The sequence below is a fragment of the Legionella qingyii genome (assembly GCF_003990155.1).
GTDB classification, from domain to species: domain Bacteria; phylum Pseudomonadota; class Gammaproteobacteria; order Legionellales; family Legionellaceae; genus Legionella; species Legionella qingyii.
The window spans coordinates 115,343-172,889 of sequence record NZ_RZGX01000006.1 but is presented as its reverse complement, the minus strand read 5'-3'; the positions used below and the strand labels follow the sequence as shown (position 1 = coordinate 172,889).

Here is a 57,547-nt window from a genome sequence, read left to right as displayed (position 1 = left end):
TATCCCGGTAAATTTAGGATACAATCTTTCTTGGGCATTTTAATCTTCCTTTTGACCGTCAAATCAATGGGTTAGTCTAGACTAACTTGATTAAAATGCCCCCTTTTTTGGGGTAGAGCCAACACTTTTTTATAAAAACCCCTCTACATTATGAACTTCTCTGGTTACACCTAACGAGTTAATTCGGTTAGCCGCATTTCTCAATAGATCGCCAGAAAGATGTGCATAACGCAAAACCATCTCAAAACTTGACCAACCACCAAGTTGTTGCAACTCCTGCAAACTCGTCCCATTTTGCACATGCCAACTTGCCCATGTATGCCTTAGGTCATGCCACCGGAAATTTTCAATACCAGCTCGTTTAAGAGCTTTTAACCAGGCATGATTGGTGCACTTCCCTATTTTTTTGCCTTGGTAGGAAAAAACAAACTTGGGATGAGTACCATACCTGGACTGTAGAACTTCAATAGCATTGTCATTGAGCGGAACAGAAATAGCTTTTTTTGTCTTTGCCTGATCAGGGTGCACCCAAGCATGTCGTCTAATCATGTCAACATCTTTCCATTCCAGCCCAGTAACATTTGATGCTCTCAAACCAGTTGCTAAAGTAAAAGCTGCCATATCCTTAAGATGTGGTGGCAATTCTTTTAGCAATCGATTTGCTTCATCAATTGTAAGCCATCGAATTCTACTATTTTCTATTTGACGCATGCGAATAACGGGAATTTTTTCAATCCATCCCCATTCTTTATACGCCTTTGTTAATAATGCCCTTACAATTTCCATTACACGATTAACGGTAGTGAGAGTAACACCCTCTAATTCCTTTTTAAGTGCAATTTCCTCTAACAGTTCATGACTAATCTCATGAAGCTGATAATTACTTAAATAAGGGTCAAGCCATCGTAAATGAAATTTATCTGTTTCAAGGCTGCGCTTATTTCCATTTTCGCGTAGCCAACGACAAACGGCATCACGCCAACCATAAATTGGCTTATTTTCCAATTTAGTGACAGACCATAACTCCGCTTTGATCCTATCGTGATACTCTTGTGCACTTACTTTATCGGCAGTCCCAGTGCTTCTTTGTATTCTTTTTCCTTGATGGGTGAAACTAACCCACCAAGTTGAGTTTCTTTTGTAAAGCGCCATTTATTATTACTCCTATGGACAGCGCCTTGCGATGTAACACTGGTAGCATACTTAGATCGTATGTACACCACAAGATCTTCCTCTAAAAACACCCAACCCCTACCAATCTTTACACCAGGAATATCACCTGATACGGCCATACGACGAACTGTTTCCTTATGCGCACCTAAAAATAGAGCCGCTTCAATAATATTTAGGGTGTTGTTACTATTTATATTTTTATATAGAAGGTTATTTTGATTCATATTAATATCCATATCACACAAATGCTCGTTTCGTGCAGTTATTACATCATATCGAGCACCTCCAATCAATATAAATAAATGTAATGATTTTTAGTAAATTGGATTAATTTTTTAATTAGCTATACCTTTGACCCTTTTGTTTATACAATAACCGAAAGTTGATTCATGGAGAAAAAAATGGATTTATTGAACCAAATTGAAAATGCTGTTGGCAGCGAATTTATAAATACAAATGAACATATGGAATTGTTGTATACAGTTCAGGAAATGACTAGTTCAGAGCAACAACCCCATTCAAATAAAATAGTGGAAATTTTATAGTTAATGTCAAAGCTAATAGTTTGCGGATCTGGAATAAAATCAGTCTCTCACTTTACTGAAGAAACTAAATATATAATTAAAAATTCTGATAAAGTTTTATATTTAGTCAATGAGCAGAATCTCAAGTCTTGGATTCAGCGCGAATCTAAAGAATCTGAGAATTTAGAGGAGCTCTATTTTAGTAGTGATAAACGAATCGATGCTTATAGTAAAATTACAAACTACATTATTAGCGAATATAATAAAGGCAAAATACTTTGTGTTCTATTTTATGGTCACCCAACCATATTCGCTGAATCAGCTTTAAATGCAGTAAAAAAAATAAAAGCAGCTAATGGAAATGCTACCATACTCCCAGGAATTTCAACTTTAGATTGTCTATTTAGTGATTTAGAAATAGATCCTGGTAATAAAGGATGTTTTACTATTGATGCTACCGAACTATTACTATATGAAAGAGATGTCGACATAAATGCTCATGTCATTTTATGGCAGATAGCAAACCTTGGAATGCATAATATTAATCAAACTAGTAAGATGCAGGTTTTATCTGAATACATAACTAAGTTCTACCCCCATGATCATATCGCTTATCTATATGAAGCAGCACAAGTTCCTATGCAACAACCTAGAATTGAGAAAATTAAATTAAAGGATTTAGTTGATTCAAAAATTAATTCGACTACAACTTTGTATATAACGCCAGCAAATCAAAAACAATTAAGTGAAAAGTATCTTAAACTTCTAAAAATCAATCTCCAAGATTATAAATTATCTTGAAAGTCGGACACACCCACGAAATAGTTTCGCATCACTTGAGAAGATCGTCGCATTATCACAATAAGAAAATAAAAAACGTGAATCCTCATCTAATAATTCATTTGGATTTTTAATCAAATTTTGACTATCAGATTTATAATGATAAAAAGTAAATTGAGTTTCTTTACTTACTTTATACAAAGTGCTACCAAATGCATCACCCTTCTCTTCTGTAAACTCCTCTTGATATGCTAGTAATACATTCTTTAAAGTTTCAAGCTCTGTTAACGTGCTATTACTTTGATTAGTTTTAAAGGTATTAATTTTTGCAAATGGGCATTGCAATGGATAATAAACACTGTCATTTTTCTCATCCAAAGAAGCAGGAACCATAACCGTAGGTGTATATTCAAGACCATAACACGTATTGTAAATTCTTTGAACATCACTAACAGGAAAATACTGCTCATCAATAGCAGGTTTTACTCCAATACCTGATCCCATGCAGATATTAAAAATGTATTTTGCTGTATCCATGATAAAAGGAGTGGGCCTAAAACGATTTACTTTCCTTGCACTTAAAAATAGATCATTACACGAGGAGTCATAAGTATTTTTAGTTAGCTTTTTCCGTAATGCTTCAGAAAAATGAAGCTTTAACTTTAACCACTTATCATTCCTCTTTACTTCCTCAATAAACTGTTCAGAAAAATAAAGAATCTGGCTATGCCAGTTTGTAGATGTATATCCATCCTGTAGGACTTCTTTAAAGATACGATAGTGTTCATAAGGTGTTTTTGGTGGAGGATGAGAAACATTAAAATATTTTTGTACTCGAGCATGTTTTCTTTGGCATCCTATATTAGGTAACAGAAAAGAAGACAGAGCCCCCGATGAAACCGATAAAACATTGTTATCAACTGTCTGATCTTCATCAAATACAATTTGCATATTAAAAATAGCACCTGGGCCTTGTACACAATCAGGAAAAATCCTATCTTCCTCCCCAAAATAGTGCCATTCACAATATTTATCCAGAATAATACCTAAAGGTAAGCTGTTCTTTCCATAACCTAAATGTTGAAACAACTCATTATCTGTGTTGGGACTATCTATTCTTTCCAGTTTTCCCGACTTACCAGGAAGATATGCAAGATTTTTAATACCAAAATGCTCACCAAAACGATAATGAGCCAGAAAAAAAGGGATTTGAGTATTTGATAAAAGCTCGTCTAAAACTTGGTATATAGAAGGATTTACTGCATTAATTCTATTTTTGATTTCATTCCATGAAACTTTTTCAATTCGGTTCATACCTTAAACACCTGTAAAATACAGTATTACAAAATATCCTTATTTTAAAATTTAGATAATTGTAAAAAAGACTTAATACTAGCCAATTTTAATGGTAGAGTCACCTTTTTCAATGGATGTGAAAGTAAAAAATGCATAATTCAATACAAAGAATGCCAAATGGAGTTACATCGCTTTACTTTATTCAGGCTTGTTCAACATTTTCGTTTGCAATACTTTATTCTTCCCTCTCACTTTACATAAGCAAACAACTTGGGTTATCTCCAACAGTCTCTAACAGCGTTGTGGGCTTATTTTTAGCCTTTAACTATGTTTTACATTTGTTTGGTGGATTGATGGGAGGTCGCTATATCAGCAATCGCAATTTATTTTTTATTACAACCCTAATTCAAACGGCAGGGCTTGTAGTGTTGGCAATATCTCAAGTCTCATTACTCTATGTAGGATTAGGCTTGTTTCTGATAGGTTGCGGTCTCAATACAACATGCTATAACACCATTTTATCTCAACGCTTTCAGCCAGATGATAGTCGTAGGGATAAAGCGTTCTTTTTAAGTTATGCTGCAATGAATGTAGGATTTTTTGCCGGATATATCAGTAGTGGATTTTATGATTACTCAAATGATTACCAACAGCTTTTCTATATTGGTGTATTTGCTAATATTTTAACGTTACTATTCATGATTTTTAGCTGGCACAATCTTGCTGACAATGAATTATCTTCGACTTCTAAAAACAGTAGAAATAAGTTCGCGAGTAATATGATTAGCTTTATAGGGATTATTACATTAATCCCAGTGTTAGTTTTGTGTTTTCATTCTTCTTTCCTGAGTAATAGCCTTGTTATTACTACCAGTATTGTTATGTTATTGGTCATTCTAGTTTTAGGTTATCAACAAAAAAATCAAGCAGACAAACAAAAAATTCTGGTCTATTTAATCTTAACTGTGACATCAATTATATTTTGGATGATCTATTATACTGGCCCGATGGGCATCACTCTTTTTATTAAGAATAATGTCGATAAACATATTTTTAATTTTGAAGTTGCTACCCAATGGATTTTAAATCTTAACGCTATTGTGATTATTTTAGGCGCACCAGTTGTAGCGATTGTTATCAATAAACTCAAAGATAAGGGTTACAATTTTTCTACCTCAATGCAATTTGCAAGCGCTTTTGTAATTCTAAGTTTTTCATTTTTTTCTTTGGCTTGTGCGGTAGTATTTTCTAACAACCAAGGTTTCAGCAGCATATCCTGGATCATACTTCATCTAGTCGCTCAAGCCATTGCAGAATTATTAATAGGACCTGTAGGATATGCAATGATTGGCCGAATAGCACCTCTTAAGTTACAAGGTATTTTAATGGGTACCTGGATGATGGTTTCAGGAGTTTCTGCATCATTATCACAATACTTTTCTAATGCAATGGTACAAACACAAGCAACAGATCCTCTAATCACCAACCCAGATTACCTTCATGTATTTTGTCAATTGGGACTATGGGCATTAGTAGGTGGTATTTTCTTATACCTTATTGCAGGAAAGATAAAAAATCTTATTGATGAAAAATCTACAGAAGCTATAAATGATTCAACTGTTCAAGTTTAAGTTTTGCTATTATTTAGTATTTGCTTATCATTGACTATTTTTGGCTCATTTATGCATTTTTCCTTTGACAATCTCGGGGTAAATATTCTAATTTTTTTAATATTCATAACCGCTTACTCTTATCCATAGAAGCAATAATCAATTTTGTTTATATATGGAGCGGACATGGAGTGTTTATCAATTAACTTGCCACAAAAAGAAGCAAGATATATCTTAAAAAATGAATCGCAAAAAAATTTAATTAAAATGCTCTTGCATCATGCCTCTATGGATTTAAAATATTTTGCAGAACTTCTGGGGGTTGAATCCTCAGTTCTTGTCCAAGTTGTTAAAGGGAACGATTTTCTAGATGGAGAGAATTTCAAACGGTTGGTTGATTGGTTTTTCTTTTTTATAAATGGATAGTTAGGAAAAAATATCCCCATTAATTGGTACTTTTAAGAGATAGCATTTTAATTTATGTTGAGGCATAGTAAGAGCTTATCTACCCGAAAATAAGTACTCAATGCATTACATCTTAGTTATAAAAACCCGGTTAAATTTATTACTAATAGCATTAAATTTCGATTTTTATTGGAAGATTTTTGCTCATTAATATACAATCGAAAAATTTTTAATCAACACTGATAAATAAAAACATCTTATCTAAAGAAACGATTAATTAAGAGATCGGAATTGGACAGTGCCCTTCTAATCGTTGCTTGAACGTTATCAGATTCTTATTGATAAAAGGAATAATTGTGTAGAAATGGATTTTCCATAACCATTGGAAAATGAAGCTGTGTCAATTTTAGATTTTATTAAAAAACAAATTTTACGTTATAGAGACCTCTTAGCCAACTTATCACGCAGAAATAAAGAAATTTATTACCGTGAAAGTCGTGGGCATTGTATTAACTTATCAAAAGCTCCTAAGGTAGAAGATGCTTATAACGCTATTATTTCAGAAAAATTTATACCCCTGCGCTCAACATCAACAATATTCCAAGAGTTGATGAATAATTCTTATTTTAATCTCACTCAACATCTTCTATTAGAAGAAACTAAAAATACAGATTTAATTAAGAGACTTGATAAAATAAGGCTTGCTGATGATAAGTTTCAACGTGAATATGGTATTTCTGGAGCTTGGCTTTTAGGGCCATTTCTTTGTTGGAGGGATAATGTAAATTTCAAACAAGATGAATTACTAATCTCACCAATTTTTAAAATAGCAGTAGATGTGGTTAAGGATAAAGGAAAAAAATGGAGCTTGAAACTAGAAGATACTACTGTTCATTTGAATCCATCATTACGTCTTGCACTTCGGCAAAAATTAGGCATAAAACTTCCAGAACATTTCGAATCTGACCAAGTATCCGACGCTTTACAAGAGTTTAAGAACTATTTAGAAAAATCTGGTAAATCAGTTATTCATGATGAATCCTTTACTGATTCCCTCCCCAAAATTCCTCCTCGTTTTAAAATTGTAAAAAATGAGGAAGGAGAAATTGTTGATAGAATTCCAGTTAACCTAGCGGAGGCTCTCACGAAAAAAGAGTATGAGCTATATAGTAAAGTCAATGAAAATCAGTTTTATCTAATTGATATTGTCCTAATAGACCATCTTAATGCAAGTCGCACAGTACTTCTTCGAGATTATGATTCTATTTTTGAAAACTCTGAAATGCACCCCATTTTATCAGAGTTATTTCTCGGAAAACCTATTCCTACTAATAAAGGTGAAATATACGAGCGAATAAAAGGTCTTGATGATTATAAAGAACGAGATAATTTTTTTGTTGTAAATATTGACTCATCTCAACATAGAGCTATTGATCAAACGACAAAGAGCAAGGTAGTCGTGATACAGGGACCACCGGGTACTGGGAAAAGTCAAACAATTACAAATCTTATTGCAGAAACTTTATCAAAAGGTAAAAAAGTACTATTTGTATCAGAAAAAAGAGCAGCACTTGATGTTGTATATGCTCGATTAAAACAAGCTAACCTTGTATCACAATCAGTTCTTATTCACAGTAGTGATTTGAATAAACAAAGCTTATATAACTCATTTTTAGAATTAGCAGAAGCAAGCCATGATCCCCAAGCTGAAAAACAGTGGGAATTGTTAACAAATGAACTAGATAACCTAAAGTTAGAAATCAATACTTATTACCGAATACTAGAAACAGTCCACAATCCAAGTGGCTTATATATTTCTGATTTACTTACCCTACATTCCGAGCAAAAGAATATTAAGATGAATATTCAATTCGCTAATTTATTTGCAAAATATTCATTTGATGACTTAAAGCACATATGTGGAAAATTAAGGGAACTGCAAGTGCATGTAGCAAAAGTGAAAGATCTTCCTACTCATCCTTGGCTTCATAGGAAGGATAATACTATTTTAACTAATAGCTTTATGCAAGTAATGTTAGATATGGTCGAAAAAATTAAACTTACTGAACAATCAATATCCTCAATTAAAATACAAATCAAAGATATCGGAGTGAATAATATTGAAGCTATCCCCGCTTCCAATATATTAAAGGAGCTAACTCAATTATCTCTACCTTCTGAATGGTTAGAGTTTGCTGCTTTGTTTTACTCTGATTTATCTGGCTTAATGATATATCAAAAGGAAATCCAGGAAATAATACAAGTAATTGAAAGTGAGAAGTCTCATTTTGACTTAATAAACAAAAATGCTAATGACGAAATAATTAGGCAACTTGAAATGTACTACTCTATTTCGCGTAGTATATTTCATTGGTTAACCCCAAATTTTTGGAAAATGAGGAATTATAGGCGTCAATTTCTAGCAAATTGGGATGGAACAAATAAGTCTTTTAAATCATATCGGCTGGTAAAAGAAGCCATAAAATCATTCAAATCCATCACTCAAAATAAGTTACTTCCATTAGAGATTAATGAGTCAGATCCAGAAAAAATTGTTCAAGCCTTCAATACAATTAATCCAATACTTAAGGCCATATCTAGTATTGGAGATATTATGAGGAAATTAGGACTATTCTCTAATCCTGAATTAACTAGTTATAACAGTCAGTCGGCGACAAAAATTAAACAAATATTTCCTGATTTATATAAAGCAAAAATCAATTTAGAAGAACAAATTGAGAAACTAGATAAGCTAAAAAATGAACTAAATCAGTATTTCGAAAAACCTATAGTCTCAGATACTGATAATGAAAAATATAACTATGATTTTCTTGTTGAAAAAATGAGCGATTTGGAAATCTTAGATAAGATTGATTTATGTTTAAACAACATTAAATCATCTTTTAATTGTGATTTATCAAAAGAACTAATGATTAAGAATCTCATTCCTATTGATGACTCCTGGGACCAATACCTTATTTCTTTAGTGATTAAATGGTGGATAGACGAAGTTATTACACAATATCCTGAACTACGAAATTTCGATCGAAATAATTTTCTTACTAAAATTGAATCTTTTAAAAAAATCGAATCAGAGCACCGAATTTCTGCACGTGAATTTGTAAATAATGCTTTTTCAAAAAGATGGGGTAATGGTGTTGGAGAGTTCGAAGGATTAAGTTTACTTAAGAAAGAAGCTAACAAACAACGTAAGGTACTTTCGCCTCGTGAAATTATGGAGCGAGGGGCACTTTCTACTATGTTAAAACTTAAACCTTGTTGGTTGATGAGTCCATTAAGCATTAGTCAAATACTTCCAATGGAAATGGGACTATTTGATATTATTATATTTGACGAAGCATCTCAGGTAAGGGTTGAAGATGCTATTCCATCGATCTATAGAGCAAATTCTATGGTTGTTGTAGGTGATCCAAAACAAATGCCCCCTACAAATTTCTTTTCAGCAGTTGAATTTATTGACGATGATGACGATGAAAATGAATCAGATTTATCACAAAGTATATTAGATCTAGCCTCTCAAATTTATCCTTCTGAAGTATTAGAATGGCACTATAGAAGCCGCTCTGAATCTCTAATTGCATTTTCAAATAGAGCATTTTATGGAGGCAGATTAATTGCTGCCCCTAATCCATATTATTTAACTGAAGGAGAAGTTATTAAATTTCATCAAATAAATAATGCTTATTTTAACCAAAAAGAAGGAAATAATGTTGAGGCTGAAGCTTTAGTCGACAGATTAGCTCAGTTATTCCAAATTAATCCTGAAAAATCTCTGGGTGTTATTGCGATGGGACAATCGCAAATGATAGCTATTGAAGATGCCATCGAACGTAGAATACATTCTGATGTAAGTTTTAAAAATAATATAAAAAAAGCAAGAATACTCAGTAATGGCGAATCTGATATACCTCTTTTTGTGAAAAACTTGGAAAATGTTCAAGGAGATGAAAGAGACCTTGTATTAATTTCTGTCGGATATGCTCCCTCCTCACAGGGTAGGAAACTACATATGAACTTTGGTCCACTTTCGAAGCAAGGTGGTGGACGACGTCTTAATGTTGCAATCACTCGTGCGAAACAGAGCCTAGAAGTATTCTGCTCATTTGATCCAAATTTAATTCCAACAGAAGAAAAAGATTTTACTAAAAATCCTGATTTAGTTTTATTTGGAAGATATCTTAAATATGCAAAAGCAATCAATGATAAAAGTTATCCTGAAGCAAAGGCTATATTAGATTCCTTTGGTATTGGTGGTGCTATTACTACTCGAAAATCAAGCTCATTCAGCAAAAATGTTAAACGTCGATTAGAAGAGCTAGGCTATAAGGTATCTGCTGAGATTGGATCAAGTGGCTTTTATATCGATTTAGGAATTCATCATCCTGTCATTCAAACTAATTTTATTTTAGGTATAGAGTGTGATGGGGCATTATTTCATTCTACACCCTATGCTCGCGACCGTGATAAGATTAGACAAGAGTTGTTGGAATCGCGTGGATGGAAAATAGAGCGTATTTGGTCACAAGATTGGTCTAGGGACTGGAAGGCTGAAATTGTAAGAATAGACAATATATTGAAAGGAATTCTAAATACACATAATGATCAAATGCTTTCTTATGAAACAACTGAAGAAATATAATTTAAGTAACAAATATCTAAGACAGGAATATGCTATTGAACTTACAAAGGTTTAATTTTTGGAATTTTGAATAATTCAAAGTGCCAAAGTACATATTAATACATAATTGCAAAGCCATCTTATTAGTGGGAAGATAAATTTAACATAAACAAATTTAATGATGAATTATTTCTATCTGTATCAAGGTGATATTTTAAACCTGCTTTTCAAAAAGTCTATTAATATAAGTTAATTCTCTTTGAATGTATCACTTAGTAATCTTATTCCGGGCTTTTTAAAGGCCACTTGGAGTACTAATTCAAGTATGTGAATATTTGGATCATTTATATAAGATAATCCAATATAAGTTTTTTTATCCTCCTTCATACCAATATAGAATTTTCCATCATAGCTCCAAGTATGGACTTGGTGCCACAAACAGCTGATGGATTCATTCTTACCCCAAAGTTTATACCTGATAAATGAGATACCTTCATCCCTGATTACAGCAGCGCCTAGCTTTATCTCTTTACCTAATTCTAATGTTGCAAGAATATCCGAACATAAACGAATTCCGACTGCATTCCATAGTTTGTCAATAAAAGTAGAATAGATTTCTTTACGTCTTAGATCTACAACTGTTTCTGAATCATTATCACCAAAAGCTATTGTGTACCTGGTGCCCGTAGGTATGCCATTTATAGAGTGCCTGACTCCTCCCCAACGAACTCGCGTGATTGCCTCCAGTGGATAACTATTATCTTTCCACTTAACTCCATTAGGAGAAATACTTAATAACTCCTTAAATATCACACCGATTTCAGCTTGATAGGTTATTTCATTAGCAAATTCGGTTTGACGAATATCAGAATTTTTTTGTTCTTCTATAATCTCTTGGAGTTTATCAACATCCTGTTCTACACGTGCCAGGATTTCTGGGTCATAAAATAGCTCATTAATAAGACTTGTAATTCTTTTTGTTTGATTACTCATCTCGTGCTCATTAAACAAATCGATTGCAAGATTTCTGATTGAGTAAGCTAACGTATTACTTAATTCATGCTCAAGCCCACGAGATATTGCACTTAGTTGAATAGGTTTCGCAACTTGAGCCCAATTTCTTACCACAGTCTCTAGTTTATCGATAATTGGCTCAACAACTTTTTCGCCAGCAGATGCAGATTCGTCTGCTATTTTAATAAGTTCTTGGATATTGTCTGCTTCTTTTTGGAGAAACTCTAGACATTCTATTTCATAACTATCTACCAACTCATCAATCAAGACTGGAGCATGTTTCTCACCATTTTGTGTTATGTTAGTTACTACTAATGCAACTACTTTGATTAGAGTTGAAGATGGGAGTCGGTTTAAGGCATCTTTAATGACACTTCTAAAATATTGATTTCGTTCTGCTAGATCTGCTTCAATATGCTGCTGTGCATGAACCTCGGGAAAGCCAGCTACCAAACGATCCTCATTTATGTCACGAATGATGTCATCAATTTTTATACTATCAATAAGATATACTATTTCCTGTATGAACTCTGAAATATCTTCTGCTTTATCTTTAGCGTCAATGGCATTAAAAGCAGCAGCCATAAGATTGGCATGAGCCAAAACTGGTAAACCTGTCTCCTTTCGAATTGACATTGGGTCAAAAATTAATTGATTGGTTAGTTGTTCTGCCTTTCTTGGAGAAACACCAGGCAACCAGGCCAATTCAATGCTTAATCGAGTTCTTGGGTTTGTTAAGTCGGAACGTGCCTTTTGACATACTTCATGATTAAGTTCTAACGATTTTTCTTCAGCTAATTCCACAATTCGTTTTCTACTATCGCGAGTGTTCACACCAAGCAAGAAAAAAGGATTTTCTTGGATTTCTGAATTCTCTAAATTTCTTAGTCTATTAGAGCTCATAATTTTAGGTTGGATGTTACTCGAGCAATTCATTTAATATTACTCCTACAATTTATTTCAAATAGGTTCACAGTATTCGCCAATCTTTCTAAATCCCCTGCTACAACTCCAGCTATGACCGAGATAATCTAGTTCAGCATTTTGGGGTATAACGACCTTAATACACCCATTTCCGTTTTGCTTATATCCCTTGCTGCAACTCCAACTATGACCGAGATAATCTAGTTCAGCATTTTGGGGTATAACGACCTTGATACACCCATTTCCGCTTTGCTTATATCCCTTGCTGCAATCCCAACTATGGCCGAGATAATCTAGTTCAGCGTTTCGGGGTATAACGACCTTGATACACCCATTTCCGTTTTGCTTATATCCCCTACTACAATTCCAACTATGGCCGAGATAATCTAGTTCAGCATTTCTGGGTATATCAACCTTGATACACCCATTTCCGTTTTGCTTATATCCCTTGCTGCAATTCCAACTATGGCCGAGATAATCTAGTTCAGCATTTTGGGGTATAACGACCTTGATACACTCATTTCCGTTTTGCTTATATCCTCTACTGCAAACCCAACCATGACCAAGATAATCTAGCTCCGCATGTTGAGGTATTTCAGATTTAAGTGAATGATGAGCATCCACATTCTTTCTTTTTTCAGTACTAGTTATAAAATTTTTTTGTATTTTAAGTTGTTTTTCTTTTTTCAGTTTTGCTAAGCTCAAGTGCTTAAGTAAGGTTTTATTAGTTAACTTATCAGTATTAATTCTCATATCGCCCTGAAATTTTAAAATTGCTCGTTTAGTTTTAACTCCCAGAAAACCATCTGGATAGCCTGAATCATAACCAAGTTGATTTAGTTTTTTCTGAATTTCTTGTAAAGTTTTATCTGGAAGAGCATGATTATCAGAGGAATTAACACTAATAGTGCTTCTTGAAAAAAGAGCAGCCCCTTCGGACTCAAGTACAGCACGATAATTTTTAATATAAGATTTTGCACTTTCAAAGTTACTTGGCCTATATCGAAAATTTCCACAGCGACGATTATAGTTCCCAACCATCTTATTAAAGCGATTTACATCAGATGCAATATAACCATTAACTATTTTTCTAGCTGTTTCAATGCGAATCTTTTCAGCCAAGCACCAACGAATCTGAGCAATTTCAAGTATATTTTTTATTCCTATTTTTGGTTTTTCTTCAGAGGGTCGATTAGAAATTGGTGGCCTCTCAGAAATCTGTTGTGACGAAGTTTGTGGTGATATTAAAGGTCTAGTTAAAGCAGGGTTAGTATTTTGTGATTTGGCATTTGTTATCGCCTCTCCTGCCGATGACAGCCAACACCAATAAAAAAACGTTACAGCAAGACATCCAATTATTATTCTCTTAACCCCAAGCATCCAAGAAGTGGTCGAGGCTTTCTGAATTGGCTCCGAACTTGGTTCAGTATCCTTTATTAAATTAGTTTCTGGATGGTTTTCTGCTGAAATAGTATCATGTGATAATTTCTTGGCTTGTGCTTCTTTGACGATCGTGCCAATATCAGATACCATCGAGGATAATCCAGCAAAACCGAAATCTAGTTGCTCTTTTTTAGATTCTTCTGTAGTCAATATATTTCCTCTACTCGTGCAGGCGATGAATGCAGTGCGGATAGCAAATTTTCTTGACTAAGTCTGTCTTTTCCTGACCGTGCTGTTAAACGGGCCCCTTCTCGAACTACAAAAACAACATCCGACAAAGGCCTGTCCGCAAGCTCTTTTGAAATAGGTATTAGATCTATATCTTCTTCTTTTGGAAGTGGTGCTAAAAGTTTTTCTAATAGGGCTAAAACCTCTATCTCATTAGCGTAGTCTACCTTGATGATATGATCGAACCGACCTCGTCGGAGTATTGCTGGATCAATCATATCCACACGGTTAGTCATTGCGACAATCAAAACATCATTCGTTGTAGCCTCTGGTATACGTCTCAGAAATTCTGCAACCTCTTCTACATGATGGTGACCCGATCCTAGTTCTCGGTTTGATAAGAAAGCTTCCATCTCATCAATAACCAATACTGAAGGTGCATATTTGAGAGCCATATCAAAAATCTCTGCTACCTTTTTGCTAGTCTCATGAATATATGGGCTGGCTATACTGGATGCGTTAATATGAAAACTTGGCCATCCAAGATAATCAATTAACTGCTCTACCGCAAACGTCTTCCCACATCCAGGTGGTCCATGCAATATGACTGCCGATGGAAATCCAATTCCAAGCTGCTTATAACGTTCTCGGTTTTGAATGATATGAATGATATGTTCGTTAATAAATCTCTCTAAATCTGGACGACCTGGCAATTCGAATTGTTGTGCTTTCTCATTTTGTATGGATGCTTCAATCCCTTTTAAAAGAACAAGATCATTATTGTCCAAGTGGAGTCCAGCAGTTTCAACAATATCTTTAAGATCAGCGGCACTGAAGGCACTTAGGGTACATAATTGCCTAAAAGATCTCACGGAAATGTTAACGCCACCAGTTAGCCAATAACCAAGAATAAAATCATCGTCAGTATTTGGGCCAGTACTATAGGTAGGTAATAGTCGGTTTAAAGTTTCAATATATAGAGCATCTTGAAGTGATAACCCACTAGTGATTTCTCTAGTCGCTTTAAATGCTTGTGCAAATATAAGTGCCACATTCTTCGTATTTGGAGGCCTAATCTTTGATACAGGACACAAATTCTGACTTGCACTACAGGAAATCGACCAGAAGCGTTGATTCCCAAAATAAAAAGCAGTTAATGAATCATGATCAATAAGTCCAGAACTAATCCACTGTTGTGTAAGTTTGTCATGAGCAATCAATGCTCTACCACCACTCAGGACTTCAATAATCTGCCAATCTATACCTTCAAAAATAGCAATTCTGGCTATTGCTCCATCAGGAAGCTTGTAGCCAATGGGTAGCCAAGCATTTATTGCCATAGTTACCCCCGGACAATATTTGAGCCAGCTATCATCTCGTCTTCATTAACAGAACCTATACGAGCAGAATCAAGATTGGCAACAATTTTTCGCAGTTTTTCCATATCATTACCCGTAAGAGCCTCAATCCCTGCTTCAATTAATTGAGTATGCTCATGAACATCAGGGAATAGATAAGAGTCTTCTTTTAACCAGTTAAAACGGTCAATGATAAACCAATCTTGTCGCCATAGAATCATAAAGTTTCTATTACGAAGTTCAGAAAGATGTGCTTCAAAATCACTGCTATTATTATCAATTGCGCGTTGAGCTGTTTTACTAAGATTTTCAAAAGAAGAATCCTCTGATGATCGAGCATGCTGTCTAACTAACTGCTCAAAAAAATGAACAACTTTGTCTAACTCTATCTGACGAATTTCTTTTAAATGCTCTTTGCGAATTATGGCTAGACGTCGCCTAATTTCTTGAATATTATCCATAGCCTGTTTAACTGTTTCAGGGTCACTCTCATTAGGATTTAATCCGCATGTTTGATCCAGTGTGTCTCGTGCTTGATTTAGTCGATCATCATTGATCTTTGATGTCATTTCATTAAGACGCTGTATCATTTTCTCTGATTGGTCTTGGACTAACTTTGATGCTTTGGTATAGTCAATTTGCCCATCTTGACGAGAGTAAAAATTACGCCCGCTATGGAATGAACTTCCAATGGATGGCACCGTGACCTCAATAATAATATTCCCTGAATCTAGTACTTCATATTCGCAAACTAACTCAGCACCTACTGAAATAATTCCATCATCGAAATCAACACCTTTAATCTCAAACATACCGATAAAGCGGTTATCGCCAATTGGGTCAGATATCTCACCTTCCCAAAGTTTGAATTTTAAAGTGGAAGGGCTACCAGCCTTTAATGATTCTGCAGCTTTGAAAATTTTCTTTCCTTTTTTGGGTAATTGCTCCCCTTCACGAACTAAATAATCCAGTATTAGACGACCTCCAATTTTCTCACATACCTCTACACCAATAGAATGCGAGGCAGGAATAGCATCAATGCTTGCAGCTGTACGTAAAATGACAATTTTGTCTTCAACCAGACTAATAGGTCCACCGTTTGAGTCAAACACAAATATTTTAAATGTATTTTCAGCTGGTTTCGATAGATGAAGTTCAACACTCGCTCCATCTTTCAACCCTACTCGGCCAGATGACCATCCCGTATCGAGACTGTCAATTTGAAACTCGGCTCCAGAGATAACAGGACCGGTTACCTTCGCGATGATCTTGGCTTTGGTATCTGGTGTTCTTGCTATAAAGTTAAATGAAAGATCCAGATTCCCTGTGCCTATTGTACCTCGAGCACTTTTCCGACCACGCTTTTCAGAAGCCCAATCAATCGATTCGGCGAATATTGCTGCACCTTCTGCTACCGCCGTCATGGGATTAACATCTATAGATGGTGCAATACCTAATTCAAACGATACTTTATCGCGGAGGGGCTTATATTGAGTTGGTCCACCTACAAATACAATACGTTCAACATCATGTGAATTTAGTCCACTCTTAGCAAGTGTTTCTCTAGCAGCCTGGATAGCTTCTTCTACTTTACCTAAGATTAATTCATCAAGGAGTCTTCTTGTGAAAGGTATATCAATGTATATTTCCTCACCAGATTCATCACTAATACTAATATCTGATTCAGCAAGACTGATGACAGATTCCTCTTTAGTTGATAGTTCTATTTTTGCTCTTTCTGCAGCCCACAGGCACATTCTTAGTAATGATTTGTACTTGATATTTGAACTTAAATCTTCTGGTAGATTAAATTGGGAAAAAAGCCAGGGCTTAACAACATTGTCCAAAATTGAGCGATCAAAGTCTGTTCCACCACACATCGCAATACCGCCATGGGCTAATAGGCTTACTCGTCCACTGATGCTTTCTGCAATAGCAATATCGAGAGTCCCTCCTCCTAAGTCAAAAACAAGAAAAACTCCATCACTTCTTCTTTGCTTCATAACACTCATCACTGCTGCCACAGGCTCCTGCATTAAAGTAATTTTGCCTAAACCGGCCATTTCAGCTGCAGCCAATGTCGCATCTTTTTGCATTTGATTAAACGCTGCTGGTACAGTAATTACAGTACCAGTTCTTTCATTATTTCGTATTTCTTCAGGAAGATATCCAAAACATAGTTTAAGGATTTCGGCGGAACACTCTTCTGGAGTCATGACTAGACCCACAGCATCCAGTTTGACAGGAGTGCTTGTACCAATCATTCGCTTGAATTTTGTAGCAGCATTATCTGGATTTTTAGCAGCACTATCGTATGCTCTTTTCCCTAAGTATTTGTTGCCTCTCTTATCGATAAAGATAGCTGACGGGGTAACATCATTTTGATCTGGACTCTTATAGAGGTGAACTGACGCCCCATCATAAGAACAAATTGCACTGTTTGTTGTGCCAAGATCGATTCCAACGTATTTCATATATTCACCTTTCGCAGTATGACTGTCCCCTGTTTTTTAAGTCCTTGAGCACTCATAATAATCGGCTCTACCATTTGATCTATTAGCAACGTATCTTCTGGCTCAAAATCACCCAAATTTAGAGCAGAAGCGGCGATACCAGGATCGAAAGGTTGTCCCTCAACATTGACTAGCCTAAGGCCAACAACTTCTAGACTTTCTTCGATTTTTTTTTGAAAGTAACGCAATTGGTTAACGTAACGATTAACCTCTCCGGCATCCATCTTATTCACAATCCTCGTAAACACTCGAGAAAAACGCCAGCTTTCAACTGCAATGTTGATCATAGAGTGTTCTAATTGTTCATATCGGTTATTGTTATCAATTTCCATCTTTTTTCTCTGAGGTTGTTGAGTAGTTTTGCATTTAGCGGATTTAAAGCAATGGGATTATCCTATTGCTCCAATTGGTATAATTTTTCAGTTTAATCTTATATATGATTTACAATTAGTCGAAATTGATATTATTCAAATTCATTATAAAACCATGTTGATCATAATATGCCCATTTTTCGGCGATGCTACGTAATCATAAGACCCTTGTCAAGGCAAGAAGTGGTTGACTATTGCCCTAAAGACAATGATTTGATCTGATTGATTTATAATTAACCTAATCCAGGGAATACGATAGAGTTTTATATAAAGTAAAGACAAATGAAGGTCCAATATCGATTACTTTTTCATAAAATCATCTCTATCATAAAATCAATTAATTGCATTTTAAGAGCACTATGGATAATATCCGCCCATTTCATTTGGGGTTGTACTATGAGAAAACTATTTGATTCACTGGCGGTTGCTAGTTGTGGTTTGATTACTTCAGTACTGACAGCAATATTGGTTATTGTATGTTCCAATCATATGGAATTTGATTTTTTTACTCTAAGTGTTTGGGTGGTGATACCTATTGGCGCTATTTTGACTGGTATGGCTGCAGCATCAGGATACTATTTTGGTTGCTTATATTTTCATAAACGACCAACCAAGGTACTATTTTTGCAAATGCTAATAATTGCAGTCTTTACTCAATTGTTGATCTATTATTTTCAGTACATGACTCTTATTCTTGATGATGGAACACAAGTAAGCCAATTTATTTCATTTATTGATTATGTAAAATTCACACTTTCAAAGTCACATTACACTTTTTCTTTTAGTAGGGCTCCAACTCATATTGAAACAGGTGAAGTGGGTTATTTTGGCTATTTTTTGGCTATTATTCAATTCGTTGGCTTTATGGCAGGTGGCGTATTTATTGCCATGATACTTTTACAATACCCTGAATGCGAAAAATGCGGAAAATATTTTAGATTGTTGGGTACTAAATCCAAAAGCTTTTCAGATTCTGATGCTTTTGCTGCATATTATGATGAGCTATATACTCACCCAATCGAATCAAAGGAATTTGTTGATATGTTAAATCAAAAGCATGATCACAAGGCCCAAAATGGAGTAGTACTTCTAAAAGAAAAGCTTAATGGCTGCCCATATTGCAAAATTCAAATGATTACTAATAATGTGTCTGTTTATAATGGTAAAGAGTGGAAAGAGATCAATGACTTAAAACGCCATATTCTCTTACCTGACTCTATAAGTTTGCTTACTCAATTTGCCAAATGAGAACTTACCATCACATACGCGCAATGGAATGCGCTGTATTAAACAATACAAAAAAATTTTAAAAGGCTTATTTTGAGTATCAAACCTATAAAGATTCTATATAGTTCAACACACACCTATCGCATTATTAAAGTATGCTTACTAACTTCTTTATTTATAAGGATTTTCAATAGACATTAAGGAAAAATAAGTTTAAAAAGCTGATGAATGTGTGGTGAAGAGTAAGTATGAAGAATAAAGTCAAAAAATCCATATTTTATAAGGGTTGCTGGAATAATTTTTTAACTATTCACCACAACATTCATCACAGGTTCATCATTCTTCACCACTTTGCACCGCTTTTTTTTACCCTATAAAACTAAACAACATATTAAACATTTTCCTCATACATATTTTGTAACTCATTATATTTCACCAATGCCGCTTGCTGTAACTTATCAAAGTCCTCCCTATTAAGCTGTAATAGCTCAACCGAAATATTTTTAATCAACGCATTCATCTGAATGATTAGTTGATGGCAATGTTTTTCGACGGCTGTCTTTTCACTTAAATGGTCATTTCTCTCAAACCAATGATTTAATCCGACCTGAATTAATAGACTAATCATATGAGACATGGAATCATTATTTTTTATCGCAAGGGATGCGATACGATTATGTAAGTTATTTGGTAGTGAAATGGTAGTACGTGGCATAATTTCTCCTGATTTTATAGCTCTAATTCTTTAATTAACTGACGATTTATTTCTGTTTTTTTACTGTAAAACAATAGGTCATCCATATTGATTTTTTGATTCAGTGAGTTTGTTAAATTTTGTGATTCAAACCCCTGCTTCTTAGCAATGACTGTCTGTATTGAGTGGCTATTATGGTGACTGAATCGTTCCTCATGGCGTACTAGTTGCTCACTTGATATCCTATCGAGTGCGGATGGTTTTTCATCGGTATTTCTTCTAATAGCACGAACCAGTTCTTCCTTATTATCCGTCACCAAAATCATACCTTGTACGGCTCTAGAAATTTGCACGTAAAAATTATTTAGGGTAGAGCCAAACCGATGATAGGATTCCATTAACCCAACACCAAAAGGCGCATCTTTTCCTTGAACCTTATAGTTGGTCAGGACATAGCTGTAGTCAAGGTGCTTTAAGGCTGGATGGGTATGTTCTATGGTTAATTGATGGCCTTCTTTGGTAATAAAAATGAGTGCATTTTCTTTAATTTCATGAAGGGTTGCACATTGGCCGTTTCTCAGGTTATTGGATTTGAAATTGCGTGTCCACATGACCTTATCTCCCGGCAATAGCTCCAAAGATTTTGCATGATAAAGTTCGATAATGCGTTCAAAAGGCGCAGTATGGGATTTGTATTTTGGCAGGTTATTTAATTTAAACTGAATTAACTTTCCATATTCATTAATTAGTGGCAACACATTATCTTGGCTATTCTTTTTGCTTATTTCTCCAACTGTATAATATTCACCTGATTTAATGTCATTTTTTCTAAACTCCTGATTAAAACGTACAATGTCACCCTTCTCATAATAAGCAACAAATCGACTCTGTATAGGCTCCATCTTTTTTGCTTTAAGAACCATTTGGTGCACACCTTCTTTTGCTAAAATCCCTTCTTGTTTCAAACCATCACGAATCAGCTTAGTAATTTCTTCTCGATGAACATGTGTGGGTGCAAATAATAAAGTTTCATCACGACCTTTTTGTGGCATGGAAAGCCAATGGTTAGCAATCCAAGTAATGCGCTCTTCATGAGTGGTGCGTTCTTTAACATCCACTTTGTCTAAAGCTTCTCTTACCTTTCCTTGAGTAGCAGCAATTACTGCCTCTTTTAGGACGGTATTTTTTTGCCTCACAATTTCATCCATTACAGTGTTCTCAATACCATATTCCTGGGTTAAGCCAAATATACGCCCTGCATTCACACTTGGTAACTGTGCCTTATCACCAACAAGTATTAGCCTTGCATTGGTGCGTTCAATATGTTTCATCAGTTCGTGACCCTGATGAGAAGAAAGCATGGATGCTTCATCGACTATAAATATGGTCTTGCTTAAAGAAGCAATTGGTGCGTCTTTTAGTTCTTGATGTACCAGTGGGAACACGTCTGTTTTAATCCCTGCTTTTTCCTGTAATTCATAGGCAGCAGAGCTTGCTACGGTAACACCACGAAGTTTATAGCCTTGTGCCTCAACCAGTAATTTTGCTTCAGAAAGCATCGATGTTTTAGCAACACCTGCATAACCTTGAATGGCTAAATAGCGGTCTTTACTGGTTAATAACACAAGCATGGCCTCTTTTTGCGAATTGGTCATGGGATAAGGCAATAATGGGCTTCGCTGCTTTTGAAATACTTTGACTGTTTCTTTGGTGGCAATAGCAGGAACAACCCCTTTATTGTGTTCAATTCGCGCAAGAGTTTCTGCCTCTATGGTCAAAAGCCATGGAGTGGTTAAAAATCGCTGTCCCGTTTCCTGGCATCGAGCTTGATATAAAGATTGATTCTTAATTTCGTGTTGAATTGCATCATTAATGGATTCTTTGGACACTGCTTTAGGGTAAACAAGGCTATGTTTCATCGCCTCAAACGCTAAACCCCTTTCTGAAAATATTGAGGTGCGCTGACTTAATGTTTCTGTAGCAACCTGTATGCAGGCTATAGCCGCTTCCTTTTCTGAGGGACTTTTCCCTTGGGTTTGTTTGCCAACTAAAGCCATTAATTTATCTTTAATGGCTGAGAACCAAGAAATAGGTTGTACTTGATTTCGATTTTGCATAAAAGCTTGTGCATCAAACCCTAAATCTTTTGCGCGCTCTTTCCAGTCTTTTTCTAAAACAGTGATGTCACACTCTTCCTTGTTCTTGCGGGTGAGCAATGTAGCCGCTGAGGCGCTTTTTGCACCACTCCAGCCTTTTTCCTCCATGTGACGTTCAATGTCTTCACGCCTTCTGGAAAATTCCTGTAAGACTTTCTCAGGGATGCCATCAATTTCAAATAACCCATCTCCGCTTAACCTCAATGGGAATTTTGCCTCTTTCAGTCGATTGGCTAAATATTGACGATAAATCAATCCACAATAATGAGCATTATTTTGAATTTGCTCGATAACCCCATATTTTCTTGATGTGTCGCTCGCAAGAGACCGTGCTTTTCCTTCATGAAAAGTCATGTTCATGGTGACACAGTGCGTATGCAACGCCGGATCATTGGCACGGGAACTTGGTTGCCTAAACGCTGCAACTGCTAAGTTGCCCGTCTTTTCAAAAAAAATCTCCCCATGCCGAGAAACTCGAGTTTCTGCAAATTCCTTTTCAATCTGCCCTATGGCATAGGCTACTGCTTCATCATGATATTGAACTAATTCAGGTGCGACGCCTAATCCCACTAATAGGGAGACACTTTTAGGTGCAGAAAAAGTCATATCAAAACCAGGGCGATGTTCGCCTTGAAGATTTTGTAGCGACTGACCATCAGGCATTTTACCCTCTAATAAAGCGAGCATTTGTTTCTTTTCCACTATTCCAGATAGTTGCATCTTCTGGCTAGCTTGTCCTAACCACCTCATAGATTGTGCATCACCTGAATAGTAATTGAATGTTGCTGCATAATAGTCTGCTGCACCTTGTGCTGATTTTAGTGGTTGTATACTGAGCATAGTTATCCCTAATCCATATATTCTATGAGTTGGCTTTCTTTCACTTTTCGTGAAGCCTGTTCCAGATCTTGTCCTGATGATTCATTTGCTTCATCTACCCTTGAGACATCTTCTGTTATGAGTTCAGGTAAATTTCTACCGATAAAACCTAAGTTTGGTGTATCACGTTGTATTAATTGAATTGCCAACTTCGTCACTGGATAAGGACCTGGAAGACGCAAAAAACAGGTTAAATCTTTGAGTTCCAAAATTTCTGGATAAGCAACGATAGGACGAGTCACTCGTTGACTTCCTAAGGAGATACCATCTCGGATGCTGTTGGCACCATAAGAATAATTTTCCCTAGACTCTTCAATTTCTTCCTCCCCTAGTTCACTGGCTACTAGGCGTGCCATATCGCTGCTTGGGCTGCGAAAGAAAAAACGAGTATTGAGTAAATCAAAAATTTCTCTAGCTCCACTTTGACCATAGACCTTAGTGAGCTGTGAAAAGCTTTGCATTCCCAAAAGAAAACAGCCGCCAAATTTACGTACTTCGGCAATCGTCTCACCAAGTAAAGGGAGTTTATGTAAGCTAGGTAACTCATCACAGACAAACCAAATACGTCGTTCTCGATTAGGCGACAAGCTCAAAAGCGTTAAGGAAGCCATAGCTAACCACATCGAAATGAGTGGTTTTAAGGTTTTATGTTGCTCTCCATTGGATGAAATAAACAACCACCCTTTTCTATCTTCATCAAGGATGTAGTCACGAATGGAAAATGCAAGCTTATTATCCTTCTCAAGACCTGATAAAGACTGCAGTGATTTAAGATAAGTCGTGATTACCGAACGGATGGAAATTGCTGTTTTTTCAATTTTACCACTGACTAAAGTAGCAGCTGCCGTTCCTTGCAAATACTCTTCTAAGGTAGAAAATTCACCAGTAAGCAAAAGCCGTAATAATTTCTCTAATGAGCGATCAGAATCATGGCGCATAGTGGAGGCAACCGATACAAAAACAGTTCGGGCGGCATTGACCCAAAAAGGATCAGATTCCCCATGCATAGGGATGAGACTTTCTGCCATGTTTTCGAAATCAGAATCTCGAGGCGCCTCACTCCACATATCCCAATTTGGGCAACGTGCATCAAAAGGATTTAAAACAACATCATAGTCTTCACGAAAATAATGAGTTATAAAAGAGCATCCTTTATCATAAATAATGACTCTATCTCCACGTGCTCGCAAAGCATCTAAGATCTTCATGATGAGCTGGCTTTTTCCAGTCCCTACTGTTCCATGTACTAATATATGCTGCACCTCACTACCTTGAATTAAAGGAAAATCATCAATATGAATGTCGGAATGAGCCGCATCATTTATGATCATTTCTTTTACCTGAGCTGGGGTATCGATTCGACTTCCTCGAATAAACTGATGTTTACTCTGTTCTTTACCTCGGCGAATAAAGTAAATGGCAAACCCTATTCCAATAAGAAATGCCATGCAAAATGCAACTAAAGCTGATTGTCCCATGGTTCTGATGATTTCATTGGCATTATCACGGTAATAGGAATAATGAAGAATTTGCTGTACATTTTGTGTGTAGGTCTTACCATGGAATGAAAAATGAAAATCATGCTTTTGACCAATAGCATTTAAAAATTGAGCCCCATAATAAGCAAATGCATGTTGTAGCTTTTCAACTGAAGTGACACTCCAAATAATAAGTCCGGTAAACACTACCCAAAGCATCAGGCAAATTAAGGTCAACGATTTGGTAATTTGATCCCACATGCGAAGATTATGGAAACTAATTTGTCCACCACGAGTATAGTGTTTGAAATTAGGCTCATCACGCATCTGTTCTTCTCCTTGTGTATTTTGGGCAAAGCAGTAGCTAGCACTGCTCTTAAAGTGCTTAAAATTAATTAAAAATGTTTATTTATTTTCTTATCTAAGCGGTAAGTCAATCCTCTTTTCTTTATGGAAAAACTCATTGATTACTGTAAAAATAGTGCTTATTCCAATACGGCTTAATTCCATACTTACCAGAAAGTAGGTCGCGGCAAGGCTTCCAAAAAATGCAAATCCAAGCATTAACAAGATTTGCGTATCTTCACCATAACTGCCAAATACAGTGCAAAAAAAGACAAAAAAGCCCAAAAATACTTTGGCTATGAGTTTAAATTTTTTGACCAGTAAAACACCCGTTTTTAGTTTCGTCTCCAGATGTAAACGAAAAAGAACAAAGAAATTAACCGAGTTCCATAATACGATCAGGGCACCTAAACTTAAGAAAAAAGCCACAATAACCGATGAACTAATAATTTCTGAATAAGTTGCAGGCGTTTTAAATTGTGTATTGAAGGTAAATGAGTAAGCTAATGTTGATGAGATAACAACAAAAATGCTCCAAAAAATAGCCAACATTATCTTAAAAAAATCACCATAGTACACTCGCGCAGGAATAATATCTGGATCAAGATGTTTTATAGTTCTAATGTCATCTGCAACAGCTAATTTTAATTGTGTATTATCCATTTTACTCTCCTTTATGGTGGAGTTCTAAAGCCTCCTTGGGTAGATGAACATTTTCAGGTAAAAGCACATTTTTTTGTGCCCTAACCATACCCTCATGCAATACAGCTTTCTGTTTATCCATTAGATCATGCTGATCTTTCTGAATCAACTCCTTCCCTTGATTAAGATTTTGAAAAGATTCATCCAATTGCTGGTGAACATTGTGTTTTAATGTTTTAGTCTTATTTTGATCAATGCCTACTTTGAGTAATTGAGCATCGTGCTCCAATTCTTGAGTATTTTTTTGATAATGAGTCCCTAACTGTTTTTCCATTGAGCTCACTTGATGCTTTTCTTGGTTATAAAAAGAATCTATTCTTTTATGGTTATCTGGAGTTCCAAAGTCTCTAATTAATTCATCGCGTTTGTGAGCAATAAAATCTTGTCCTAAAGCCTGGAGTTTATTTAATGAGTGCATATCGCCTGGATGGCTAAATAGTTCGTCGCGAGCTGACTCTCCTATTTTGCTTGCTACAAATGCAGGAAACGCTTGATTCAGATCGGTATTGATTTGCGATGAATGAGATTCAACAAAGCTTTTTGCTTTGGAAATTCGTTCTGCTCGATTTAGGTTTGTATCGTAACTACGACTTGCAGTCTCTGCAGCGCGTAAATCTGCTCCCAATTGATTTGAAAGAGAAGAAGATTGAGAATGATTGTCATCAAAATGATGCGTTTGTGAAAAATGTTTCACATAGTTAAGTGCATCATTAAAGTCACTTGCTTCACGTGCAGAAATACTGCCATCCATTCCCGTGTGGTAGCGATCGCTACTTGAAGAGGTTCGATCAAATTTAAGATGTGTATTACCTCCTGCATTAAAACCTGTCCCCCATTGAGCTACCTTACCTATTAGACTTCTATTTGATTTCACACCAGCATGAGCACCCCAACCACCACTGGTTAAATGAGAAAGAGCATCCTCTTTACTTACTCCATTTCGTTTCGCCACATCCTCTGCAATATGGCTAATCGTCGATAACGCTTTAGAATATTGACTTGACTCACTATTAGATACTCCATCACCTAGTCGCATTTCATGACCTTGTAATTGGGAGAGTTGTAATGCCCGATGGGCAAAATGGGATAAAGCAGATTGATAATGATTGGATTCATTAAGAGCAGCTTGACGTGACTGCTCATAAGCTTGGTTAAGTGATGTGCTTAAACCTTCTGATGTATTAATAGATACGGCACTTCGTGTCATTCCAGGACTGACGTCGAAAACTTTTTCGCCGTTGCCTGTAACGGTTTTTAATACCCCAGTTCCCATTTGCTCAGTATTCATACCATGCATGTGTGTCCAATTAGAGTCATGTTTATTGGCTGAAAAATTATTGGCAGTCGTATTATAGAAACTGGTTTGTCCTAGACCAAAAGAGCTACTGGCCGCCTCTCCTGCTACGGACATGCTAGAACCTTGCATATGGCTCATCATGCTGGTGGCTAAATTGCTGAATGCTCCACCAAGATTAGAAACCAAGCCATGGGATAAAAAAGGAATTAACATCATTAAATAGCCACAAGCTCCTGAAATATCCGCATGCAGTTCATCAATTTTATCAAGATTCACCATCGTAAAATGGCCGTATTCAGCAGATGTTGAAGCGCCATAAAGAGTCATACCAGCATTTAAAATGGCAAATAGTACAGGCCAAAATTGCAGTGACATGAAAAATTGCAGATATCCATAAAGAATTCGAATTCCGCCGGGTAAAGTAGCTAATGCAATAATTAAGGGAAAAACACCAAATAATAAAAGGGTCAAACAGGTATGGGTAATAGGTAAAATCCACAAGGCTTTCTTGCCTAAAACCTCCCAACTCCAACGATGCTGTACCTGAGATTTGGTAAATTGCTGATTAACCACTCCGGCCGTAGCATCAGTAAACGCTTGATAATGAGCAACACCTTCTCCCATAGCATTAATCATCATGCTTTGTAAAAAGATATTGCTTGCCGTATCTGTTAAGCCCTGATAATAATCAAAAGCTGATTTTAGATGGGTATTAAAAAGTGCTTCATAAGTTGTATTTTTAGGTTTGCCAAACAAATTGACCCCAAAAAACGTATATGCTTTTTTAATTTCAGCATCTAGTTTTTTACGTAAACTGTACTGTCCATCAGGTTTGGAGGCATCCGAGCAAGTAACAAGTTTGCCATTCACACTGATCATACGAAGGGGTGATGCTTTGGAGGTCAATAAATTCCAAATATCTGTGGAATGCGCTAAATCACCAACACTGTACTTGCGGTTCATACGAATGTCTCCAACCACGCAGACCCGAAAATACTCATTCATTTCTTCTTTTAACACAGGATCTTTAATTCGAAAGGAAGTTGATGCCTGAATTAGGCGAGAACCAAACAACGCGCCTGTTTTGGTGTACTGCAAATCATCAGGCATAGTGAGCAGTGCATCATACGTTTGAGCAAGGCCATAACCAATCGTAGTTACAAGACTAGCACTTAACGCAAACACCACAGGCACATTATCAACGATTTTAGGGTTTTGCGCTGAAATGTCGTCAATAAGCACTGATGTTTTAGGTAATAACACCAAATTCACAAACAACACGTATCCTAAAAACCAACGCGCAAAGGCCATAGGATCTCGAGTCTTTAGAAAACCTACCGTCGCCATAACAATACCAATCAGCGCTGTGATACGCAGTAATCCCAAAAAGCTGTCTTGTTTCATAAAAGAGGCCAAAGCATTGAGCACATGCTGAAATAATTCTCCAGCTGCCAAGACATGAATGGTTATCATTACCTATTCTCCTTACCCTGCCGTACTGTTCATACTAGAAGCCACTTGCTTTTCAATACGAGCCATGCGCTCAATCAGAGCCAGCTTTTCTTGTAGTTTGCGACCTACTTTAGGATCAATAGCAGCTACTTTAGTCATAGCCTCATTGATTCGTTTTTGAATTTCTTTAACTAAATCGGAATTCAATTCTGCGCCTGCCGTCGCTTGACTCACCTCTGTGAGCAATTCCGTAAGATAATTAGTCAATAAATCCTGAGCGATTAACATCGAATACTCTTCTATATCCACCGTGGTACTGCCATAGTGCATGCTGTTTAAAACGGATAAAAACTTCATGACAGGCAATGAGGTCATACTTAAAAAATTAAGCTCGCGATTACCGGGTTTTTCATCGTTAACTAATTTGGTATTGATATTTCGAATAATCTCGCGAACTTTAAACGTGAGCGTTGAGGTTTCAGGGATAGTGATCTCCTGTAAACTCACCTGAATACATTGGCTGTTAGCACCTTTATCATTACAGCGCCATATTTTTGCAGTACGAGTTCCATTTCCTGTACCAATCAGCACATTAATTAGATCGGCATTTCCAGCCAATGAAGGGACATTCGTCACTTTGCCTTCTTTATCGATAATCAACGTTCCTGTCAGACTCATCACCATTTCGGAAAGTTCCTGGTCGCTATTTAAGAAGGACTTAGCTTGCAAAAGTGACCACACCAGATTTTTGTTTAAAACAACTTGCTTTTTACGCTCTGGATCTTGGGATGCCTTATTCATTACGTTATCAAAACCACTGCCAGAACAAGCCATCCGTGCTTTAACATAATCACTAAATAATCCCTCTTTGCCTAAAGCCGCCTGGTCTTTGCAGATTTTCTGCTGGCTTTCTGCGGTCTTTGGCCAAATACCGCCAACCATATTTTGCGAAAGCTGGCAGGAATTGATACTAGCATGATTAGCCATTTGTTCGAGTTGCTGCAAATAATCTCGTACCTGCTTAAGCTCAGGTACTGTGGAAGCAAGCATCACATCCACTGCATAGGCACCGGCATTGGTCATCACCGATTTACCCAAATCAACGAGCTTTTGCTCACTTAAGAAACTCATACTTCCAGTAAACAAATCAATCCCACCACATCCGGCTCGATAGTTTGGTAAATCCAATTGTACGAGTTGGTATTGACGCACCTGATTGCGAGCATACAATGAACCACCACCAAAAAATCCCGCTGCTTGCGATTCAAAGACAGCAGGCGAGGTCACGTTCGATGCATAACCAATCCCATTAAAAAAATTATCCAAATCTTGGCTTACATTAGCACTCACCTTTAAACTCATGCTTAACAGCAATAGACTGGTTATACATTTATTCATAAGGGCATCTCCTTATGTTCGTAAGATGCTATTTTGGGAATCAGTACCTCAATACGGGAACTCAACTCTTCTGCTGTCATTGAACCATAGCCCACTGGATACAAGGCTTTTGTTTTGGGATTGACTACAAATAAGGCAGGATATTGAATGGACGCTCCTTGAAACGCGTCATTTATCCATTCTGTTGTAGCTGGCAAAAATTGAGGAAACTCAGGCAATGGCTGGTTGTCAAAAGAAAGCGCCAGCACTTCTGCCTTATTCTTACCTGCCCAACTTTTAAGTACTGGGGCAAATTGATGGCAATGCGGACAAGAGCTCGCATAAAACAGTATCAATCCATGTTGACTAAAGAAGTCATTATTTTGGTTTTGAGGCTCTTCTACTCTATTTTTTTGTTGAATCGTTCTTTCATGTTCAACAATCATTTGAGTTAGCCATTGTTGGCTTCCTGCATAGGCCATGAAAGCATGTGTGGCTAATAGAGTCGTCATAAACCAACGTGCATGCATCATATTTCTCCTTTAAATTGAGTGGCTACTTGTACCAAACGCTCCATCAAAACATCCTGGGTGGTTAGACCATAGGCAATAGGAATCACTTTTTGGCTTTGAGGATGAACTAATAAAGTCGCGGGGAAATAACGCACCCCAAGTCGATTAGCTTGACCACGATCCTTTCGTGTATGAAAAAATTCAGATGAAGCAACGCCATCCACGCTAATCGGCATCAATGCCAAATGAAAACGCTTACAAAAATCTTCAATAATAGGGAGTTGTTTTAAGTCATAAGGGCTCTTGCCACGATAAAACAACAAAAGTCCATGTGACTTTGAAAGGGATGAAATAACCTCAGTTTGATGTGTTTCACGAAGTTCATCAGTTATTTTTGCGCCTAAATTTGAAGTAGGATGGGTCACCGTATAATCATATTCTGGATAAGCCAACATAGTTTTTTGAAATAGGGCTTTAAAGCGAGTAGATTCTTTAAGCCAATAATCCTGAAGACTTAAAAATACGCGCATGTCTTCGACCTTCTTGGTAGAACGTGCTTTGTGTAACGCTTCCATGGTATAAAACCGAAGAACGGCATCCTGCTGCGTAAAGCTTAACTGGTTAAAAGAAACCCCTCTTTGTCTTTCTTTATGTGCTTTCTTGTTTTGTTCAATGTTATACCAGAGAAAACCTGTCGGTTTTTCTGCAAACAAACTAAGCGAATACAGAAACATTGATAGGATTAGGAACGCTTTAATCATGTGCACGCTCCTCCTGTTTTAAGCGCTCCACATGAGATTGATTAGAGCGGTTAATTTGTCCGTTATTGGGTAAGGCCATACGCGCAATCAGCTCTTGCTGAATTGGTGATAAATCCAATACTGAAAAATTGATGCGTTCAAGTTCCTCAGGCGTTATTCCTCGGCAATTGGCATTGTTGTCCTCATCTTTTGCCCAACCAAAACCAACTCCTAATTGACTGTAACGCCCTTGAATTTGAATGATTGAAGAAAGCTTGGTTGGGAAAACACACCAGGACTCTTTCTTTTCCAAGCACATGCCTAGTTTTTTTACGGCACAATAAGTACCCACCTTAAATGCACGCCCTTCTTCTTTTGCTTTTGACAGGAGTTTTTCATCACCACTGCAATGCGTCATGCGATGACTGCCACGGCAACAATTTCGAGCATTGGCTACTACCTTGCGGCAAGTAGAGTTTTTACCGGTAAATATCGCAGGTACGCCACTGTGAATCTGATTAGCAGCAACATCGGAAGCTGCTCCTGCAAGAGCTCCAAGCCGTGACAAACCTTCAGCCATATCGTCACTTGTTTCAGAGTTTAAGCTGTCACATTGACCATCACTGCATGCAATTTTCTCAGGACACACGGTTTTTTCAGGCATGCACCAGTGCTCTATGCACTGAAACGTTTGTGAAAAACGTTCACATCGATTGGCAGAAGTCTGAGTACAAAGGGATGAAGTTTGCGAACAGCCTTGATTGATTAAAGGGGTACACGAGCTTGAGTTAACACGAGCACATTGATAATTGAACACCCTTCCCCAGCAGGCACGTTTGATTGTAATGCCGCCAACTACCTTACCTAGATTAGGCTCAACACAGCTATTTGCTGCCTCCAAAAAACATTGGCTGTTTGGGGTTCCTGTTTTAATCCGTTCACATTCACCATTCTTCCATTGGTCTTCACCCACATACTCAGTCAGGGTAATGTGCAAGGAAGTTGAAGCCCCTCCTCGTCTTGGAAGCTGTACGCTAACTGTTGAGTCAGTACAATCAGGCTGTTTCGTCACTAATACAGCACGATTATTACGTGTCACTGAAACAACTACTTTTTCACACGAAGGTAATAAATGAACTGTATTTGCTGGGCTACATCGCCAATCTCCTTTGACACAACTTTGCACATCAAAACTTGCAACCGATTGGCCACGAGAAGGGATTACAACACGAGTAAAACTAAAACTAACTGGTTTAACATGAACATCTAACGTTTCCTTACATGATGTTCCAATATACTGCACGGACTCTTCACAGGTCTTAATTATTGATTGATTTTTGCAATTGGCAGGCTCCTTATAACAAGCCCCTTCTAGAACTGCATCCGGGTTTTCAAGAAGCGTTTCAGCATAGCGCATCTCAGGACTGTTAGGATTAGAGCGTACTTTAGTTCTGTTTTCCGCTTGATTGTATACATCATTTGCAGTTGGATTATTTTTAATAGTATTTAGTCCCTGAGCGATCAATGCATTGTTGCCTTCTTGCGGTTGAAGAGATGATTCTTGAGGGTTAGGTGTGTATCCATTTAATACACTTGCCGGATTAAATCCCTCTAAGGCTTTTAAGGCTTCTGCACGCGCCTTTAGCGCATCACTCTGATTTTGTTGCGCCTGAGTTGCGATCGACATCAAGCAGAATAAAATGAAACCGTATTTATTCACCGATCACTCTCCTTGCATCAAGCGTTGAAAACCCGCTCTCCCCTCGATCAACCATGCGCATTAACCCTTCTTTAAGAGGCAAATGACCATAAATCACATCAAATGACGATCCATTATCGACAACCAAAGCAGGCACCTGATAAATCCCAAAACGTTCGAATAAAGTTGGATCAATTTGTAAATTTAGGTTAGGAACATGCTCACTTAACTCTATGACCTTCGATGCTGTTAACTGCATCGAATCGTGATAAAGACCATTTAAATAAACTGGAATGTTTAAGCGCGCACTCTCTTTTAACGTTTCCTCTAACAAATTGTTAGGCATCGAAAAACTTACAAATACTGATACTGTGGCGGCAATCAGCATCCTTGGTACACAACATCCGATGATTAAAGTAATCCCTTTCTTAAACATTTAATTCTCTCCATTTAAAGGAACGTACAGTTGCGCTTTCGCCACACTAAAAATCCATATTGGTCTGGTGTATGCAGTTTAATTTTTCCTGCTTCCCAGGTAAGCGTACTGTGGCCTGATGGGAAGCAATGTTTTCCGTCAGCAACCTGATTTACCATCTCATAGCGATAGCGTGATTTAGGCGTTACGGTGTAATAATGCTCTTTGCAAATAGCTCCAGATGCGGAGCTTGAATCAGAAACCAGAAATTCTCGATGCATTTTGTAATTCATACGTTCTGTAAGTAAAAGTGCTGTTTGCACTGGAGAAATCGGTGAATTGACATGCCCCGTCATTGGGTAATGAGTGCCTTGTGCTCCCGCACACCAGAAGAGTTTATCCATTGGTTTGTTAGTCAGCGTGGATGAAAGACTATCTGCGCTACAGGCTGCCGCTGCAATTGGATTACCAAACAAAACCGATTCAGGACTTAATACAAAGCTCATTTCTGAATCCTGCCAGGTTGGATCAAGCTCTGTGAGGTAGGCAATATCAAAGTCGCCTGCCTGCAAACAACCTACAGAAGTAATGAGATTTAACCAATTAATAAGTGGGTATTTGTACCAATGCACATGAAAAAATGCTCTTTGCTGACCATTTCCTACGACATGACGGCCACCTCTAGCCTGTTTTAAACCTAAATTGAGCTTGGTGCCTCCCAGATTAACCAAACAGTAAGGCGTATCGGTGACATCTGTTAGTGCCATCGGTTCCCAAAATCCTATATTCAAACCAACCCTAACACCCGTGCTTGCAGGACATACTCCAATCGGACTGGAGGCATTGTCAGTGTCTGGAAGAGACGAAGGTACAATTTTGGTGTTACCAATCGATAAAGGGAATAAGCATCTCCAACATACATCGGTAATCGGATTAACAAAATGTCCTGTACACTGCTTGCTAAAACTAGTACAAGAAAAAATAAAAAAGGCAATTATAAAGAGTGTTCTATAACGCATTGCCATTCTCCTTAATTGCCACTTCAACAATAAGAAGCTGATTTTCTTTGCGTGTTACTCGAGCTGGTACATGTTCAATATTTAGCTTTCTTGTAATCCGCCCTTCCTGATCAAAATAAATCACGGCATTTAGGCTCTTTTCAGTGCGCTTGATTGCTCCACCAGTCAAAATAAATTTAGGATTAGGACATTTACTTTTTTGTAGCTGCGCCCAACGAATCTGTGCCTCGTCATCCGCATTAAAAAACAACCAACAGGGTCTATACGCTGGCATATGCTCAAGAGCATTGACATAAGTTCCTTTTGGGAACAGAACCTTGCCTTTATGGTCAGTAATATCCTTATTTAAAGTGATTTCTGACGTGTAGTAATGTCTGATTGTTTTGTTGATTCGTTCCAAACCTAATGCAGTAGGTCTGTTAGTATGGTTGACCACTGTATCAATCCATTTCCGGTTTAATGCTTCCAATTCACCACTGGTTGTTAATGTGCGTAATCGCTTTTCAATTAGTACTAAAAAACTTTTTTCTGCAACAGGAAAAACCTCTCCTACCACACCGAACGATTTGGCATGAGCATTCCAATAAATCGTTATCATAAGAGATACAAGCATTACTTTTTTCATGAACCTTTCCTCATTGCTTGGCCTAACTTGTTAGCAATCTCATCAGTAATGTCTTCGCCACCTGCAAGAACCTCACGTTGGTTTAAAATCATGACGTGATGCTGCTGTGCATACTGTGTTAACAGTTTTTGGAGTTTATTTTTAAATTGACGTGTTGTATGGCTCACTTGCTCATCACTAGCTTGATGCTCTGCGAGTTGACGAATCAATTGAGCCTGAATCGCCTCAGCATCAAAAAGTACCACTTGAATTTTTGGCGAAACCAAATAAAGTTCGAAACCAATAAAGAGTAATATGGCAGCACTTACTATAGCTGTATGAATCAAGCGCATAACTCATCTCCATAGTATTGTTGTGCAACAGCATGAACTGCATCTGTAAGTAGTATTCCCTGGTTCATTAACGATTCTATTTCACCAAATTCATCACCTGAGGTAGAAAACAAAACTCTTGAAAATGGATCGCAAAAATAACGGTGAAATGTAGTGACATTGCCAAATTGAATCATCAAATTGGAAAAGCCTTGCGTTTTAGCCTCACCAAAGGATTCGATCATGGATATTTCTAGAGGGTTAAAATGGTCGGGATGTTTCTCTACATAGTCCCGAAATGCTCCTTGACGCATGATGATTTTAGTATCTGCTGCTGCAGCAATTGCTTGACCCTGGAGTGTATTCATGGTGTCAGCAAGATTTTGAGTAATCACCGCAAAACCACCTGTGTGTTTTCTCGCGGTGCGAAATCCCTGCTCAATAAATCCTGCAGAAATTGGGTTAGATCCCACAACCAGGAAACGCCAAGCTTCATCAATGATGCAACGCTTTTGGGTTCGACGGTCAGAATGGTAAAATTGACCTTGAATAATCACAATCATGACGAACATGACAATGGTGAGCAATTCTGGATTACTTTCCAATTTGCCCATTTCAAGAACCACAAAATTAGAATTATTCAAAAGAGGAGTATCACTGTTAAACATCTTGCCATAGATTCCATGGCTTCCATACTTATCCAACAATATCAGCAAATCTTTTAATCTTCGGTCATTTCTGGACTCTGGTTTTTGCAAAAGTTCACGCAGTGCCGCCAATACATCATCCATTTTGGCGAGCCGTCCCCGCTCTTTCCAACAGGTAAGCACCGCATCCAAAAGCCATGCTTTTTGTACCTCACCCAATGCTTCATTAGGGCTTGCCATAATGGCTAACAAGTCTCTGATTTGAATGTAATCATTCACCTTCTCGCCATCAATTTCCGTAACCCCATCAAAATCAAATAAAGTAAAGGGATTAAGCGTCAATGTAGATGCATCAATGTAGCTTCCACCGACTAACTCACATAAATGTTTGTAAGAACCACCTAAATCAATGACAAAAATTTGCTGCCCACGTGACAAACCATCAAGAATTTGTGCTTGTTCAAAGAATGATTTACCTGAGCCAGGGCTTGCTATGGTTAAACGATTAAAATTGGTAATAGGTAAAACTCGATCATCAAACGTATCTAAATAAAACAACTGATGACGGTATGTTGGTAGAATGAGCCCCTGCCTTGCTCCTTTAAAATCAGCAACTACAGGCAGAAGGTTAGCCACATTCGTATGGCTTAATTTTTTGGTCAAACCTAAAAGTTCAAGGCTTGAAAAAAGCCCTTCAGTCAATATAAAAGGAAAACTTCCCAAAAAACGAAGCCACTGTTTGCAACGACTTTGTATCAGTGTGAATCCCATTTGCCTAAAACTCGCGATTGCTTTTGCCACATGCTCCCGTTCTTTTTCAACGGTGGTGTACAACACTAAATTGTAAAATGTAGGCAGCAAATGCAACTCACCTTTGGATGCATGTTCATGCACAAACTGCCATTCAGCTGCTTCCTCTTTAATACTAGGATTAATAAAAGATTGGATGGCGTTGTTATTAGCACTCAAAGATTTAGCTCTTTTTTTCGCTTGTGCTTTCATCTTTTCCTGATTGACACCACGAACAGTAAATGAAATTAGAAATGGACATTGAATGCCTTGTTCAGGTTTTAAAAGATTGGCAAATAAGTCTGGCGTTTGCCATAGGGCAAATGGAGCCTTAGGAAAACTCGTGAGTTCACAATTCACAACCCGTGAGTGTTGAATAGCACCTTCATCATCTGCAATGGAGATATCAATGCTCTCATCACCAATTTCATATACTGTAGTGGGATTGGGAATGGATTCACTAATAAAAGGTTGTGAATCCTCGATTTTTGGCCAGGAACATTCATTGAAATTTGGTGAAACAAGAGCACGCATCAGCACTTTAAAATCTTGCGCTTCGCACCGCACAAAACCAAAACCTGCAACTTTGAGTTCGGATTCAAAATCATCTCGCAGTAGCTGAAGCGTGCCTTCAACTCCTAGCTCAGTTGGTCTTGAAATAAATAAGTAACATCGGTAATCCGAGAGTGTTGCTGGGACGTTGCGTCCATTTTTATAGCCCTTGGCAATGGCACTAAGATGGTATTTGAGACTTTGGCGTGCAAGTTCTGCATAAATTCCACCTTGCTTTAAAATGGGTACATAATTTTGATGCATATTTTGCGCAAGCCAAGGATGCTTATACAATAACACCGTACAGTCTGTCCCTTCGGTTAGCTTGTTTTTAAAAGTTTCGGCTAATGATTTCATCAAAGACTCATCAGCCCCTGCCATAGGCATCAATGAGAGCCCAAACCCCACAGAGCATCGGTTTACAAAAAATCCTTCTTCGTTGACCATTTCATAGGGAAGCAGGCTTTTCATGGAAGGCAAATCTAAAGTGCACGACTCAAATGCTTTTGAATGGTGTTGTAATGATTCCGGTTTAATGCCTGCAGTTTCTCCTAGTTTGTGACTTGCCCGATGCACCATCTCGCGTGCTTTATCTCGCCATTGATTTAGCCTTAAGCCCATGATTGCTCCTTAACTGTTTGTGACAACCAAAGTGCTTGTCCATTATCTTGTTTGACTATTTTTCCTTGATTTAAAAAAGATTTGTTTTCAGCCTTCATCATGTTCTTTCTGAAGCTATAGGGTTTTACATCATCTGCGAACCTGGTCATGGCATCGACTTGCTCGATAGTCAAACAACTATCTCCTGCAGTAACATTACAACTGAAATTGGAATTAATTGGCCCACATGCTGCTAATCCCATATAAATTAAAAGGATCAGAGTCTTTTTAATCATTTTCATCGCAGTACTCCTGTCTCATTTCCCATCACAGTATTCGCATGATCAATTTTCCCTAATACCTCCGGTGGCACCGTAAAATTCATATCAGTCGGATGCCCTTCATTGTTAGCTGCAATTAATCTTTGTGCTTCTTCCTCTGCTTTAACTTGGTTCATGGCATGTTGGCTCTTGTCTTCATCAGGCTCTAAATAAAACCCATCTTTAAAAACCACCGTGACCACATTGCCAGAACCGACTTGAATGACGGGATGGTATTGTTCTGCGCGCTTGACGTAATAGGCAGATAACGTATCTGCTGCTTTCGAAGCACCTCCATAAGCGGCAAAAGGTGCGATTTGGCTTGATGGAACCACAGAAGTCGCACCATAAGGGCCAATCGCTTGTACACTTTGAGCATATTGCGCAGCTTGGGCAATCCCTGATAATGCGCCACTAACCCCTGCCCAGGTCATCACTTTGTTATCCCTCATCAACGGCTTACCTTTAATCCCCACTTTGCCATTGAAAAACACCCAACCCGTCACTTCTTTATCAATTATGGGTTGGCCAGGATGAGCACAAGATAGGCGATATAGGGTTGCAAAAGCACGTTCACTAGAAATATCCCCATAGGAATTCGCACTCACTCGGCATCCCCGAAGATGTGAGCGCGCTCCATTAGGTAGTGTTCCATCCTCTAGGAACTTAAAGAGCATTACGCCATTATTTTTAGATTGACCATTAACGGATGCATCCGCATCAGCACCACCTAAAACAACAGCTCTTACTGAAGTATTTGAGGGTACATAATGAGCTGGATTTAAATAGCTATTATGATGAGCTCTAGTGGTACGGCGTTTAGTTCGAAATGACACTGTATGAATGCGTGGAGTGATATCTGCTAAGGTCATCATGTCAGAATTGCTGCTATTCATGGCATAAGTATTGGCATGATGCCAAAACTCTGGGTTTCGTACTTCCTTTAACTCATTAGATGTATTCGGTACTTTCTCAGAAGCACTTGATTTTTCTTGATTTGCCAAAACCATCGTGCTTATTTGTGCGGTCAATTCTTCTTTTTGAGTGCTTAATTGCTTCTCATGATCCTCACCCATCTTTTTCATAGTGAGAGTCAATTCACTAATTTGCTTTTTGAGTGATTCGAGTTCAGATTGTTGGGCAGTTAGTGCATTATCGGCTGCAGCCTCTGTAAACGATTCATCAACAATTCCAGTTATATCTACTGGTTTTTGTATGGAAGGAGTTTTTTTAGGACGACCATCTATAAGCAATACAATCATGATTGCCAGGATAAGCAAAACTCCACTTCCCACCATGATTAATGTACGGAGTTGGCGGCTTTTAACCATTGTATTGAGTTGCCAATTAGCCATGATCCACTCCTGCAACACGGTAAAGCATGGCACGCTCGCGAGGATTAATTGTGGGCTTAGAAAATTTAATCGCTAGAGTATCCTTCTTTGCAAACCATTCTTGAGATAACTCTAAAGGCTCCTTACCTCCATTGTAAAGTTCAATAGTTTCACCTTTAAGCAACCTTCCATCCCACGACTCTTTAGGTAAAAGTGTTAGACCTCTTTCCCAGCGCTGGGCTTTGCCAAATTGATGCGTTACAACCACATCAGTAAAAGGTTTGTGATGTTCCATATGGGTAAGCATTGCAAGAATTGCTTCTGGAATAGCTTCATGAGTCCCAGCTACCGGACTAGTTTTCGTTTGACGAGTAGTTACTCTTACAGGTAGTGGCTGCTGTGGAATGAGTTCAATTGTTTTACCTAATGACTCTTCGCTATTTAAAGTTACCGAAAAGTGACGACCTGCTTCGGTAGTCAAAAACAAGGTAAACGGATTAGTAGCTGCCAACATGATATAAACTGATCCATCCTGCTCATCACGTTTAATAGCCATCGCCTTTTCAGGAAACACCGCTTCCATGATTTTGTCATTTTTCACAAAAATGCGGTTGTAATTTCCCTGGCTTAAAGTTAATGCGATTTCGCTATTATCTTTAAAAGGGATACTGTTACTCCCAATCACACTCATTGATACTAGTGCCAAAATAACACCAAGTCCCTTATGCATCTTTACTCTCCTTCTTTGGTGCAAATTGGACGATTGATAAACGACCATCCACATATTGAAATACCAACTTGTATACTGTTTGCGTGTCAGAAAGTGCTTGAATTCCCACATAGCGCTTTAACTTTCCACTCACCACAGCATTGAGTTCATTGGGGTTTACTTTGATTTCAGTTATGTCAAAGGTAGATGACATTTTTTTGTTTTTAATAACTCTCGCCTCCTGAGCAAGCAGCTTAAGAAAATAGGGATACTGTTGATGATTCACAAAGGAAAGCAGACGCTTATGATTCGCATCAACTGTTTCAGGACTAACATTGAGACGCTCATTGATAAAATTTTCCGTCATTAAACTTAGGTAATGACTGTCAACAAATGAAGCACTTTTTAAATAACCAGGATTACCTGAAAAAGGGGTAATCTCCACCGTATGATGTTTGAGCGCTGAATATACAAAGCAAGACAGCATTACATTAGATATCAATAAACCAAACACAAGGCACACCATCAAATTAAATCGTGCGGATAACTGGCTTAATCGGCTTTGGTGCGTTTTAAAGTCCATTTAGATCTCCTTAAGCCACATATACACGATGATGTGAAAGTGGTAATTGAGGTAAAAAGAACTGGGTCAGCCCACTTGGGAGATGCCAATAAACCAATACAAGAAGCGATTTGGGCCCATCCCCTTTCTTCAAATAACGCAAACTGCCTAATAACCCCAGCCCAAACAGTGAGACCAAAACCTTTTGATTACTAATGATGAGCAACATAAAACCTAATCCTGCGACCACAAGCTCATCCAAAGTTAACGTCAGTATTCTTTTGGGTGCATCAATGTGGCTTAAAAATTGATAATTCATGTTGCTCATCGTTTGCTTCCTCCTTAAAACACGAATGTTTTCAATAAAAATGCAGGAATAAAGGCCACTGCAGTAACACCAACAAAAACCATTGGATTCTTACTTTTAACAGCCATTGCAGTGGCTAAAATAATGTCCACCAAAATAAAAACCTTCCAAAACATCGAACCACTTCCTAATGAATCCTTAACATCACCTTCCAATGCTTTGGATAACAGATCGTTAGCCCATAGACTTGATGAAAAAAGAAAAACACATAAAGAACTGATTCCTCCTTTAACAGTCTTCATGAGTGTATTTTGTTTGTGCATTTCACTCTCCTTATGGCTCATTGATTAACTTTTAAAAACTCCGGAACTTGTAATATTTTTCTTAGATAGTCTTCCTCTCGTTCAACCTCCATATTCGCTGGTACTTTGAATCCCAATAAGATCTTATTTCCTTTGGAGCACAAAACCTTAACCTCGATCTCTCCATCATCAACCAACACTTTTTCTCCAATTTTTCTGCTTAATACCACCATGATGTTCTTCCTTTATTTTCTGGTTAAAATTTCTTTACACTTGTTTAAATGAGTGACAACAACCTCTTGCTTTGCAGGCACATGATTCTTCTTAACCACATAAAACTGAGTACGCTTTTTAATCTCACGACAGCACGCAATCATTTGTGGTAAAGAAGGCGGCAACTCATAAAAATCCCGACATTGAATAATGGCTTTATTAATCGTGTTTTCGCTAAACCCATTCAAACCGTCCTGCCATTCTTTTTTGGCATACTCCAAAAATCCTTCACTCTTAAACTGGCTTCGCCAAATGTGGCCATAAAAAGCTGCAAACTTTGAAAACAAGGTTTCAATCAGTTTGCTTCTGGGATTAACCTCTCGGGAAATGGACGATGTTGGTTCTTTCGGGTTCATGGTCTTCTTCACTGGGGTTCCAAAATGGGTCTCTTGTGGATTGATGTTGATGAGGCTTCCAATGTGTTTCATGATGACTCTCCTGCTTCATTTCAGTGATTTCGTCTTCCCAACAGCGATGCGCCAACCAATTGGCAGGATATTTCCAATGCGCAACCCATGTGCCATTAAGTTTCATGGTTTCAACATGATGGATTTGGTTTTGTAAGGCACTCATGAGTTGCTGAAATACCAAGGCACTTGGGTTAAGTTGTTCAAATGCTGCTTGTGCTTTGGCTTTAGATTTTTTCTCTGGATAAAGCGACCAAAATTTTTCGAATTGCGATAATAAAACAAAATAATTATCTTCTTTTAGAGGTATGGCGGCTTTTGATGACTCTGCTATGTCGCCTTTTTGTGAATCAACATGAGATAACCCAGTCTCTACAAGACTTACATCGTGCGGGTTTATGGTGGCTTTCTGTGGCGGGTTTATGGCGGCTTTTTTTTGGACAGAATAATGCATTGTTGCTAATTCACATTTTAAAATTAACTGCATTCCTTCTGACTGAATAGTAATTACACCCGCACGGACTAAACCATATAGCGCTCGTCGAACCTGATCTCTTGAAAAATTCTGACTTTTAATCCCTTGATGAGGCTCAACATATAATTGTTCTGATATTGATTGGTGACTAATCCGTCGTTTAATTCCGACTAATCCAGTTTTACCATCCATATAAGGTCTAATTCCCATTAGATAAGCCAGGCGCTGGATATGTGGCAAGCCACTTAACGCATCTAATTCCTGATGATTAATTTTAAAATCCATTTACTCACTTCGCTCCTTCCTCCTATCGTCATAAAGTTCTTATTGTGTTATCTTTTAAACGATGGATTACATATAAATACTCTAATCGAGCAATTTAACTCATAAAGAGTATAATTTAGCACGTATTGAGCTTGTGTCAATATCTGCTAACTCTTTATTTCTCAGAAATTGGAAGGCTCAGTAACGATATGAACGTCAAAGAAAAAATTGGACTACGGATAAAACACGAACGCACAACAAAAGGGTTAACAAGGAAAGCATTGGCTGAATTGACCGAGAATTTAAATATTTCTCGAATCAACAATTATGAGCGTGGAGAAAGAACTCCTGGTCCAGATGAAATTACTCAGTTAGCAAAAGCTTTAGAGGTATCCCCAGCTTTTTTGATGGGATTATCCGATGACCGAGATGGTGAGTTTAGCAGGAACTCTGGAATTGGCACTTTAATACCGTTACTAGACTACAGCCAAGCTTGTGAACCAAACATTAATATCCACAAAATAAAAAACGAACTGACTCATAATAAAATAAATTTTGTCCCTATTAGCACTGATATTGCAAAAAAAATTAGTGGAGATGCTTTCGCACTAGAAATTAAAGATAACAGCATGGAACCAGAATTTAGAATAAATGATATTTTAATTTTTGACCCGAACGCACAACTTAACCCAGGAGATATTGTTGCGGTCCAAATTGGAAATGAAATGGAAGTGATTATTCGCAAATATAAACAACTATCTACATCCACTACACAACCAAAATATGAGTTAGTAACATTGAATGAAGATTGGGCAAATATTCATATTGATGAAAATAGTAAAGGTAAAATCGTAGCTTGTGCCATTCAATTAACTAGAAAAATTAAATAGCCACTTTTAAAATAAAATATATATAGTGTATTTTTAGTTTAGAATATTTTATTTAAAGCTAATGCTAATGACTATTTAGAAATATTTTTTAAATGTACAATCTATAAAAATAGAATAAATGCTTTTATTGTTTATTAACGCTAACTTGGCCAACTAATGAAAAAAAGAAAATATAATAAACCTCAACTTCAAGAAGCAATTTTTGAGGCCAAGTTTGATTTTGAAAATTTTGATACAGCCATGCCCGGTCAAATTTTTGAATTTATAAAAAATGACTATCCTTTAAAGCAAGATATAAAACATTTCTCCTTACCATATTTATTAGAAAATCCTGCCAATGCTCAACCTCCATTTATACAAGCCCCTTTGATTCGGGCTTCTAAAAATGATGGTTCTGGAATTCTACAATTTGGCCCAGGAATAGCGATCGCAAATAATTTAAAATATGAAGGATGGGATTCTTTCGTACCTACGATAAATAAAATTCTATCAGCATATATAGATGTAGCGAAACCCATATATGTTAGTCGTATTGGAACTCGATATATTAATAATATTCATATTGCTGAAGAAAATTTAAATGTTTCTGATTATTTTAATTTAGATATCCAAATCCCCAATCACTTAAAAAACTTTAAAGCATTAGAATTAACTTTTTTGAATGAAGTATCAAATATAAATAACATTAAATTTATTGTACAAACAAGATTCTTGACTGACTCTCTAAGACCAGGAGAGGTGGGGGGAAGGTTTATTTTAGATTTAGATTGTTATATTTCAAATCAATTTGAAAGTGAGATTATACAAATTATATCTTTAGCTAAAGAATCTCACGATATATTGGAAGAGTTTTTTGAGAGTATAATTACTAATAAGACTCGGTCACTTTTGGAAGTTATAAATGAGTAGCTCTTCAGTAACCTTAAAATCTCCGTGGAGACTAAACTCCTCTAGTAAGTTAACTAGAATCAATCCTATTTATGAAGATTATAGTGCTGAAGCAATTAGCAAAGAAATTTTACAAAGAAAAATAGAAACTTTAATTGCTACAATAACATTAGAAGAGAATAAAGCATCGAAGATAGAACGTTTATTTTCATTAAAGACCCCTCTTATACAAGAAAGATCTAAAATTTTACAAAATCCAATCAAATTATTTTTACCCAGTTATAAGAAAAAATTAAAAGAACTTGATGCTGAACTTGATAGAATAGAATTGGAAATCTATAAGCTTGAAACTTTAGATAAAAATAATGGATTGGATCTTAATGAAACTTTACTTCAATTTGAGAAAAGATTAGAAGAGAGAACTAAGATATTTTCAGAAAATATAATACATAATGCCAACAAATTATAATTACAATGGCTAATTACAAGACATATAAACCAGAGCTTAGAAAAAATTTTAATTATTCTTGTGGATATTGCCAAACAAGAGAGCCTGAGATAGGTGGTTCAAAAAATTCTTTTCAAATAGATCATTATAAACCTAAAAGTAAATTTCCAGACTTAATAAATAATTATGAAAATCTTATTTATGCTTGTAGAGCTTGTAATGGATATAAAAGCGATTATTGGCCAAGTTCAATTTGGGATAATTTATTAAAAAAAATAATTTTAAACCCCAGAGTAGAAGATTTTGAGAAGCATATAGATAAAAGTAATTTCGCTTGGTACGGAATAACATTTCGTGGAAAATGGAATATCTCCACATTGCGATTAGCCTCTGAAACTCAAATCTCAATAAGGAAAGATAGGGCTAGAATTGAAAAGTTAATTAGTAAATTTGAAAAACAAACCCTGATCTTTCAGACAAAAATTCATGTTGAACAAAACAATGGAGACTTAGGAAAAGTAAAAGAGCTTAAAACAGAATTAAAAGAGCACATGAAAGACATTGAGATGTTAAGAGGAAAAATTCAAGGCCCCAAAGATTAAATGCTAAAATAACCTTGTAGCAGATTTGTAACAAAGTGTAATATAACCCCTGTTGTTTCAGGCAGTTCTAGGCAGTAATAGCTAAATTCGTTACATCGCAAGTTACTGATTTTATTATGATTTATATTTGATTAACTTGGCTTCGAACCAAGGTGTCGGGGGTTCGAGTCCCTCCGAGCGCGCCATTTAACTGCTTTGCGGTGCGATGCTTTTTCATTAGTAACCGATGAAGGCGCTGTTTCATCTTTCGATGGAAACCTTCGGTCGCTAGAACCCCTACTTCCCAGGTTTAAGCGTATTCTGACGCTCTTCTTCTTCTTTAGCCAGCTCATTTGCCTCTTTTCGTGTTTGGGCTAAATTAGCTCCATCCTTGCGCCCAAGAAAAGAACCAATATAGCTTGATACTTCCGGTGGCAATTTTTGGGAAAGTTCTCCGCCAGCTAAAGCACCTACGGTTGCTCCTCTTGTAAATGCTTTAGCGGAGGAGACAGTTTGTACTACTTGAAGGCGCTGCGATTCGAAGTTGTCTTCTTTGAATACGTTTTGGTTTTTAAATGCTTCCTTTATTAATTCGAAATCATGTTTGTCTTTAATCAACCGGTCGAACGCCTCGATATTGGATAGCACCCGACTCATCCTTATCAGATCTGGCTTATATGGTGCATATTGCTTAGCGGTTTCTCTAAACTCCTTGTTGTCTTTAATCAACCGGTCGAACGCCTCGGGATCGGATAGCACCCGGCTCATCGTTATCAGCGCTTCCTTATGTGACGGCAAATAACGCGTGATCATCATGAAGTCCTTGTGGTCTTTGATCAACCGGTTGAACACATCAGGCTCGGATAAGAATTCCACCAATGATGCTTCATAATCTTGGAAAGAACCCACAGCCGATGTGAAATCATCTACGTTTTCAATTAGCTGCTTTAAATCGTTATAGTTATGCTCTTTTAATGCTTGCTGTATTTTTATATTCATAACTTACTCCTTTTTTTGATTCATTATCTATCATTATAGCTTATAATTAAAAACCTCATTTTGGGCATATTTAATACATAATGATTAATTTTCTTCTGAGGCCAAAACGTGTCTCAACTGTGGCGGTACTACGCTGTAATAGGCAGTTTTAGGCAGTTCCTGGTGAATTTGACGCCTTACAACGCATTGATTTATAACGAATTTAAAACTAGAGCATCAACACGCACTCCGTAATTTTCAAAATTTCTAAAACCATAAGCTCTTCGCTGAATGAGTTTGATTTTACGATGGAAGCCTTCTGTGATTTCATTTGATTTACTAAACCGCCACACTCTGGCGACGTCATCTTTACAATGTGACTGATTTTAAATAAATTAACAACCAAACTTATAATTAAAGGATTATTTTTGAAGAAAAGGATTGCAGTGATTGGCTCGGGGATATCTGGTTTAACAAGCTCCTATATTTTAAGCAAAAACTATGATGTTTCATTATTTGAAGCGAACAATTATCTTGGTGGTCATACAAATACCCTATCTGTGGAAACTGAAGAAGCAGTATACTCGATCGATACCGGATTCATCGTTTTTAACAAAAGAACATACCCTAACTTTTGTAAATTGCTCGAAGAGTTAAATGTTCCAATTCAACCTAGTGAAATGAGTTTTAGTTATCGCTCTGATCGACGGGGACTTGAGTATAATGGTCATAATTTAAATACACTTTTTTCAGATCGCCGCAACCTAATTAAATTAAACTTTTATCGCCTCATCAAAGACATTATTTTATTTAATTCCGACGCAAAAAAATTCTTAGCTCAAACTAATAATCTCGAAATAACCATCAATGACTTCATCACCGAAAACAAGTACTCGGAGCAATTTAGAGAATCTTATCTGATTCCAATGATGGCTGCTATTTGGTCTAAAAATAAAGAAGATGCACTAAATTGTTCGGCTTCTTTTATACTAAAATTTTACAATAACCATGGGCTTCTTGATTTATTCAACCGACCTATGTGGTATGTTATTAAGAAGGGCTCGAAAAACTATATCGCCCCCATGCTTGAGAGGCTTAAAGAGCAAATTTACTTAAACTCTAAAGTAGATTTGATAAAACGAGAAAATAATAAGATTACGATAGTAACCAACTCTCAAGAGCACCTGTTTGATGCCGTTGTATGCGCTACTCATAGCGATCAAGCCCTAGCCATGCTTGAGAAACCTACTCATGAAGAAACCCGCATTTTGTCAGCAATCAAATATAATGAAAATGAGGTAGTACTTCATCAAGACAGAAGCATAATGCCAAAAAATAAAAGGGCTTGGGCAAGTTGGAATTACCTTGATAACCAAAGCACTGCACCTACACTGACCTACTACATGAATCGATTGCAGTCAATTAATTCCAACCATGATTTTTTTGTATCGGTCAATCTTGCCAATGAAATTGCTGAAAATCAGATAATCCAATCATTTAAATACGCACATCCCTGTTTGAATGTGTCTTCCTTGAAAGCACAACAACAAATTGATTTGATTAATGGAATGAATAATACGTACTATGTAGGAAGTTATTGGGGTTATGGCTTTCATGAAGATGGAGTCAATAGTGCGATAAATACGTGTAAGCTACTAGGAACCTAGATGATGAAACATCTAATTTTTACAGGGCATGTGCGACATCGCCGTTTTTTTCCAAAACGGCATCAATTTTCATATAAATTATTTATGTTCTGTTTTGATCTAGCTAACATAAGTACCACCTTCAAAGACATCAAACACGTATCCATAGAGAAGTTTAATTGGTTTTCATTTAGACGAAAACATTATCTTAATGAATCGACGATACCTCTTGATGAATATGCTCGCCATTTAATAATGAGTCGATACGGAACTTACCCAAAAGGAAAAATCTATTTATTAACCCAGCTCAGTTGTTTAGGGTATTGCTTTAATCCCATCAGTATTTATTTTCTCTTTGATGAAGCAAATCAAAATTTGGAGTATTTAATTTTGGAGGTCACCAACACCCCTTGGGGAGATCGGCATAATTATATTCTCAGGCATTCGGCCAAACCTAAAAATGAAATCTATTCTTATCAATTTCAAAAAGAACTGCATGTATCCCCTTTCATGTCCATGAATTATACCTATCGAATGAATTTAAAGTTAAATACACAAAAAATAATTGTTCATATGGAAAATTATAGTGAGGGAAATAAGGATTTTGATGCGACATTAGTTTTAAAGGCTGAGGATAGCTCATCAATTAAAAAGGTATTCTGGAAGCATCCGCTAATGACCTACAAAATTGCGACTGCAATTTATTGGCAAGCATTAAAATTATGGATTAAGGGTATTCCATTTCATGCCCATCCAAGATCAAATAAAAGGATATAGCATGGACCAAAATAATTATTCATACACTCTGAGTGCAAGATTCTGCAAGAAAATCTTTTTTAAGTTATTAAATGGCATCACACATGGGGCCATCGAAGTCAATGATCATGAAAGCAGCTATGGATTTGGTCATGAACAAGAAAAGAATGATTTAATTGCTACCATCAATATAAATAATCCCAATGCTTATAAAGCAATCCTTCTAGGAGGGTCTGTTGGTGCTGGGAAAAGTTACATCGATGGGGATTGGGATACAGATGATCTACAAAAATTAATCACGCTTTTTATTAAAAATGATTCCCTCTTCAATAATATTGAAAGTCCAATCGCCCGTTTATCTAGTTTGATAAGAACAATAAACTATAAATTAAAAATTAATTCAATTCATCGAGCTAAAGAGAATATTCTAGCCCATTACGATTTAGGAAATGAGTTCTTTAAATTAATTCTCGACCCGTCAATGATGTATTCATGTGCTCTTTATAAGCCATCGGATATCAGTTTGGAGGAAGCTTCTAAGAAAAAAATTCAAGCTATTTGTAGTGCACTGCAACTAAAACCCAGTGATCATATATTGGAAATTGGCACCGGATGGGGTGGATTTGCCTGTTATGCAGCGCAAGAGTATGGATGTAAAGTAACCACAACGACCATTTCAGAGAAACAATACCTTTATGTCAAAGAAAAAATCCATCAATTGGGCTTAGATAATCAGATTGAATTATTAAAAGAAGACTACAGAAAGCTTTCCGGTCAATATGATAAAGTAGTGTCAATCGAGATGATTGAGGCAGTTGGACATAAATATTTTGATACCTTTTTTCAGCAATGTAATCAGCTTCTTAAACCTGAAGGTTTATTTTTCTTACAGGCAATCGTAATTAATGATCAAGCCTATGATGCAGCAAAAGATGAGGTTGATTTTATTAAAAAATATATTTTCCCTGGCGGCTGCTTGCCCTCAGTGCTTTCCATAAATAAATCAATTGCCAGCAAAACCACCCTGCAATTGCTGTCATTTCAAGACATAGGGCAACATTATGTCTCTACTTTAAATGATTGGTATAAAAAATTATTAGAAAACAAACAAGAAATTCTTGCACAAGGATTTACTGAGTCTTTTATTCGAACCTGGGAATTCTATTTTTTTTATTGTGCCGCAGGGTTTCAGACCAATTACATTAGCGATATTCATGCCTTATGGCGAAAGAGACGATGAAGACCTTACATTACCTGATTCATACAATTGCTTATTATGTAGCTTGGTTTGCATGCATTATGCTTGCTGCTCGGGGATATGCATGGATAAGCCCTCTTATCGTAGCTGCTTGTGTTTTGCTGCAATTGTACTGGCAACATCGAACGAGAAAACCGCTACAAGGGCTAGGGATTTTATTAGCGATTGTTGTATCCATCAGTACTCTAATCGATAGTACTCTGGTTTATAAAGGAATTGTAATTTATTCAGCAAACCCCTTTTCCCCCTATTTTACCTCTCCTTGGATGATAACTATATGGATAAGTTTTACGGTTGTTTTATATGCCACATTAAGTAGCCTATTTGATCACCTACTTTTGCTCGGGCTTTTGTCATGTGCAGGCTTTGCCTTAGCGTTTCGCATTGGAGGAAGCTTGGGGGCTGCTTTTTTTCCTTATGGCACCGATATAACTTGCCTTTTGATTGGGTTAATTTGGTCACTTTTATTGCCATTTTGCGTCTACTGTTACCAAAAAGTAAAGGAGAATAAATAATGTATGCTATTGGCATTGTAGTCATTTATCTTATTTTACAAATGAGTTTCATGTGGGGATTGTATCGCATTCTAAAAAATCCTTCAGTTGTTGATGTTTCATGGTCATTAGGGTTAATGGTTTCAGGTTTAATTTATTTAAGCTTAACTACTTTAAGTACCCGTACTTTGATTATTGCTTCTCTTCTCATTCTATGGGCTTTGCGCCTTGCGTTCTATCTATGGTACACACGAATAAGAAAAGGACATGTTGATAAGCGTTATATCGAACTGAGTGCAAATTGGAAAATAAGCCCTTCTCTCGGTTTTTTTATTAACTTCCAACTCCAAGGCCTATTGATTCTAATCATTTCAAGTGTATTTTTTCTTATTAGCAAATCAGGACTGACTCATATTACCTTGTTAGATAGCATTGCATTTTGCATTATTTTAGCAGGAATCATGGGTGAGACTTTGGCAGATTTACAGCTACAACGTTTCAAAACTCGACATAAAGGAAAGGTATGTAATGAAGGCTTATGGAATTATTCGCGTCACCCCAATTATTTTTTTGATTGGTTAAGTTGGCTGGGATTCGCCTTATTTGCGATACAGTCAAATATTGGGTACTTAAGCTTGCTTTCGCCATTAATGCTTTACATTATTTTCACCCATATAACAGGTCCCCTGACCGAAAGAGGCTCCATACAATCAAGGGGACAAAAATACATTGCATATCAAAAGCAAACTTCAATGTTTTTCCCTTGGTTCAAGAAAAAAATCGATTCTGAATGAAGGTCGCAAATAGACTACTCAACCCACATAAAACCATTCCCCAAATAAAATCGATTAGGGTTATCTTCCATGGCCAGTTTGCTAGAATTGAGTAATTGGTAAAATCATAAATCCCATAAGTCACAAGACCGAGCATTACTCCTCCAGCTAGTGCTTGCAGGTAATTACCTTGTGCGCCCGGAAGAACAAAATAAAGAATGCCTAAGGTGATGCAAACATAAACAACTGCCGCTGCCCACCAAATAGGCGCCATCCCCTCAGCCGATTTACGTAACAACATGCCGATGTGTTCTGCATAAATATTTTTGGCAATGAAGCCCAACCAAATCATATCCAGTATAAAGACACAAATCATTGTTAAGAAAAAAAGCCCTATAAGTTTCATCATAGTTCTCCATAAATATCAACAATTACTTTCGAGTCAAGTTTTGCTTTAATACATATTTAGGCACTGGTTTAACATCCCAGACGATACCCATTAATTCTAAAAGTTTGATTAGGTAATAAGTAATGTCAATTTCCCACCATCGAAAACCTTGGCGAGCTGAGGCAGGATAATGATGGTGATTATTATGCCAACCCTCGCCAAGTGTAATTAGGGCAAAGAAAAGATTGTTTTTACTGTTATCTGACGTTTCATAAGATCTTGTACCATACACGTGGCACAGGGAATTGATAATAACGGTCGTGTTAAACAATGCCACCAAGGAAATACTAAAGCCCCAGACGAGCATTTCACCAATTCCGGTGTTCCATTGAGGCGCATAAGTCTGCAGCACCCAGCCGATTACGAAAAGAGAAAAAAGCAATAATGTTGGCATCAAAATGTCATAGCGTTCTAGAAAAACGAGCTCAGGATATTGCTCCAAATCCCTGACTCGCTCCGGATTGTAGTGATAATGTTTTTTTGTTAAAAACCAACCTACATGACTCCACCAAAATCCATGTTGTACCGGGGAGTGTGCGTCTTCTGGCGTATCAGAAACCATATGGTGCTGCCTGTGATGTGCCGCCCACCAGAGAGGACCTCGTTGAGCGGAGGTTCCTGCAAGGGCTGCAAAAATGAATTGCCAAAAGCGACTTGTTTTAAATGCCTTGTGTGAGAAATAACGATGATAAAAAGCACCGATTGTGAATAGACGGAAAAAATATAGAATAACTGCTGTACTTATGGCAATCCAACTGAAGCGCACATAAAAAACCAACAGGCAGCTAAGGTTAATCATAACGAAAGGAATCACTCGAATCCAATCAATTTTATTGCCAAATGATTCATCAGGACTGTAATTATTTTCGCTTACAATCCAACTGCGTATCAAACATCCTAAAGACTTCATCAAATTAATCCCTGATTCTTCACTAAATTCCAACTATTAGCTTATATCACCATTCAATTAATAACTAATTATTTTTATTTTGCTTATATTTTGAATGAAGAGGAATATAATCAAAATTTTGAGGGCCACTTACTGAGCCACATTCATCGTAGGTATTATCTGCACACAGAAAAAACTCCTCTGCCCCATATTCAGCGGCTCGGGACATAGCATCGTCAATAGAGTTGAAATGTAATAGTTCTTTCCCTTTGTGAATAAATTCATCGGATTCTTTAGCAATAATTTCAACTATATATTCATGCAGCTCAATTGGTGAGTAAATCAAAGCGATTGACTTAGAACTACTCTTAGCCTGATTAATTAAACCTTCGCGTGTTTGATTTGCCATGATTCAATTCCTCATGAAACTATATTAGATAAATTATAGCTGCCATTTAGGCACCTAGTGGTAATGCTCCTCCGTTTTACCTCTAAAAAGAAAATAGGCATATAAGGTATATGCAAGCAATATCGGCAACATAATAACGACACCAACTAATATGAATGTGAGTGTCGAAGACGGTGCGGCTGCTTCCCAAATCGTAATCTGATGTGGTATCAAATAAGGATAAACACTGATTGCTATACCTATATAAGAACACAAGAAAATGATAATGCTGTAAATAAACGGCTTACGCTCGTTATTAGAATTTACAGATAAGTTTCTCCAAGTAAGATAAATTGCAAGTACGGTAATTAAAGGAAGTGGGCTTAACAATAAAAAATTAGGAAATTGATACCAGCGATGAAAAACTTCAGTACTGTGCAATGGAGTCCAGATACTGACAAAGACTAAAAAGAAACTGACAATAATTAATAAACCCTGAGCATAATGAACCATTTTTCGTTGAAGTTTACCGCTGCTTTTGATAATCATCCATGTTGCGCCAAGAAGCCCATAACCACTAATTAAGGCAACACCGGTAAATAAGCTAAAAGGAGTTAACCAACTACCCTGACTGATTTCCATTGTTTGAGGATTCATTGAGAACCCTTGAACAAAACATCCTAAAATAACTCCTTGAAAAAAAGCTGCAGCAACTGAACCTATTGCGAATAACCAATTCCAAACCGGTTTTGAACGATCCGCTTTAAATCGAAATTCAAAGCTGACGCCGCGAAAAATCAAAGCAATAAGCATGAACATTAAAGGCATGTAGAGAACGGGAAGAAGAGCGCCATAAACCTGGGGAAACCCTCCATAAAGGATAGCTCCACCAAAAACTAACCATGTTTCATTACCGTCCCATACAGGCGCAATTGAATTCATCATTTTATCCCGCTCACTTTCGCTGTTGGTAAAAGGAAATAAAATTCCAATGCCAAGATCAAAACCATCTAAAATGACGTACATCATGACAATGAAGGCAAGTAATACAGCAAAAATAAGTGGAAGCATTATTTTTTCTCCACGTTTAAATCAGTCATGTACTGAAAAGCATGATGTTCAACTTGGTCTTGCTCAATAATCTCGGGGCCAAGACGGATAAGTTTCAATAGGTAATAGAGATAAAAACCAAAAACAATTCCATAAGCAAGAAGGAGGAGAACAGAAGAAATAATCACATCTTCAGCACTGATTGCTGAAACTGCATCATGAGTTTTTAATAACCCATAAACCACCCAGGGCTGTCGTCCAATTTCGGCAGTGAGCCATCCGGAAATAGTAGCTATAAATCCGAGCGGTGTTAGTGCAAAACACCAATAATGAAACCATGTTGCTTGATAAATTTTGCTTTTGTAACGGAGGAATAGTCCTAAAATTGTTGTTGCGAACATCAAAAGACCGATGCCTACCATTATTCTAAATGAGAAAAAAACAGGGGCAACTCTCGGTTGTTGGTCAGCAGTCACCGAGTCTAAACCAACCATTTTGCCATCCCAATCATGAGTATTGATTAAACTTGCCAGCTTGGGTATCTCAATAGCATACTTATTTTGTTGTTCTGCCTGAGAAGGCCAAGCAAATAAGACCAAAGGAGCACCGTTTTGAGTATGCCAAAGCCCCTCCATGGCCGCTGTTTTAAGCGGTTGATGCTCTTTAACCATCAGCCCAACAACATCACCTACCCCAATTTGAACAGGAACAAGAATTAAAGCGGCCCAAAGTGCAAAGGACATGGTTTTCTTTGCTGCCTCCACTGCTTTTTTACGAAGCAAATAATAGGAGGACACTCCCATGATGACAAAAGAAGTTGTCACATAAGAGGCTAAAATCATATGGATAAAGCGAGGTATAAACGATGGGTTCATCACTACAGCCCACCAGCTAGCGACCACGTACTTTCCATCAATCATCTCATAGCCACTGGGTGTTTGCATCCATGAATTGGCCGACATAATCCAAAAAGCAGAAATGGTTGTCCCGATAGCAACAAGCAAAGTTGCAATAAAATGCAGTAGCGGCGGTACCCTTTTCCAACCAAAGAGCATCACACCTAGAAAGCCAGCCTCAAGGAAAAAGGCGGTTAGTGTTTCATAAGCAAATAATGCACCCAAAATATTACCAAACTGGTTGATAAACGGACCAAAATTTGTTCCAATCTGATAGGCAAGTACAATGCCTGAAACGACCCCCATTCCAAAGGTAAGAGCAAAAATCTTCGTCCAAAGTTTACAGATTTCAAGATAAACCGTTTTTCTTGTTTTTAGCCAAAATAACTCCATAATGATCAAAAAAATGGCCAAACCCAAATTCAATGTTGGGAATAAAATGTGAAACCCAATGCTAAAACCAAACTGGATACGTGATAGAATTTCCACAAGCATTTCATCACTCCGCTCATAACCAACTGAGTTTTGTAATGCAGCCGCTAAAACCAGATTAGGAAGAATAATTTATTCACGATGGCGTCTATCTGCATTTAACAATGCAGAGTGACTGCATTACTGCTCTAATGACAAAGTATCGTATATGCACAATAAATTATCAAATTAATCTTACTTATAGCTTAATTAGAACAACTAATGGGTCTTCGTTCTTTCAAAATTTATCCTAGAGAATACAGTTACCTACCTAGGGATTAAGAGTTAATTCATTCAAAAATATTGAAGTTTTTACTTACTTCGATCATATTAAACGTAATCCTCTCTACTGAATCGTACTATGTCTAATTATTTGGTTATTGCGGCAAGTAGTGCAATCGGACAATCGGTCACAACTTTGTTGAGAAATCGTGGCGACACGGTATTTACCACTGCAAGGGATAATCATAAAATTAATCCGGATTTTTTAATTGATGCCTGTGATTTTGATGCGGTTAGTGACGTTTTTCGTAAGGTTGGCGCCATTGATGGTGTTGTTAATTGCGCAGGCTCATTACTCTTGAAAAGTGCCCATTCGACAACATTTGAAGAGTTCCAAGCCTGCATTAATGCTTCGCTAACTACCGCATTTGCAACAATTCGTGCTGCGGGTTTGATGATGAAAAAAGGCGGCTCAGTAGTATTGATTTCATCAGCAGCAGCCTTGGTTGGACTCGCAAATCATGAGGCCATTGCTGCAGCTAAAGCGGGAGTTATAGGTCTTGCTCAGGCAGCTGCAGCTACTTATGCCGCCAATAACTTAAGAGTCAATGTGGTAGCGCCAGGAATGGTCAATAGTCCATTAACCACCCCTCTATTAAATAATCAGTTAGCTCATAATGCATCCAAGGCGATGCATCCTTTAGGACGTATTGGGACACCAGAGGATATTGCTCAAGCGATTGTATTTTTACTTAGTCCAGAAAATTGCTGGATAACCGGGCAAGTTCTTGCGGTAGATGGGGGCTTAAGCCATGTTCGTCCCAAGTTGAAAATTTAACTCACTAATAAAAATCAATTTATGACAAAACTCTGCTTTATTTTAGGCGATCAATTGAGTGAAACTTTGTCTGCACTTAGTGAAATCAATATGCATGATGATGTTGTATTGATGTGCGAAGTTACCGAGGAAGCAACTTATGTCAGTCATCATCCTAAAAAAATCGCATTTTTGTTCTCTGCAATGCGCCATTTTGCTCAAACACTAAAAATTAAAGGATATCGCGTCCGCTACACAAAGTTTGATGATCCTAACAATCAAGGAAGCCTAGTCAAAGAACTGATAAGAGCCGTTGAGGAAATAAAGCCTTCAGCCATAAGCCTTACTGAGCCAGGGGAATGGCGAGTTTTTAAAATGTTTGATGATTTGAAAAGTAAGTTGCCGATCCCATTAACGATTTATGAGGACAATCGCTTTTTATGCACCATAAATGAATTTAACGATTGGGCCAAAGGAAAAAAACAACTACGCATGGAATTTTTTTACCGGATGATGCGTCAAAAATATCGCATTTTAATTGATAGCAATGGAAATCCAATCGGGGGGTCCTGGAATTATGATGCGCAAAATCGTAATCCTGCAAAACACATTTCTTCATTTCCAAAACGCTTGGAGTACCCCAAAGATGAGATTACTGTCGAAGTTTTGAGATTGGTGGCAGCACATTTTTCAAAACATTTCGGTCAATTACATCCCTTTGACTTGGCAGTGACGCGTGCTCAAGCTTTGTCCGAGGCAAATTATTTTATTAATCATTGCCTTATCTCATTTGGTGACTATCAGGATGCTATGTTAACGAATGAAACCACTTTATATCATTCTAAACTATCGTTTTATCTTAATGCCGGACTGTTATTATCTATAGAGTTATGTCGTATGGCAGAACAAGCTTACCTAGAACGAAAAGCCCCTCTTAATTCAGTAGAAGGATTCATACGTCAGATTC

General features: G+C 37.2%; 54 protein-coding genes and 1 pseudogene (1 of these 55 only partly in view). 17 read left to right on the top strand and 38 right to left on the bottom strand.

All coding sequences use genetic code 11. From position 1 onward, the window contains the following. Positions 1 to 129: 129 nt before the first annotated feature. Together ELY20_RS06310 and ELY20_RS06305 are read right to left on the bottom strand one after the other, a co-directional pair. Complete coding sequence (locus tag ELY20_RS06310) at positions 130 to 1,152, bottom strand: tyrosine-type recombinase/integrase (RefSeq protein ID WP_110144221.1); 1,023 nt, start codon at positions 1,150 to 1,152, stop codon at positions 130 to 132. Next, positions 1,059 to 1,397, bottom strand: a complete 339-nt coding sequence (locus ELY20_RS06305) for a helix-turn-helix domain-containing protein (protein WP_110144225.1) — start codon at positions 1,395 to 1,397, stop codon at positions 1,059 to 1,061. The genes ELY20_RS06310 and ELY20_RS06305 overlap by 94 nt, the downstream gene beginning before the upstream one ends. Positions 1,398 to 1,574: 177 nt before the next feature. Between ELY20_RS06305 and ELY20_RS16755 the strand changes: the two genes are divergently transcribed. Further along, positions 1,575 to 1,718 (top strand): hypothetical protein, encoded by a 144-nt coding sequence (locus tag ELY20_RS16755; protein WP_158618866.1) that lies wholly within the window; start codon positions 1,575 to 1,577, stop codon positions 1,716 to 1,718. A 3-nt stretch (positions 1,719 to 1,721) separates the two neighbouring features. Continuing rightward, positions 1,722 to 2,498 carry an SAM-dependent methyltransferase gene (locus tag ELY20_RS06300; RefSeq protein WP_110144220.1) on the top strand — a complete coding sequence of 259 codons (777 nt, stop codon included), beginning with the start codon at positions 1,722 to 1,724 and terminating at the stop codon, positions 2,496 to 2,498. Here the strand turns inward: ELY20_RS06300 and ELY20_RS06295 are convergent. Continuing rightward, complete coding sequence (locus ELY20_RS06295; RefSeq protein ID WP_110144219.1) at positions 2,490 to 3,791, bottom strand: hypothetical protein; 1,302 nt, start codon at positions 3,789 to 3,791, stop codon at positions 2,490 to 2,492. The two genes, ELY20_RS06300 and ELY20_RS06295, sit on opposite strands and share 9 nt — an antisense overlap. 131 nt (positions 3,792 to 3,922) lie before the next feature. Between ELY20_RS06295 and ELY20_RS06290 the strand changes: the two genes are divergently transcribed. The 3 genes from ELY20_RS06290 to ELY20_RS06280 all read left to right on the top strand — a co-directional run bounded on the left by ELY20_RS06290 (position 3,923) and on the right by ELY20_RS06280 (position 10,448). After that, entirely contained in the window at positions 3,923 to 5,404 is a 1,482-nt protein-coding gene (locus tag ELY20_RS06290; protein WP_110144218.1) for a peptide MFS transporter, read from the top strand. 165 nt (positions 5,405 to 5,569) lie between these two features. Continuing rightward, on the top strand, positions 5,570 to 5,809 hold the full coding sequence (locus ELY20_RS06285) for a hypothetical protein (protein ID WP_110144217.1): 240 nt from the start codon (positions 5,570 to 5,572) through the stop codon (positions 5,807 to 5,809). 361 nt (positions 5,810 to 6,170) lie between these two features. Further along, positions 6,171 to 10,448 carry an AAA domain-containing protein gene (locus tag ELY20_RS06280; RefSeq protein ID WP_110144216.1) on the top strand — a complete coding sequence of 1,426 codons (4,278 nt, stop codon included), beginning with the start codon at positions 6,171 to 6,173 and terminating at the stop codon, positions 10,446 to 10,448. Positions 10,449 to 10,676: 228 nt separating this feature from the next. Here ELY20_RS06280 and ELY20_RS06275 read toward each other — a convergent pair whose 3' ends face one another. Genes ELY20_RS06275 through ELY20_RS06255 form a run of 5 tightly spaced genes read right to left on the bottom strand, consistent with a single transcriptional unit; the run spans position 10,677 to position 18,179 of the window. Then, entirely contained in the window at positions 10,677 to 12,377 is a 1,701-nt protein-coding gene (locus ELY20_RS06275; RefSeq protein WP_199742187.1) for a hypothetical protein, read from the bottom strand. 24 nt (positions 12,378 to 12,401) lie between these two features. Next, positions 12,402 to 13,958 (bottom strand): peptidoglycan-binding domain-containing protein, encoded by a 1,557-nt coding sequence (locus ELY20_RS16885; protein ID WP_199742186.1) that lies wholly within the window; start codon positions 13,956 to 13,958, stop codon positions 12,402 to 12,404. After that, positions 13,955 to 15,316, bottom strand: a complete 1,362-nt coding sequence (locus ELY20_RS06265) for an ATP-binding protein (protein ID WP_110144215.1) — start codon at positions 15,314 to 15,316, stop codon at positions 13,955 to 13,957. Before ELY20_RS06265 ends, ELY20_RS16885 begins: the two co-directional genes overlap by 4 nt. 2 nt (positions 15,317 to 15,318) lie before the next feature. Continuing rightward, complete coding sequence (locus ELY20_RS06260) at positions 15,319 to 17,808, bottom strand: Hsp70 family protein (protein WP_110144214.1); 2,490 nt, start codon at positions 17,806 to 17,808, stop codon at positions 15,319 to 15,321. Then, the gene (locus ELY20_RS06255; RefSeq protein ID WP_110144213.1) at positions 17,805 to 18,179 is read right to left on the bottom strand and encodes a hypothetical protein; all 375 of its coding nucleotides are present in this window, start codon (positions 18,177 to 18,179) and stop codon (positions 17,805 to 17,807) included. Before ELY20_RS06255 ends, ELY20_RS06260 begins: the two co-directional genes overlap by 4 nt. A 435-nt stretch (positions 18,180 to 18,614) precedes the next feature. Between ELY20_RS06255 and ELY20_RS06250 the strand changes: the two genes are divergently transcribed. Beyond that, a complete protein-coding gene (locus ELY20_RS06250) occupies positions 18,615 to 19,466 on the top strand; it encodes a hypothetical protein (protein WP_110144212.1) in 852 nt (283 codons plus the stop codon). Between the two features lie 370 nt (positions 19,467 to 19,836). Here the strand turns inward: ELY20_RS06250 and ELY20_RS06245 are convergent, their stop codons facing one another. The 23 genes from ELY20_RS06245 to ELY20_RS06135 form a co-directional block, all read right to left on the bottom strand. Next, positions 19,837 to 20,160: a hypothetical protein gene (locus tag ELY20_RS06245; RefSeq protein WP_199742185.1), complete on the bottom strand. Its 324-nt coding sequence runs from the start codon at positions 20,158 to 20,160 to the stop codon at positions 19,837 to 19,839. Between the two features lie 14 nt (positions 20,161 to 20,174). Beyond that, positions 20,175 to 23,135, bottom strand: coding sequence for a MobF family relaxase (gene mobF, locus ELY20_RS06240; RefSeq protein ID WP_110144211.1), 2,961 nt, complete (start codon positions 23,133 to 23,135; stop codon positions 20,175 to 20,177). Positions 23,136 to 23,143: 8 nt separating this feature from the next. Beyond that, positions 23,144 to 24,979 (bottom strand): type IV conjugative transfer system coupling protein TraD, encoded by a 1,836-nt coding sequence (gene traD / locus ELY20_RS06235; protein ID WP_127059476.1) that lies wholly within the window; start codon positions 24,977 to 24,979, stop codon positions 23,144 to 23,146. Positions 24,980 to 25,069: 90 nt separating this feature from the next. Continuing rightward, the gene (locus tag ELY20_RS06230; RefSeq protein WP_110144194.1) at positions 25,070 to 25,660 is read right to left on the bottom strand and encodes a hypothetical protein; all 591 of its coding nucleotides are present in this window, start codon (positions 25,658 to 25,660) and stop codon (positions 25,070 to 25,072) included. Position 25,661: 1 nt separating this feature from the next. Further along, complete coding sequence (gene traG / locus ELY20_RS06225) at positions 25,662 to 28,469, bottom strand: conjugal transfer mating-pair stabilization protein TraG (protein WP_127059475.1); 2,808 nt, start codon at positions 28,467 to 28,469, stop codon at positions 25,662 to 25,664. A 12-nt stretch (positions 28,470 to 28,481) separates the two neighbouring features. Further along, positions 28,482 to 29,846 (bottom strand): conjugal transfer protein TraH, encoded by a 1,365-nt coding sequence (locus ELY20_RS06220; protein ID WP_127059474.1) that lies wholly within the window; start codon positions 29,844 to 29,846, stop codon positions 28,482 to 28,484. Further along, positions 29,843 to 30,358: a type-F conjugative transfer system pilin assembly thiol-disulfide isomerase TrbB gene (gene trbB, locus ELY20_RS06215; RefSeq protein WP_233590510.1), complete on the bottom strand. Its 516-nt coding sequence runs from the start codon at positions 30,356 to 30,358 to the stop codon at positions 29,843 to 29,845. The genes ELY20_RS06220 and trbB overlap by 4 nt, the downstream gene beginning before the upstream one ends. Then, positions 30,355 to 31,098: a type-F conjugative transfer system pilin assembly protein TraF gene (gene traF, locus ELY20_RS06210; protein WP_110144280.1), complete on the bottom strand. Its 744-nt coding sequence runs from the start codon at positions 31,096 to 31,098 to the stop codon at positions 30,355 to 30,357. Before traF ends, trbB begins: the two co-directional genes overlap by 4 nt. Then, a complete protein-coding gene (traN, locus tag ELY20_RS06205) occupies positions 31,091 to 32,797 on the bottom strand; it encodes a type-F conjugative transfer system mating-pair stabilization protein TraN (RefSeq protein WP_110144279.1) in 1,707 nt (568 codons plus the stop codon). Before traN ends, traF begins: the two co-directional genes overlap by 8 nt. Continuing rightward, positions 32,790 to 33,212, bottom strand: a complete 423-nt coding sequence (trbC, locus tag ELY20_RS06200; RefSeq protein WP_110144278.1) for a type-F conjugative transfer system pilin assembly protein TrbC — start codon at positions 33,210 to 33,212, stop codon at positions 32,790 to 32,792. The genes traN and trbC overlap by 8 nt, the downstream gene beginning before the upstream one ends. Positions 33,213 to 33,226: 14 nt before the next feature. Next, a complete protein-coding gene (traU, locus tag ELY20_RS06195; protein WP_110144277.1) occupies positions 33,227 to 34,210 on the bottom strand; it encodes a conjugal transfer pilus assembly protein TraU in 984 nt (327 codons plus the stop codon). Continuing rightward, positions 34,200 to 34,835, bottom strand: coding sequence for a type-F conjugative transfer system protein TraW (gene traW, locus ELY20_RS06190; protein ID WP_110144276.1), 636 nt, complete (start codon positions 34,833 to 34,835; stop codon positions 34,200 to 34,202). The genes traU and traW overlap by 11 nt, the downstream gene beginning before the upstream one ends. Further along, complete coding sequence (locus tag ELY20_RS06185) at positions 34,832 to 35,167, bottom strand: TrbI F-type domain-containing protein (RefSeq protein WP_110144275.1); 336 nt, start codon at positions 35,165 to 35,167, stop codon at positions 34,832 to 34,834. The genes traW and ELY20_RS06185 overlap by 4 nt, the downstream gene beginning before the upstream one ends. Next, entirely contained in the window at positions 35,158 to 37,755 is a 2,598-nt protein-coding gene (traC, locus tag ELY20_RS06180; RefSeq protein WP_127059473.1) for a type IV secretion system protein TraC, read from the bottom strand. The genes ELY20_RS06185 and traC overlap by 10 nt, the downstream gene beginning before the upstream one ends. Then, positions 37,746 to 38,036, bottom strand: a complete 291-nt coding sequence (locus ELY20_RS06175; protein ID WP_127059472.1) for a conjugal transfer protein — start codon at positions 38,034 to 38,036, stop codon at positions 37,746 to 37,748. The genes traC and ELY20_RS06175 overlap by 10 nt, the downstream gene beginning before the upstream one ends. Then, positions 38,033 to 39,409, bottom strand: coding sequence for a TrbI/VirB10 family protein (locus ELY20_RS06170; RefSeq protein WP_127059471.1), 1,377 nt, complete (start codon positions 39,407 to 39,409; stop codon positions 38,033 to 38,035). Before ELY20_RS06170 ends, ELY20_RS06175 begins: the two co-directional genes overlap by 4 nt. Then, entirely contained in the window at positions 39,402 to 40,118 is a 717-nt protein-coding gene (traK, locus tag ELY20_RS06165; RefSeq protein WP_127059470.1) for a type-F conjugative transfer system secretin TraK, read from the bottom strand. The genes ELY20_RS06170 and traK overlap by 8 nt, the downstream gene beginning before the upstream one ends. Continuing rightward, complete coding sequence (gene traE / locus ELY20_RS06160; protein ID WP_127059469.1) at positions 40,111 to 40,680, bottom strand: type IV conjugative transfer system protein TraE; 570 nt, start codon at positions 40,678 to 40,680, stop codon at positions 40,111 to 40,113. The genes traK and traE overlap by 8 nt, the downstream gene beginning before the upstream one ends. 10 nt (positions 40,681 to 40,690) lie before the next feature. Further along, positions 40,691 to 40,987: a type IV conjugative transfer system protein TraL gene (gene traL / locus ELY20_RS06155; RefSeq protein WP_110144309.1), complete on the bottom strand. Its 297-nt coding sequence runs from the start codon at positions 40,985 to 40,987 to the stop codon at positions 40,691 to 40,693. A 14-nt stretch (positions 40,988 to 41,001) separates the two neighbouring features. Continuing rightward, positions 41,002 to 41,289, bottom strand: a complete 288-nt coding sequence (locus ELY20_RS06150; RefSeq protein WP_010654224.1) for a hypothetical protein — start codon at positions 41,287 to 41,289, stop codon at positions 41,002 to 41,004. 17 nt (positions 41,290 to 41,306) lie between these two features. Beyond that, on the bottom strand, positions 41,307 to 41,501 hold the full coding sequence (locus ELY20_RS06145) for a carbon storage regulator (RefSeq protein WP_110143816.1): 195 nt from the start codon (positions 41,499 to 41,501) through the stop codon (positions 41,307 to 41,309). A gap of 12 nt (positions 41,502 to 41,513) precedes the next feature. After that, positions 41,514 to 41,897: a Vir protein gene (locus ELY20_RS06140; protein WP_110143817.1), complete on the bottom strand. Its 384-nt coding sequence runs from the start codon at positions 41,895 to 41,897 to the stop codon at positions 41,514 to 41,516. After that, positions 41,854 to 42,708: a hypothetical protein gene (locus tag ELY20_RS06135; RefSeq protein ID WP_110143818.1), complete on the bottom strand. Its 855-nt coding sequence runs from the start codon at positions 42,706 to 42,708 to the stop codon at positions 41,854 to 41,856. The genes ELY20_RS06140 and ELY20_RS06135 overlap by 44 nt, the downstream gene beginning before the upstream one ends. Before the next feature lie 188 nt (positions 42,709 to 42,896). Between ELY20_RS06135 and ELY20_RS06130 the strand changes: the two genes are divergently transcribed. The 4 genes from ELY20_RS06130 to ELY20_RS06115 all read left to right on the top strand — a co-directional run bounded on the left by ELY20_RS06130 (position 42,897) and on the right by ELY20_RS06115 (position 45,515). Beyond that, positions 42,897 to 43,577, top strand: a complete 681-nt coding sequence (locus ELY20_RS06130) for a helix-turn-helix domain-containing protein (RefSeq protein ID WP_110143819.1) — start codon at positions 42,897 to 42,899, stop codon at positions 43,575 to 43,577. Between the two features lie 156 nt (positions 43,578 to 43,733). Beyond that, positions 43,734 to 44,486 carry a TIGR04255 family protein gene (locus tag ELY20_RS06125; RefSeq protein WP_110143820.1) on the top strand — a complete coding sequence of 251 codons (753 nt, stop codon included), beginning with the start codon at positions 43,734 to 43,736 and terminating at the stop codon, positions 44,484 to 44,486. Next, positions 44,479 to 44,934, top strand: a complete 456-nt coding sequence (locus tag ELY20_RS06120) for a hypothetical protein (RefSeq protein ID WP_110143821.1) — start codon at positions 44,479 to 44,481, stop codon at positions 44,932 to 44,934. The genes ELY20_RS06125 and ELY20_RS06120 overlap by 8 nt, the downstream gene beginning before the upstream one ends. Positions 44,935 to 44,939: 5 nt before the next feature. Next, entirely contained in the window at positions 44,940 to 45,515 is a 576-nt protein-coding gene (locus ELY20_RS06115; RefSeq protein ID WP_110143822.1) for an HNH endonuclease, read from the top strand. Positions 45,516 to 45,791: 276 nt separating this feature from the next. Here ELY20_RS06115 and ELY20_RS06110 read toward each other — a convergent pair whose 3' ends face one another. Further along, positions 45,792 to 46,493: a hypothetical protein gene (locus ELY20_RS06110; protein ID WP_110143823.1), complete on the bottom strand. Its 702-nt coding sequence runs from the start codon at positions 46,491 to 46,493 to the stop codon at positions 45,792 to 45,794. A gap of 191 nt (positions 46,494 to 46,684) precedes the next feature. Next, positions 46,685 to 46,834 (bottom strand): annotated as a pseudogene (locus ELY20_RS06105) (transposase); the annotation flags it as partial. 66 nt (positions 46,835 to 46,900) lie between these two features. Between ELY20_RS06105 and ELY20_RS06100 the strand changes: the two are divergent. From ELY20_RS06100 to ELY20_RS06080, 5 genes are read left to right on the top strand one after another with little or no spacing between them, the layout of a single operon-like run. Beyond that, the gene (locus tag ELY20_RS06100; protein WP_110143824.1) at positions 46,901 to 48,139 is read left to right on the top strand and encodes an NAD(P)/FAD-dependent oxidoreductase; all 1,239 of its coding nucleotides are present in this window, start codon (positions 46,901 to 46,903) and stop codon (positions 48,137 to 48,139) included. After that, entirely contained in the window at positions 48,140 to 48,895 is a 756-nt protein-coding gene (locus ELY20_RS06095) for a DUF1365 domain-containing protein (RefSeq protein WP_165831642.1), read from the top strand. 1 nt (position 48,896) lies between these two features. Beyond that, positions 48,897 to 50,114, top strand: a complete 1,218-nt coding sequence (locus ELY20_RS06090; protein ID WP_110143825.1) for an SAM-dependent methyltransferase — start codon at positions 48,897 to 48,899, stop codon at positions 50,112 to 50,114. Next, positions 50,111 to 50,647, top strand: coding sequence for a DUF2878 domain-containing protein (locus tag ELY20_RS06085; RefSeq protein WP_110143826.1), 537 nt, complete (start codon positions 50,111 to 50,113; stop codon positions 50,645 to 50,647). The genes ELY20_RS06090 and ELY20_RS06085 overlap by 4 nt, the downstream gene beginning before the upstream one ends. Beyond that, positions 50,647 to 51,420 carry a DUF1295 domain-containing protein gene (locus tag ELY20_RS06080; protein WP_110143827.1) on the top strand — a complete coding sequence of 258 codons (774 nt, stop codon included), beginning with the start codon at positions 50,647 to 50,649 and terminating at the stop codon, positions 51,418 to 51,420. The genes ELY20_RS06085 and ELY20_RS06080 overlap by 1 nt, the downstream gene beginning before the upstream one ends. Here the strand turns inward: ELY20_RS06080 and ELY20_RS06075 are convergent. The 5 genes from ELY20_RS06075 to ELY20_RS06055 form a co-directional block, all read right to left on the bottom strand. After that, on the bottom strand, positions 51,395 to 51,808 hold the full coding sequence (locus ELY20_RS06075) for a DUF2177 family protein (protein ID WP_233590509.1): 414 nt from the start codon (positions 51,806 to 51,808) through the stop codon (positions 51,395 to 51,397). The genes ELY20_RS06080 and ELY20_RS06075 overlap by 26 nt on opposite strands. A 22-nt stretch (positions 51,809 to 51,830) precedes the next feature. Next, positions 51,831 to 52,757, bottom strand: coding sequence for an acyl-CoA desaturase (locus tag ELY20_RS06070; protein ID WP_110143829.1), 927 nt, complete (start codon positions 52,755 to 52,757; stop codon positions 51,831 to 51,833). Between the two features lie 64 nt (positions 52,758 to 52,821). After that, positions 52,822 to 53,145, bottom strand: a complete 324-nt coding sequence (locus ELY20_RS06065; protein WP_110143830.1) for a DUF6482 family protein — start codon at positions 53,143 to 53,145, stop codon at positions 52,822 to 52,824. Between the two features lie 54 nt (positions 53,146 to 53,199). Then, positions 53,200 to 54,195 (bottom strand): cytochrome d ubiquinol oxidase subunit II, encoded by a 996-nt coding sequence (cydB, locus tag ELY20_RS06060; RefSeq protein WP_110143831.1) that lies wholly within the window; start codon positions 54,193 to 54,195, stop codon positions 53,200 to 53,202. Next, positions 54,195 to 55,565, bottom strand: coding sequence for a cytochrome ubiquinol oxidase subunit I (locus ELY20_RS06055; protein ID WP_110143832.1), 1,371 nt, complete (start codon positions 55,563 to 55,565; stop codon positions 54,195 to 54,197). Before ELY20_RS06055 ends, cydB begins: the two co-directional genes overlap by 1 nt. A 337-nt stretch (positions 55,566 to 55,902) precedes the next feature. Here ELY20_RS06055 and ELY20_RS06050 point away from each other — a divergent pair, with 337 nt between their 5' ends. Then, the gene (locus tag ELY20_RS06050) at positions 55,903 to 56,601 is read left to right on the top strand and encodes an SDR family oxidoreductase (RefSeq protein WP_110143833.1); all 699 of its coding nucleotides are present in this window, start codon (positions 55,903 to 55,905) and stop codon (positions 56,599 to 56,601) included. A gap of 21 nt (positions 56,602 to 56,622) precedes the next feature. Then, positions 56,623 to 57,547: the 5' portion of a cryptochrome/photolyase family protein gene (locus ELY20_RS06045; protein WP_110143834.1), read on the top strand. 614 nt of this gene lie beyond the right edge of the window; only the first 925 of its 1,539 coding nucleotides appear in the window; the start codon lies at positions 56,623 to 56,625; its stop codon lies off the right edge, out of view.

Coding starts and splice junctions, on each gene's coding strand:
- mobF (WP_110144211.1), bottom strand. CDS start 23,135: ATGCTCAGTATACAACCACTAAAATCAGCACAAGGTGCAGCAGACTAT.
- ELY20_RS06110 (WP_110143823.1), bottom strand. CDS start 46,493: ATGAATATAAAAATACAGCAAGCATTAAAAGAGCATAACTATAACGAT.
- ELY20_RS06185 (WP_110144275.1), bottom strand. CDS start 35,167: ATGCGCTTGATTCATACAGCTATAGTAAGTGCTGCCATATTACTCTTT.
- ELY20_RS06080 (WP_110143827.1), top strand. CDS start 50,647: ATGTATGCTATTGGCATTGTAGTCATTTATCTTATTTTACAAATGAGT.
- traL (WP_110144309.1), bottom strand. CDS start 40,987: ATGAGCAACATGAATTATCAATTTTTAAGCCACATTGATGCACCCAAA.
- ELY20_RS06245 (WP_199742185.1), bottom strand. CDS start 20,160: ATGCCACGTACTACCATTTCACTACCAAATAACTTACATAATCGTATC.
- ELY20_RS06305 (WP_110144225.1), bottom strand. CDS start 1,397: ATGAATCAAAATAACCTTCTATATAAAAATATAAATAGTAACAACACC.
- traK (WP_127059470.1), bottom strand. CDS start 40,118: ATGCATAAGGGACTTGGTGTTATTTTGGCACTAGTATCAATGAGTGTG.
- ELY20_RS06145 (WP_110143816.1), bottom strand. CDS start 41,501: ATGGTGGTATTAAGCAGAAAAATTGGAGAAAAAGTGTTGGTTGATGAT.
- ELY20_RS06085 (WP_110143826.1), top strand. CDS start 50,111: ATGAAGACCTTACATTACCTGATTCATACAATTGCTTATTATGTAGCT.
- ELY20_RS06275 (WP_199742187.1), bottom strand. CDS start 12,377: ATGAATTGCTCGAGTAACATCCAACCTAAAATTATGAGCTCTAATAGA.
- ELY20_RS06175 (WP_127059472.1), bottom strand. CDS start 38,036: ATGAAAATGATTAAAAAGACTCTGATCCTTTTAATTTATATGGGATTA.
- ELY20_RS06140 (WP_110143817.1), bottom strand. CDS start 41,897: ATGAACCCGAAAGAACCAACATCGTCCATTTCCCGAGAGGTTAATCCC.
- ELY20_RS06310 (WP_110144221.1), bottom strand. CDS start 1,152: ATGGCGCTTTACAAAAGAAACTCAACTTGGTGGGTTAGTTTCACCCAT.
- ELY20_RS06115 (WP_110143822.1), top strand. CDS start 44,940: ATGGCTAATTACAAGACATATAAACCAGAGCTTAGAAAAAATTTTAAT.
- ELY20_RS06285 (WP_110144217.1), top strand. CDS start 5,570: ATGGAGTGTTTATCAATTAACTTGCCACAAAAAGAAGCAAGATATATC.
- ELY20_RS06295 (WP_110144219.1), bottom strand. CDS start 3,791: ATGAACCGAATTGAAAAAGTTTCATGGAATGAAATCAAAAATAGAATT.
- ELY20_RS06255 (WP_110144213.1), bottom strand. CDS start 18,179: ATGGAAATTGATAACAATAACCGATATGAACAATTAGAACACTCTATG.
- traD (WP_127059476.1), bottom strand. CDS start 24,979: ATGCGTGATGAGCCTAATTTCAAACACTATACTCGTGGTGGACAAATT.
- ELY20_RS06300 (WP_110144220.1), top strand. CDS start 1,722: ATGTCAAAGCTAATAGTTTGCGGATCTGGAATAAAATCAGTCTCTCAC.
- traC (WP_127059473.1), bottom strand. CDS start 37,755: ATGGGCTTAAGGCTAAATCAATGGCGAGATAAAGCACGCGAGATGGTG.
- ELY20_RS06050 (WP_110143833.1), top strand. CDS start 55,903: ATGTCTAATTATTTGGTTATTGCGGCAAGTAGTGCAATCGGACAATCG.
- ELY20_RS06220 (WP_127059474.1), bottom strand. CDS start 29,846: ATGAATAAATGTATAACCAGTCTATTGCTGTTAAGCATGAGTTTAAAG.
- traE (WP_127059469.1), bottom strand. CDS start 40,680: ATGGACTTTAAAACGCACCAAAGCCGATTAAGCCAGTTATCCGCACGA.
- ELY20_RS06075 (WP_233590509.1), bottom strand. CDS start 51,808: ATGATGAAACTTATAGGGCTTTTTTTCTTAACAATGATTTGTGTCTTT.
- ELY20_RS06055 (WP_110143832.1), bottom strand. CDS start 55,565: ATGCTTGTGGAAATTCTATCACGTATCCAGTTTGGTTTTAGCATTGGG.
- traU (WP_110144277.1), bottom strand. CDS start 34,210: ATGCGTTATAGAACACTCTTTATAATTGCCTTTTTTATTTTTTCTTGT.
- ELY20_RS06070 (WP_110143829.1), bottom strand. CDS start 52,757: ATGAAGTCTTTAGGATGTTTGATACGCAGTTGGATTGTAAGCGAAAAT.
- ELY20_RS06095 (WP_165831642.1), top strand. CDS start 48,140: ATGATGAAACATCTAATTTTTACAGGGCATGTGCGACATCGCCGTTTT.
- ELY20_RS06230 (WP_110144194.1), bottom strand. CDS start 25,660: ATGGATAATACACAATTAAAATTAGCTGTTGCAGATGACATTAGAACT.
- ELY20_RS06120 (WP_110143821.1), top strand. CDS start 44,479: ATGAGTAGCTCTTCAGTAACCTTAAAATCTCCGTGGAGACTAAACTCC.
- ELY20_RS06265 (WP_110144215.1), bottom strand. CDS start 15,316: ATGGCAATAAATGCTTGGCTACCCATTGGCTACAAGCTTCCTGATGGA.
- ELY20_RS06170 (WP_127059471.1), bottom strand. CDS start 39,409: ATGGCTAATTGGCAACTCAATACAATGGTTAAAAGCCGCCAACTCCGT.
- trbC (WP_110144278.1), bottom strand. CDS start 33,212: ATGTTTAAGAAAGGGATTACTTTAATCATCGGATGTTGTGTACCAAGG.
- traW (WP_110144276.1), bottom strand. CDS start 34,835: ATGAAAAAAGTAATGCTTGTATCTCTTATGATAACGATTTATTGGAAT.
- ELY20_RS16755 (WP_158618866.1), top strand. CDS start 1,575: ATGGATTTATTGAACCAAATTGAAAATGCTGTTGGCAGCGAATTTATA.
- trbB (WP_233590510.1), bottom strand. CDS start 30,358: ATGATGCATGCACGTTGGTTTATGACGACTCTATTAGCCACACATGCT.
- ELY20_RS06290 (WP_110144218.1), top strand. CDS start 3,923: ATGCATAATTCAATACAAAGAATGCCAAATGGAGTTACATCGCTTTAC.
- ELY20_RS06150 (WP_010654224.1), bottom strand. CDS start 41,289: ATGCACAAACAAAATACACTCATGAAGACTGTTAAAGGAGGAATCAGT.
- ELY20_RS06130 (WP_110143819.1), top strand. CDS start 42,897: ATGAACGTCAAAGAAAAAATTGGACTACGGATAAAACACGAACGCACA.
- traG (WP_127059475.1), bottom strand. CDS start 28,469: ATGATAACCATTCATGTCTTGGCAGCTGGAGAATTATTTCAGCATGTG.
- ELY20_RS06250 (WP_110144212.1), top strand. CDS start 18,615: ATGAGAAAACTATTTGATTCACTGGCGGTTGCTAGTTGTGGTTTGATT.
- ELY20_RS06260 (WP_110144214.1), bottom strand. CDS start 17,808: ATGAAATACGTTGGAATCGATCTTGGCACAACAAACAGTGCAATTTGT.
- ELY20_RS06090 (WP_110143825.1), top strand. CDS start 48,897: ATGGACCAAAATAATTATTCATACACTCTGAGTGCAAGATTCTGCAAG.
- ELY20_RS06065 (WP_110143830.1), bottom strand. CDS start 53,145: ATGGCAAATCAAACACGCGAAGGTTTAATTAATCAGGCTAAGAGTAGT.
- ELY20_RS06125 (WP_110143820.1), top strand. CDS start 43,734: ATGAAAAAAAGAAAATATAATAAACCTCAACTTCAAGAAGCAATTTTT.
- ELY20_RS06135 (WP_110143818.1), bottom strand. CDS start 42,708: ATGGATTTTAAAATTAATCATCAGGAATTAGATGCGTTAAGTGGCTTG.
- cydB (WP_110143831.1), bottom strand. CDS start 54,195: ATGCTTCCACTTATTTTTGCTGTATTACTTGCCTTCATTGTCATGATG.
- traF (WP_110144280.1), bottom strand. CDS start 31,098: ATGATTAAAGCGTTCCTAATCCTATCAATGTTTCTGTATTCGCTTAGT.